The sequence below is a fragment of the Sessilibacter corallicola genome, from assembly GCF_021290925.1.
Lineage (GTDB): Bacteria > Pseudomonadota > Gammaproteobacteria > Pseudomonadales > Cellvibrionaceae > Sessilibacter > Sessilibacter corallicola.
In genome coordinates, this window is the sequence record NZ_JAJSLX010000001.1 from 1,211,104 (window position 1) to 1,268,774 (window position 57,671).

Below are 57,671 nucleotides of genomic sequence, written 5' to 3' on the forward strand. Positions count from 1 at the left end.
GTACTGAATTGGCATTCTCACCGATGGTTTTGAAATTATCTGCGCTATTGGAAATCATTTCGTTGGCTTGCGCTAAAATTGGTGCGTACTTGTCTACTTCACCAGTGGCCAACATTTGTGAAATTGCCACACCCATTGCAACCGCTCCCATATTGCTGATATTTCGTAAATTATCAGCAGCGTCTTGTACGGCTATTGCAGTGGATTGCGATACTGATTGATACGCTTTTCCCGCTCCGCTTTGCTTGATCACAGACGAGGTCATGGTGGATTGCTGCATAGCTTCGACAGAATTCAGTATCTGCGGGTTTACGTTACCCATTAGTCACTCCGTTTTTAGCAGTTAGACGTTATTTAGGATTAAAAAAATCTTGCAACAAGCGGGTTAAGACTTTTTTGAGTCAGTGCCACTCGCCTCAGTTTTACTGTCCGCCGATGTAGATTTTGCTGCATCGGGCGTGGTTGATGAGGTTGTGTTCGATGACGTGCTATCCGATGAATGCTTCTGAGCCAACACAGATTGCAAATCAGAAATAACGGAACTTAATTTATCCAACTCTTTCGGGTCCATATTTTCGGCATTTTTCACCAATGCTTGTGCTTGAGAAATTAATGCACTGGTATCGTCAGCACTATTACCCGACAAAGGCAAAAAAGGGGGAATATCTTTTTTCTTATCGCTATCTGGTTCTTCAGCATTCACGGCCATTGGAACTTGCAATATTTTTGCACACACAGAGGTGATAGCAGCGCCTGCCGATATCTGTGCATTGTGCTGGGATGAAACAGCATTGTGTAATGCCATGCCCATGCTTTCAGCGCCAGTGACATCCAGTAATGCCAAAGATTGTGGCGCCGATGCCGAAAGTAATAAGGTATTTAATTGGCTGATTGAATCCGTCACCTGATCATTCGTTGTGCCGTCATTTTCCATGATTATTAACCTTTGCATTAATAATAAAATCTCTGCTAAGCGCGAGAAGCAGCCTGTTGAAAACAGCGAGTGGCTCGGCTCACACAGCACCTGCAAGACTTAAAAACGTCGAATAAACACGCTTGATGAGAGATTATTCTTGAATTACTTCGCCGCTCCAGCTGCACCAACCGAAATCATAAGAGCACAACATTGTGCAACTGCTGCGGTCTGAACAATTTGAGCATTCTTTTCTGCATTAACCGCATTTTCCAGCATGATGCTAATAGACTCAGCCATGGACATACTGACAAAAGCCATTGATTCTGGCGGCGCGGCCGCAATCGAAATTAAATTAGAATCGTTCATAGTGTTGTTTCAGGGCTTAGTGGTTTTTTAAAATCACTAAGCCCAAAAAGGTGTCGAAATAAACTTAAGAACCCAAGATCGCGGCAGTAGCTTTACCCGTGGTTGCTGTATCAATGGAATACAACGTTGCAACACCCATGGTAGTCGCCGCCTGTGCGGTAATATTAGTTTGTTGCTGAGCAATGGTTGCGTTATGTGCTGCATTACCCAACGCTTGCGCAGTAGCTTGAAATAAATTACCCATTGCAACGGCAGGCGCATCGCCCAATACCTCCACGTTGGCTTGAGTGACCGAATCGGTGATTTGACTGTTTACAGAAGTTGGAAAGGCCATAAGAATTTACTCGAATTTATTGGATTACCATTGCCAATGATTTATTGGAAAATTTCTTTTGTCGCGATACCGGTAGAGCTGATATCCAAGGAATACAACGTTGAAATTCCCTGCGTCATCGCAGCCTGCGCGGTAACAACAGCCTGTTGTTGTCCGCTCGTTGCGTTGTGAGCTGCGTTCGACAAGGCTTGACTGGTGGCAATCATTAAATTACCCGAAGAAATCGCAGGCGCATCACCAAGTACCTTGGTATTTACCTGAGAAACAGAATCGGTTATCTGGCTATTTACAGAAGTGGGATAAGCCATTATTAAATACTCCAAATATAGATGGTTAAGGTGAACTAAACTCAGAATTACTTGCTGTAATAATTCGTTAGAAATTACAGCACGTTACAATATTCAATTAACCCAAGCCTTTAACTTTCGACGACAAAATGGCTTGAGTTGCCTTGCCGGTTGACGCCGTATCCAATGAATACAAGGTCGCAACACCCATTGTTGTCGCCGCTTGTGCGGTTACAGAAGTTTGCTGCTGAGCCGTAGTTGCATTGTGCGCGGCATTACCTAACGCTTGAGAAGTTGCTTGAAATAAATTACCCATGGAAAGCGCTGGTGCATCACCAAGAACTTTAACATTGGCCTGAGTCACCGAATCGGTGATTTGATCATTTACTGAGGTTGGAAAAGCCATAGTATCTCCTAATTTTTCCTTACACTGTTTTTAAACTTAGAAGTGCCTTACGTGTAAAAACTATAACTCGGTAAACAACAACGTGAGTGGTTTAATGTACGGTCTATAAGGTTTATTCTATGAACTAAACATCAAAATATTTTTTGTCTTTATTGATTGGTCGACAGTGCCATTCTGAATTTATTGCGGTACGTACCCGGACTCACACCCACGTTTTTCTTAAATGTCTTCTCAAAATGACTAAAATCACTAAAGCCCACGTCTTGAGCAATAACAGTGATTTGTTTTGATAAGGATTCAGAAATAAAGCTCTTTGCCAAATGCACTCTGTATTCATTCAACACTTGCTTAAAGGGTTGCGACAGTTCTTTTTTAAATAAACTGGATAAATGAGACGAGCTGATATAACTGTGCTGAGCCAATTCACTCATAGTAATCGATTGTTGGAAATTCTTATGGATGTATTCGCAAGCACGCTGTAACGCTGGATGACAAACCACTTCACCAGCCATTACAGCTTCTATTGTGGTTTTTTTATTATTGCTCGATTCAACATTGGTGTTATTTTTTATTACCGCCTCAATGTTAGGAAAGTATTTTCGAAGGGTATTAACATTAACCAGGTGATCAACCGCCAGCAAATCTGCCTTTTTTAAAAACGCCTCAAACTGACCAAAACCACCCGGCCAGGAATAATCCGATATAACCGACCAAGCATCATCAGTGAGCTCAAACTTTTGATGAATGACACCCAATTGCTTAAACGCTTCTATCGTAAACGATACGTCCGGCCAACGTTCTTGCAGACACGGCATTTTTAAGCGAAGGCAATAAAACTCAATTTCTTCCAGTTGCGTTAAATTATCGTATTCATTATTGCTGTCTGTAATTCCCAAAAAGATTCGCACATGAAACGGGGCATCCATATTATTGCGGTTTGTGGTTCGGATAATATCCAACAAATAAATCAAGTCGGCTGAAGTCAGCTTTTCAACTCCCCGGATGTAAAGAGAACCATGATTTGCATCGGATAATTTATGAGATAAAAGTGCCGAAAAGTCTTGTTCTCTTGCCACCGCGCAATCTATCGTGATAAAAGGTGAATCCGGTGGATTAGAATGACAATGCACACTGTACGCGGCTATTAATTTACCACTGCCAGGAGCACCAGAAATAAACACTGGCATGGGTAACTTGGAAAATAAACGGCAGTTTTGTCGGGTTTCCAGCAGTGCTAAGCTAGTTCCATACCAATAGGCGTTAAATTGTTTTTCTACACGGGCACGTACACTTTGGCACTCTATGGAAGACTCAATTTCTTTAATAGCAGTAGTGACAGCACTGTCTAAATTTGTATCCGCATAAAAATCAAATTCGTTGACGACTAAACTGCCCACAACCTGACCATAAATGCGTAAAGGAAATGTTTTTTTCGCCTTTAAAGCGTTGTTGATATGCGCCTGTTCGATATAATGAGTAAAAATTAATTTGTCGCTTTTTTCACACACAGTGATTTCATTTTTTTGACTTATGGGTGTTATTGGCGAACAGCTATCAGTTTTATTCAGTAGACAATACTCTTTTGATATTCCAAGCTCATCAAGAGACGCTTTGGATATTTCTAACCGATATGAAACACTGGATGCATGTTCTGCTAATTTTTCAAGGGCATGAGCAAAAAGGTTATCTACCCCTTTCATCATTCCCACTGGTGCGTTAAAAACTAATACCGATGAATTCTTTTCAATAAATGATTCCATAAAAACATATACCCTTTTTTATAAGAATTGACGGGAGAAGTAAGCTACATAATTTAAAAGAACAAAAAAATTACACGTTATTTCATCTTATTAGAACGATTCAACTTCGTTTACAGCCACATTCAAATAACTAATATGAAAGAAATTAAATCCACCTTTAATTGAATAACAATGACTTCAAAAGACATAAAAAATAGGATAAAAACTCGAGACTTAACACTGTTAGTTATATTTTTGGCATTGGTAGCGTGGACAAGACCCACCTTTCACCAATCCTATGGCTCTGATCAATCCATCAATCAAACGTCGCTTGATAAAACTCAAAGTACAGCAACAATTACGGGGTTGGATGCATCGCATTTTCAAGGCGACATCGACTGGAATACGGTAAATCACGACGGATTTAAATTTGCGTTCGTCAAAGCAACACAGGGTACAGACTTTACCGATCCCCGCTACCAAGAAAATATTGACGCTCTAAAAACCACCAAACTTCTATTCGGCAGTTATCACTTCTTTGATCCGTCACAAGATGCCTTACAACAAGCGAAATTTTTCTTACAAGTTACCGGTAAAAAACATAATTTGCCGCCAGTGCTTGATGTTGAAATAACGGCAGGCGTTGACAAAGCAACCATTCAGCAAAATGTATTGCAATGGCTAACATTTGTTGAAAAAGAAATATCGTGCACCCCCATCATTTATACCAGTACCGATTATTGGAATCAGAATCTAGGCGATAAATTTAATAGATTTCCCTTGTGGATCGCCGATTACACCACGTCATTACAACGCCCGAGCGGAGTCGATCAATGGCTTTTCTGGCAAAATACCAATCAGGCAAAAATAGATGGGGTAACAACATTAGTCGATCACGACATATTTAACGGCAACGCCGAAAAATTAGCTTCGGCCACGTGTGGTTTAAACCCATGATTGAAAAAACATTGAACAACCGCGCAGTAACATTTATCTCAAATACGTTTTCTGTTACTCAATCGTATTGGATTGCGGGTTTGAGCTTATTATTGTTGATGTCACTGACAGAAACGCCAGCATTTTTATTCAAAGACTTGAACAACGACGCCTTGTTTCAAGAAAATCGGCTTTATTTAGAAAAAACCGAAGAACGATTGCTGATTAATTTGTCGGAACTGTCCGTCGCAAAAGGCACGCTAGACGCAATCACCTCAACCGATTTTGGGTTCGAGTTTATCGTGAATGTGAAGGTTCAAGTTGGCAGCGAAATAAACGCGCTAAAAGAAGTGATTACCGATGCAACCTCCGGCACTGAATATCTGATGCTTGCAATTGCGACTGTTGGTTTGGTGCATATTATGACGCACTCGGCGTCACTGGTTTTTTTAAACGCTTTATTGATCATTGGCATTATTCATAATTTATTGCTACTCACTGCTGTTGAACGATTAAAAACACTGTCTAAAACCAGTTTAAAAATTGTTTTCTTTTTATTTGTTTCCACTCAAATCGTAATCCCTTATTCACTGCACCTTTCATCGTACTGCTCTTATCAGCTGTATACTCATCACTCCAAAGAACAATGGACTAATCTGCGTTATTTACATTCCGAAATTACGCCCGACTCCACCGCAAAAACCTCAGAAGAACACGCCAAATCTTTATTGAAAAAATTTGAGTTGTTGTCGGTGCAGAGAGAAAAATTGGTGTCTAGCTTTCACAGCAACTGGTACAAATATTTCGTTGCCGAGCTGTTTATTGTCCTAATCATGCCCATCCTGTTTTTAATCATCAGCTTATGGATTCATTTGTCATTCATCCGCCTGTTCGCATAATCGCCATCGACGCAGCCCGGTAGTCACTTCTCAATTTCCATGCGTTATCTGCTGAATTAAAAAACGGCCAAAGTTGTTCAATATTATTCTCAGGTTGTTTGGATGGGAGCTTTATTACACACTGCGCACTCTATGGGTGGATGAGGGTATTGCTGACATTCTGGCCTGGGTAAAAACACATCGAAAAAACAGGTAAAACAAACGCAGCGGCCCCTACTCATACGATTAAAGCAATACATCTATTTCACAATACTTACACGGCGTTCGTGTTTATAATTCTCAGATTAAGCCAGACTTCGATATCGGTCGATAACCCAACGTTAGATTTCATATGACTCGCGATTTCGCAAAAAAATCAAAACCCTCCCCTAAGCGTAAAAACAACAACCGTCGTGCGCCGTCTAAACCTGAGCGCAAATTGTCGGGTTGGGTGTGGCTATTATCCGGCGCAGTTATTGGCGCCTTTGCGATGTTCTTGGTTTATTTAAGTGGTCTAGCGCCAACCCCGAGCCAATCGCCAAACCCACCGGCTAAAACCGTCGAACGTTCAAACAACAACGGCCAACAGAATAAACCGGAAGAGGTTGCTGTTCCCAAACCTCGGTTAGAGTTTTATCAGCTATTAAAAGAAAGTGAGGTTGAAGTTCCGGAACCCACTGCCACCGAGAACCAAAATTCAGGGTCACTGGCGAACAATCAGCAGTACATGCTGCAAGCCGGTTCGTTTCAGAAATTGTCGGATGCCGATCGTATGCGTGCGCAATTAATTTTGATGAACCTCGACGCCGCCATCGAAGACGTCACCTTAGATAACAAACAAGTGTGGCATCGCGTTGTGGTAGGACCGTTCGACAATCGATCTCAGATGTCAGCGGCGCGAGCAACCTTAGTATCCAACGATATCAGCCCATTGGTGCTAAAAAGACCACGCCCATAATTGTGTCACATTGACTTGAAATTCCTGATCAGAATCCCCAAATTGCACGGTATTCTCTCACAAATATCACTAAGGATTCTTTGTGGATCAATATCGTGGAACAACTATATTGTCTGTACGCCGTGGTAACACAGTCGTTATAGGTGGCGACGGACAAGTATCTTTGGGTAACACCATAATGAAGGGCAACGCGCGCAAAGTTCGCCGTTTGTACAATGATAAGGTTTTAGCAGGATTTGCTGGCGGCACTGCCGACGCGTTCACTTTGTTTGAACGCTTTGAAGCAAAATTAGAATCCTACAACGGTCAGCTCGTTCGCGCGGCCGTTGAGTTAGCCAAAGACTGGCGTACCGATCGCGCATTGCGTCGCCTCGAAGCATTATTAGCCGTGGCTGATAAAGACGCCTCCTTAGTCATCACCGGTAACGGCGATGTCATTCAGCCTGAAAACGATTTAATTGCGATTGGCTCCGGCGGCCCATTTGCACAATCGGCAGCGCGTGCCTTACTCGATAATACCGACATGGCAGCGATTGATATCGTCAAGCAAGGCTTGACCATTGCCGGAGACGTTTGCGTCTACACCAATCACAACCACACCATTGAAACGCTGGAATTTTAATTCAGCAAGATCTGTTGCGAAGAGATTCTCTATGTCGAACATGACACCCAGTGAAATTGTTCACGAATTAGATAAACACATTATTGGCCAACACAATGCAAAACGCGCAGTGGCGATTGCACTGAGAAACCGTTGGCGACGTATGCAACTCAACGAAGAGTTGCGCAACGAAATTACCCCCAAAAATATTTTGATGATTGGGCCAACCGGTGTCGGTAAAACCGAAATTGCCCGTCGCTTGGCAAAGCTTGCCAACGCCCCGTTCATTAAAGTTGAAGCGACCAAATTTACCGAAGTTGGTTACGTAGGCCGCGACGTAGATTCAATCATTCGCGACTTGGTCGATATGTCGATCAAAATGCACCGCGAACAAGAAAAAGAAAAAGTGAAGCACCGCGCCCAAGACGCGGCCGAAGATCGCATTCTCGACGCCTTATTGCCACAAGCGCGCGGCAATGAAGGCGAAGAGAGCAAAACCGAATCGTCCACACGTCAGATCTTCCGCAAAAAACTGCGTGAAGGCGAGCTGGATGACAAAGAAATCGAAATCGATGTTGCCGCCACCAAAGTGGGCGTAGAAATCATGGCGCCTCCTGGCATGGAAGAAATGACCAGCCAGTTGCAAAACATGTTTTCCAACATCGGCCAGAACAAAACCAAAAAATCCAAGTTGACCATCAAGCAAGCCATGAAGCTTCTCTCCGATGAAGAAGCCAGCAAAATGATCAACGAAGAAGAAACCAAAGCCAAAGCGATTGAAGCCGCCGAACAAAACGGCATCGTCTTTATCGACGAGATCGACAAAGTGGCCAAACGCGAAGGCAACAGCGGTGCCGACGTCTCACGCGAAGGTGTGCAACGCGATCTGTTGCCATTGATCGAAGGCTCCACCATCAGCACCAAACATGGAATGATCAAAACCGATCACATCTTGTTCATTGCCTCTGGTGCGTTCCATCTTTCTAAGCCGTCTGATTTGATCCCAGAATTGCAGGGCCGCTTGCCGATTCGAGTCGAACTCAACGCACTGACGCCAAACGATTTCGAGCGCATCCTAACGGAACCAAGCGCCTCGCTCACGGCTCAGCAGATTGCCCTGCTCGATACCGAAGGTGTCAGCCTAAGCTTTACCGAAGACGGTATTCGCAGAATTGCAGAGACCGCCTGCCAGGTAAACGAAACCACCGAAAACATCGGCGCGCGCCGTTTGCATACCGTCATGGAACGCTTGGTTGAAGAAATTTCGTTTAATTCCGGGCAGAGCCAAAAAGAAGTGGTTATAGACGCCGCTTTTGTTGACTCTCAGCTGGGCGAATTGTCGCATGATGAGGATTTAAGCCGCTTCATTCTGTAAACTTAACCTAATTCGGTTAAAGTTAATTTACCCCGCAATTTGGTATTTGGGTGAAGAGAGTATGAACGCACCACAGAAGATTAAGTTACATCGAGAGTCCCAACAATTGGAACTCGCTTTTGACGGTGTTTCGTACCGTTTGCCCTCAGAGTTTCTACGTGTTTATTCACCGTCGGCCGAAGTTCGCGGCCACGGTGAAGGCCAAGAAGTGTTGCAACACGGCAAAGTGAACGTTGCCATCACCCATATCGAAGCCTGCGGTAATTACGCCATTCGCATTATCTTCAATGACAGCCACGATTCTGGCCTCTATTCTTGGAACTATTTAAAAGAACTGTGTCAGAATCAATATCGCCTTTGGCGAGAATATCTCGATAAGCTCGATCAAGCCGGTTTATCTCGTGATCCCAATACACAAACCGTGAAGTTTGTTTAACTCTTGTTTGTTTAACCTTTGTTTCTGAGTTTGAAAAAATGACCCGCCCCGATATCGATACTGCGACAACAAATTCAGAATCCAGCAACTCTGCATCCAACAACAATGAAGACAAAGTTTACGGCCTTAAGCGCCCGTCTCCACCGTTAAAGCGTTTAACCAAAGCCGCCTATTACTCCATCAAAGGCATTCGCACTACCTTCCGTTATGAGCAAGCGTTTCGCTTTGAAGTCTACGCCCTGCTTGTGGCCATTCCCTTATCCATGTTGATCGCCAAAACGCCGTTTGAATACTTACTCTTAATCGGTAGTGTTATTGCGGTAATGATTGTTGAGCTGCTGAACACCGGTATTGAAATGATTGTTGATCGTGTGGGTGTGGAACACCACGAACTGTCAGGCCGTGCAAAAGACGCAGGCTCTGCGGCGGTATTTATGACCATGATTTTAGCCGCCGCGTGCTGGATACTAACGGCCATTTATTGACGGCCTTACGCTCGTTAATAAACCTGTCATAAACAAAAACCTGTGTTGGCTATCCAGCCGTGACCTTGTCAAAACTGTGTAAATCGATGCAGTGCCCTCTTGTCGATTCACCCCAAACACACAACCATTCAAGACTCAGAATTCAATTTATCTGGCGCGCTTTTTAACATCAGCGGTATCTGATAAATTTTTACCTCTGTTCGCCTAAACATTCAAAGAAGCTCATCTGAGCCTTTCAAACCGCTTCGAGATCAACATGCAAGATTCGCGTTACGACACCGATGACTACATCTATGGAGTTAAACCCAACGACTTCTTAGTAGAAAACCTGCACCACATTCCCAAAGGCCACGTACTTTGCTTAGCCGATGGCGAAGGCAGAAACTCGGTGTACCTCGCCCAGCAAGGCTATCAAGTCACCGCCGTTGATTACTCCAGCCACGCAATAGAAAAAGCAAAGAAATTAGCGGCAAAAGCTGACGTATTCGTCAACTATGTATGTGCCGATCTCAACGACTACACCATGACCCAGCAAGAAGTGGCCAGGGAAGCAATGAACAACCAAGAATTTTCAGCCGTCGTTTCAATTTTTGCCCACTTTCCGCCAACGCTGCGCAATCGCGTCCATGAAGTGATACCAACATTACTGAAAAGCCAAGGGGTTTATCTTGTTGAGTCTTACACACCCAAACAGCTCGATTACAACACCGGTGGCCCGAAACGTGCGGAGTTAATGCTGTCGGAATCGATCTTACGTGCAGAATTACCGTCGTTAGAATTCGTTCAATTACATGAAATTGAACGAGACGTGATCGAAGGCTCTCGCCACACAGGCTTGAGTGCGGTTGTGCAAGCCATTGCCAAAAAGCATTAATCATCAATTTCTGTATTCACAATTAATAAAACTCAAAGGAAGACAAAGGAAAAATATGCCTGCTAATAAAACGCTGCCTGTCCTGTGGTTACTTAGTGTACTGAGCGCCCTACTGGTTTCCCCCAGCTTATTTGCTGATAAAAATAGCGCCGAAATCAGTGCCAAAACAAAAGTTATTTTCGATACCGACATGGCGATCGACGATTGGTCCGCTTTATTACTGTTGGCCAAAAGCCCGAACATCGAGCTGCTTTCAGTAGTTGCTAATGGCGCCGGAGAAACCCGCTGTGAACCCGCCATGCGCAACATTCCAGCCCTGCTCGATCTCACTCAAGAAGGCCACGTAGAAGTTGCCTGTGGTGACGATTACCCGCTCGACGGTTACTTTGCCTTCCCAGAACCTTGGCGAGTGCAGGCAGATACCCTCTCAGGCGTAAAAATCCCCGACAGCGATCGTCCCGTCTCGAAAGACCACGCCGTAGAAGTTATCCACAAGGTGCTCAACAACGAGACCGACAAAGTCACACTACTGGCCACAGGCAGCCTGACCAACATCGCACAATGGCTAACAAAATATCCACAAGATAAAAACAAGATCGACAAGCTCGTGATTATGGGCGGCGCATTCGACGCACCGGGCAATATTATTGTTCCAGGCTTTACCGACGAACACCCAAATACAAAAGCCGAGTGGAACATTTACGTAGACGCCCTCGCAGCAGACATCGTCTTTAAATCTGGCTTAAGCATTGAAGTAGTCGGACTGGACGTAACCAACGAAGTCAAAGTGACCCGTGAGTTCGCACAAAACTTTAAAAAACACGTGCAAACCCCCGCCGCCGATTTTTGGGATAAAGTGCTAGATGACAACGACTGGTTTATCGACTCCGGCGAATACTATTTTTGGGACGTGCTAGCGGCTTTAGTCGTCATTGACCCACAGTACTGCCAAGGCGAACTTGCACCAGTTAACGTGCAATTTGACCTCACCCAAAAAGCCACCGATTGGACCCTTCCATTTCCGACCACCACCAGCGATGGCAAAACACGACAACATTACGACCCAAAAACCTTTGGTGTATTAAGTATTGGTGGCGATAACCCACCGGCAAAAATCTGTCGTAAAACCAACGCAACAAAAGCTTTTGAGCTGTTCACCACAACAATGAACAACGCCCTGTAGTACAGTAATGCCAAGGCTCTTTCATCAACCCGAGCCTTGGCATTCAAGTCACTGTTAAGCAAAACCCTCAACATGACTTAACGCGCTTGAATGTGTCCAAATAGCATTAATCAGAAATATTGGGACAAGCAATGAAAAAGTCACTCCTACGCCTTCTTGCCTTCACCACCACACTGTTCTTATTCAGTACCGCACACGCTGGCGAAGCCAAAGTTATTGATGTCAAAATCAAACATCGCGGTTCCAACGTTTATGATTTTCGCGTCACCGTAGAACACGCAGACGCCGGTTGGAAACACTACGCCAATCGCTGGGAAATTCTCGACGAAAACGGCGAAATTATCGCGACACGTGTATTGCACCACCCACACGATAACGAGCAACCCTTCACAAGAGGTTTACGTAACGTCGCCATTCCTGCCGAAGTTAACATCGTTGAAATCAGAGCCCACGATTCAAGACACGGTTACGGCTCTGTTACTAAAAAAATTGAAATTCCACGTTAAATAACACTCACCCCAAATAATTAACGCCTTTTAAGTTCCGCGCGGGTTGTATTTTCAATGCAACCCCAATTTAAAAACACTTCCATAAAAAACAATTCGCAAGAAAAACCTTCTCTTGAAAAAAATTTCAATTAATTGGAAGTGAATTCAGAAAAATTATTCCTACGCCATTAAAAAAAATAATGTGTAATTTTATTGTTTAAAAAGAAAAACAATGGGTTGATTTGCGCAATTTTTTAGTGCGTAATAAGCGCTTGTTTTTCAGGCAGGCAAGGCAGTTTTTATTGTAATAACTTAGTATTAAAAGTCTTTGTATTTAAGAGTCGCTACTCCTAGGTGCTACCAACACCCAGAAGCAGCTAACCACAACTGATATAGTGAGTATCAATCATGGCTAAACGTAATGGTACGCCAGAGCATCGCTCGGCCCAAGGAAAATCTTCCAAAATCCGCAAACTCAAGGTTCGAAAGAGCTATTACCCCTACATACCCGGTGATCCCTACGTCAATCGGTACAAACGCTTCCCAACCGTTCCCTTAATACAGCTCAAAGGCTACTGGCTCAACAAAGCTGGTTTCACCATAGATACCGAACTTTCTGTTCACGTAAAAGACGGCTGCATTACCATTAAAGTCAAAAAATCCGACGAATAATGCTTGGTAGTGATTTTAAATACCAACTCTTAATTGAGTTGGTATTTATGGATAGGTAAAACTTAAAAGTTAACGGTTAATTTATACGAAATGATTTTTCCATATAGTCGTAAAGAGTTCGAAAACAAAAATTAAAGCCGAGCTTTTGGGGAGTAGTGGTCATAAGACGACATGAAAAACAATTTACGCGCCACATTATTTGAAGAGTTGACGTAGGATGCCTTTCAGGATAGCGTTGAGGAAAATTTAACCGGACAGCAAATTCTGCGAAGTATTTATTGCTAGTTATTTAAACGTCATGTAAGGAAGTAGTATGGGTTTTTTATCGTTCGCAAATTATCAAAATATATTAGATAAGTGTAACTATGAATTACAAAGGCTTGATACATGTTCTAAACATCCTGAATACGATTATCTAATTTTTAATATCGTATTCGGGTTAAATCCTTTGTATGAATGGGCAATAAAAGATCCAGAAATATCTACTAATCTTAAGGCTAGAATCATAAAGGAATTTAATCCCTACAGATGCTATAAGCGTGTCGCCGATGGTCTAAAAAAATACTACAACGAAGAATGCTTTCCACAAACTAATGAATACCAAGAAGTAATTAGAGAGCTATGTAATAAAGCAAAGCACTTTAGTAAGAAAGCTATAGAGCAACAGCAAAAAAATTATACCTGTGGTGCTGGTGAGGTAGGAATGCAAGCTGGGGAACCAGAAGCCGTAGCTGGAACTTTTAATCATTATAAATATTATGTAGATATATCGGGAGTTGAAGTTGAGTTAACAACCGTATTAGCTTCTCTTGTTGAGTGTTGGAAAACTACAATTGAGGAGCACAGATAGATGGTGAAGTTTTTCTGCAACCTTATTAGGCTCTCATACAAAAACTACGGAGGGATATATAAGAAGAATAGAGCTGGATAGCCTTTCCAAGAGAACTTTAAAGACAGCGTTTAGAAAATTTAACCGAGAGATCTATCTCGACGTCTGCATATTTGTAAAAACCTTATTAGAAAACATATTACATTGCTTGCATATAAACACAAATTAAGGAGCAATTATGGAGTTTGAATGGGATGAAAATAAACGATTAAAAACTCTCGAACAGAGAGGAATCGATTTCTGGGATGCAGTATTAATCTGGGATGATCCATTAAGGCAAGAACGCCTTGATACTCGAAACGACTACAGAGAAAAACGTTATCAAACCATTGGAAAAGGACCTGTTGGCATATTATTTGTTGCATACACTATTCGTGAATATGAAAATGGGCATTTCGTAAATAGAATTATTTCTGTCCGTCCGGCAAAGAAGAAAGAGATTGAAATGTACAAAAATAGAACATTTCCACAAGGGTTAGTTGTATGAGTGAAAAAATAACACGTATAACACTTGCGCAAGCTAGAAAGTTAAGGGGGCTATCTGATGCCCGTCGAATACAAGAGATGACCGATGAGGAGATAGAAAAAATTATAGAATCAGACCCAGATTTATATCATTTAACCGATGAAGAACTATCGCAATTCAACTTGGCTAGGAATGTGAAAAATGGAAAGTAAAGGTAAAATTATAAGAGTCACCCTAGAAGAAGCTAAGAAGAAAAAAGGTAAAAGTAACATTGGCAAACTTCTTTCTGAACAGGAAAAAGAAAAGAAAAAAAGGCTCTAAAAATTGCTTTTCTTGGCACAGAACGCCCATTCATTTCTATATGTATGGACAGGATACACAAGCAGACTAAATTTTTTTGTAAGGAAGTGGCTCGTATGAAAAATGTAATAGAACATTTATGTACGCATGGTGCAACCGAGTACACTGAAAGAAAAATTAGTGCTTTTATGAAAATGAAAGAAGAATGAGGGTTACCCCCACCTTTCAAGAAATACCTTGGTATCCTTGAAGAGTTCGGCCTTGATAAATCTAAATGTGTGAAACTACTCTCACCGGACATAGCTAATGCCTAACGCAACTAATTTTAAAGCTCTAGCATCGGAATGGAAATTAGTCCTTCAAGCTTTAGATGCCTTTAAAGCTGATCTGGATGCTAAAGTGGACTCTATCGATGATGAAGATAAGCAAAATGAAATGTATGACGATTTGGAGAGATTGGAAAGACTTATTCCAGATTTTCAAGCGCAATTTGATGCTAATTTCAAATAAATTAAATTGAGCTTTAATAGGTTTGTCTATTTAATATTTTAGTGTCTTGTAGTGCTATTCCATTTAGAAAATCACCAAAACCAAAATATAACTAACAATGGTATTTTATCGAAACTGAAAACATTGGCACAAAATTAAAAAACATATCACGAAAACAAGTGATGAGAGCTTTTCATAAGTATCTCCACTGTAGTTACAGACGACAGTATGTTTTTATCAGAAAAGTAAGCCATGTTATTTGACGAAGCCATAAAACCCATCAGTAAACATTCAAAGCGCATACTTATTTCCATACTATCAATTGTGATTACTGCATTAGTGTTACTTGCGTTCATGTACGGCGGCACTTATACCGTTTTCGTTTGGGTCGCTGGTTTTCCGCTAACACTCGTTTTGCTGTCACTTACTTTTGGTAAGGCGTCCAAAGATAAAGGCATAATGTCATCATTCACTTTATTTAGCGTTGGAGGCTTAATCGGTATAAGCTCTATTGTCGCAATCTTCTACGGCAATTTTACGGCCAGTATTGGTTTAACGCTTTCAATATTAATATTGCATTTAGGATGGCAACGCAGGAAGTAAACCTTAACATCAGTAAACTAAAGTATTAGTTTAAGCAACCTGTAACAATTCAAGCCCTTCGAGATAACAGTGTAGATAATTTTATTTTTACATCTACTGTGAGAATAACTACTACTCAACCAACCTATCTACCCGCCCCCTTTTCACACGTGCCAATAAATTGATTTTTAATGACGAAATAGAAAGTCAAATGAGTACTGTTTAGCCACAAATATAATCGACAAAACAAATACGTCTGTGATTATAATTAGGACAAGATAACCTTAATTCAAAAATAAACTAAAGTATTAACTCGCAGTTTCAAGTAATAACTGCATACGAAGGAATCGTTTTAATGAGTGAATCCAATAACCGAACTCAGGCTCGTACTTTTCATGAAAACGGTCAGACTCTGGTGACTATTAAAACCCTGCTCGCATTCCTTCTTTTCGTTGTCATCAGTAGTGAAGTCATTGCAGCATCAATAGAGGACTACGGGAATTTACCTACCAATCGATCGCTGGAAATTTCTCCCAATGGAGAAGCAATCACCTGGATTCAAGAACTCGACGAAAAGGTAACTTTGTACGTTGCCAATTCCGACGACTTAAAAGTTATTAAAGCGTTGGAATTGGGTGACGCACTCATTCGTAAGGTCTATTTTGCCACGAATACACACATTATTATCGAGATATCAAAAGCCAGAAAGCTCACCTATGTCGGCCAAAAATACGAAGACTCAGCAGCATTTTCTTTCAACGTTAAGACAGGGAAGACGTCTATTCTTCTCAGAGAAAACCGGGATATCTATTTTGCTCAAACAGGTTTGGCTGAGATTGTCGGTTTTAACAAAGAAAAAGAAACCGCGCTCATGCCAGCTATTGATAACTCATCAAAGTTTAACTTGTATTCTGTTGATCTAAACACAGGTAAGGCAAAGCGATTTAAACCGGGTAAACAAGAAACAATCAATTGGCACACAAACTCTGCAGGCGAGGTAATAGCAAGAGAAGACTTTGACGGTAAGAAAGATCGTTATCGCGTCTATTCTTATACTCAAGGTAAAAAACCGGTTCTTGTTTACGAAAATGAGACATCGTTACCGAACCTGGACATCGTCGGAATCAATGAAGAAAAAAATACATTAATTGTCTACAACCGAAGTAGCACTCATGAATACCTTACTGATTTATCATTAGATACCGGGGAACTCGAAAACAATCTATTCTCAATACAAGATGCCAATATCAAGAATTATATAAAAAGTAATAACGATGAATTGTTGGGATTAAGTATTTCTGGTTTAACACCTGATTACGTTTTCTTTGATGAAAAAATCGACCACTCTTTTGAACGATTGCTGAGCACGTTTAAAGATAAATCCGTTAATTTATTGTCTTACAGTGACGATTTCAAAAAGATTGTTGTGATAGTGTCCGGCTCACAATCACCAGAGAAGGTCTACCTGTTCGATACAGAAAACGTAAGACTAAACAGCATCGGTCGGCAGTTCAGCAGCATTGCTGAATCCGATGTCGCAGACGTTTCGTCCTTTACCTATCAAAGCCGAGACGGCTTAGCACTCAATGCTGTGATTACTTGGCCACTGCAAAAAACAGACTCCGATCAAAAAAATCTTCCTACGTTAATATTTCCACATGGTGGTCCAGCTGCGTACGATTCCATTCAATTCGATTGGTGGGCACAGTACTTCGCAAGCCAAGGTTACCTTATTATTCAACCCAATTTTCGGGGTTCGACTGGTTTTGGCGTAGAACTTACTCAAGCAGGGAACGGTAAATGGGGTAAAGAAATGCAGAACGACGTTACCGATGCTCTCAATCATGCCATTGAATTAGGCATCACCGACCCTGATCGTGTCTGCATTATGGGGGCTTCCTACGGCGGGTATTCGGCGTTAGCAGGAGGTGCGTTTACACCGGAGAAATTCCGCTGTGTGATTTCAGTCAATGGCGTTTCTGACATTCCTAAAATGCTTTCCTACGACAAAGATGTTTACGGAAGAAACAGTTGGGTGGTTAATTACTGGGATAAAGTTATCGCCAACGGAACACTCAAGAAAAACGATCTAAAAGACATCTCACCAATTCATCATGTCGACAAATTCGTATCGCCAACCCTGTTGATTGTGAGCAAAAACGACACTGTGGTTTCACCGAAACAATCCAAAGCTATAGCAAAGAAACTCAAACGTGCAAAAAAATCCGTTCGAATAGTCACACTAAAAGGCGAAGATCACTGGTTATCAAAAAGCGAAACCCGACTTTCTATGCTAAAAGCCATTGATGAGTTTTTAAAAGAGCACAATCCTATATAATTAGTTTATTTATCCAAACTTTTAAACTCATACTTAAAGCTTCTAAGTTAATCTGAATGACAGAAATCGTAATTAAAGAGTTAATTAGTCCGGCGAGCGATGTTTCGTTTTTAAACGACATCGTTGCTCTGCATGAAAAATCGCAGCAAGAAAATTCGACTCCGTATTTGTATTCTCAAGATGTATCTTTTTTTGAGAGAAATCTAACCGGAGAATGCTTAAACAGCATTGCTCTGGTTGATAATACGGTTATTGGCTATGCTGCGCTCAGAAGAATGGACCCTTGGCCAAGTTATTTGACGCCAGTTAATCTTCCAATCAATAAATGCGGTTTAATGTTAATTAATTTGGTGGATCCTAAATGGCGTGGCAAGGGTGTGGGGCGCAAACTTTGTGAAAGTCGACTTTCTATTGCTGAGCAACACGGTATAAACCATTTGTTCTCGACAGTTCACCCAGAAAACACGGCAAGCATGCAATCGCTCATAAAATTAGGATTTACAGTGTTGGAAGAACGGGAAATGTTTGAGCAGAAATTACGTCGTTGTGTGTTGTATTTGGATTTAACGTCTGAGAACAAACTGGTGTAGATATGCGCCCTATTTTAGGGCGCTAACACTTTAGCTTTTAAGCAAATCAATACAAGATTCGGCAAGCTCTGTAATTTTAGTAGGCGGACTGATTTTATTTCGATGACAAGCACAATAAACCACTAACGCAACCAAAGAATCAAAAGCGTGCTGTTCTGGGTAGTCTTTCATCCGTACAATCATTTGCCATACAGTGGTGCTGAAAGGCATTTCCAGTCCCGGAAGACCGTTAACGTCGAATGCTTTTACTTCGCCGTTACTGTCTAACCGGCAATCGATTCGGGTGTAGTCGTTGATGTTTAAGGCTTTACAGATAGGAATGAGCGCTTGTTTTATTTTCTCAAGTAATTCTGCCTCGGTAACCACAGTTAACCATTTACCGTCACCCCAATCACGCATGCGTACGTCGTAATCTAATACTGCATTGGGGTTATCGTAGAGATTAATATCGTAGTATGTCGGTAAAATTACCGGCTCTTCTGGTGTCATAAACACGGCAACAGTGATGTCTCTCCCCGGTAAAAACTCTTCAACCAAAACGGGATAACCATATTGCTCACCAATCGATGTCAGTTGCTTAGATAAACTGTGTAAGTCATGCGTAATGCAGTCTTGGGTGATACCTTTGCTGGTCGAAAGATTATTGGGTTTTACAAACAGAGGAAATAACAAGTTTTTGTGAGACAAAATTGTTTCTAAATCATTGATGTCGTTCTTCTCAAACGCATTAAATCTAGGTACGTTCAATTGATTATCGATCAGAATTTTTTGGCAATCTTGCTTATTATAAACACTCTTTAATGTTGTCGAGCCGCTGCCAATAAAAGCAAATCCAGCAGCTTCTATTACCTCTCCCATCCAGACGAGTTCACGTTGTTTTTCATCGCGATAAACATCGTAAGCATTCGGCCATAACAGCACTTCTTCTGGATTTAATTCGGCTAAAAAAGCATTCAGTTCACTGAGGCTTTTAACCTCAGTAATTTGTACTTCAATATCCGCTTGTTCTAGCGATTGAATAACCGAGCGTTGGCTTTCGGCATCCGTTGCCCAGCCCATAGACCAGCGGTCTAGGCTGTTTATAATAATTATTTTCATAGTAAATCACGCAAAAAATGGGGTTCTAGATACCTCACCCATGTACGGCAGGCAGAAATAATTGTATTTGGGTCTGTCTAACAGTTCACGAATTAAACATGAAAACACGCAGCCAGACTATACTGATATATTTTACAGGAGTTGTGCTAAAAGCAATGATGAGATTGTAAAAGCTTTGTCATTAATAACAATAGCCAACCTTTAACAGGATACTTTTTATTTTACGGATGTATTTTCTCTCACAAATAAACACCCTTACATACAATTCAACAACTGTTAAATTTTTGCGTTTATTAATTTCAAATAAGGTTAAATAAGACAACTTCGCAATAGCTTACGCGATCACCTAAACCTATCACCTCAAAAAAATAAAAATAATTTTTCTTTTTTATAGTTAATAAATTAATGGCTTTTCACCGAGTAGAAAAAAGAAAGATTGAGAACGAATTTATGACAAGAAGAAAATCTTGGAGGGAATCTAAGCAGTGAAAAGTCTGCACTTCTCACTGCTTATTTTTAGAAAAGTAAATTAAGGGCAATTACCTAATTCATAAAAATTAGGCGTAGTTTCTGATAATACAATGTTGGTCGGGAATGCCACGGCGAAACCTAAAACATCCTCAGAACCTACAGCACACGCAAAGGCTCCTCCCGAACAATAAAATGCTCTGCCAGCAAAGATATGACCAAAGTTACTGCTAACATGCTCTACACAGTCGAAACTCGGCTCTGCACTGACTTCTACAGCACGTTGCGCGGACTGCTGAGATCCGTCCGAAAAATCCACTGAATAATTAACGGTGTAGCTTCCGGCAGTACAGGTATCAAAGTTATTGCCACTCACCACAACTTGATTGGTGATATCTCCCAGGGTTGCGTCTACCGCAGAAAACCCCGGCTCACTGTAAACATCGCATTCATTGAGATTAACGGTCAAGGGAGCATTTAACGTTAGATTATTTTGACCAACGGGAGGCTCACCATCCACTCGGCGATTATTGGCAAAAAGAAATGCGGTTAACACTGCTGGGTAATTTATCGAAGTATTATCAATGAAAGCACTTAAACCAGAACCGCCACCGGCAGGCCATGCGTGACCAAGACCATTGATGGTGATGTTTTGCACGCGCGTACCTACGCTATCGCTGTAGGTTTCTTCAACGCCGTCCAAAGATACTCCAGAAATAACGTTACTGCCGCTGTCTTTGCTCGCACCATAAATCGCCGCAAAAGATTCAGCATTGATATCGGCGTAGCCTTGAGCTGCAATAAAATCGCTCGTACCCCAAACGATCGACATAATTTGAGTGTCCAGGAATGAGCTGTTTGATCCGGCTAACGACAAGCAGTCGTTTCTGGCTTGGGTTGCGGTTGTTCCGACAAAACTGGCTTCGGTGTCTGCAGTACCAATGGTTGGACCAGCAGAGTTACCGAAACCTGCAAAAACATCCGGTGCTAAACAAGCCATAACGTTAACCATCCCACCACCTGAAGACAGGCCCGACATATACACCTGATCGGCGTCGATGTTCAGCGTTGCGCGGGCCTTTAAGGTAGAAACTAACGATAAAATATTATCGTTGTGTCGGTTATTGCGCGTATGGTTGGTGTTGTAATAATCCCAACAACCAAAGATGCCAACGCCTCCGTTCGGGGCATTCGGAACCGCAACGACCATGCCGTATTGCTCAGCCGTGGCTTCCCAGTTGCTTTGGTCTCTAAAATCGGTATTCGTTGCCGCTTGTTGAGAACAACCGCCGGTAGTGATCATTAATGCTCGCTGGCCGTTTAAGGCAGGCGCACTGGATGGTGTGTAGATGTGCACAGGCATACTGGCGATGGTTTCAGTAGACCAACTACCACTGTGACTAATAAGCGGGGTGGAGACGAGCGCAAGCCCTAAGGCCAGCTTAGTAATCGAAGATTTCATAATTTCTCTCGCGAATGTATTGGATTTTCCGCAGTTGCTTCGAACGAATATATCGACTTCTTCTTTTGCGCTGAAACTGCGACTCCATTACATCAGCGAAAGCACCGCGGGTGGATTGCTTCCTAACTAAAATTTCGTAGAGCGAAGAGTGAACCCCTTAATGAATATCACTCTACGAAAATACTGCTTGTTATTAGAGGGTTAATTAGCACTTTTAATGGCGTTTATTTTTTGATGGCTCGAAAAAAAACTCTGTAATGCCGTAACGCATTGCGGCTCATTCAAAAGCGGCGCGTGGCCCCTATTGGTAATTTCACAATACGTTAATTGAGCGTTAACACTTTTCATTCGTTCGACACACTCTACATCGAGAATGTCGGAAAACTCTCCGCGAATCACTAAGATCGGTTTATCATTAATAACATCGAATTGTGGCCACAGATGAATCAAAGGTGTGTTTTCGTCTTTTACTTTAATGCTTTCTGAAATTTCTGGATCGTAAGCAAGCTCTATTTTGCCGTTAGTCGATACGCGATATAAGCCACGCGTAAACGTAAGCCATTCTTGCTCACTCAAATCCGGTAATTCGAGTTCATTGATCAGTTTGTTTTGTCTGACCGCTTCTTCCCAACTGTCAACAATGGTTGATTTTCCAACGTAATTTCTAATTCGCTCCAAACCAACTGGGTTTATTTCTGGGCCAACGTCGTTTAGAACAATAGACTCGATTAAATCGGGAATGATATTTGACACCAAAATCGAAACAATTCCCCCCAGAGAAGTCCCAACCAAGGTAACGTCACTTAAATTTAAGTGATCAATCAGCTCAACGATATCGCGTGCGTAAATTACGGGTTGATAATTTACTTTATTGGAGTCGTATTCAGAATTGCCCCGCCCTCTTAGGTCTACGGCAATGACTCGGTACTCATCCCTGAATGGTTCACTAAAACTTTGGTAATCCAATGAATTACGCGTTAATCCTGGAATACAAAGCAGTACTTTTTTATTTGGATTGTTCGCCGTTTTATTGGATGTGTATTCACGTGCATATAAATTAAGGCCATCGGAACTCACGTAGTTGATCGCCATTGTATTTTCCATGTGTATCCGCCCTTACAAATTTTTAGAACTCGTATTGCTTGACTTCACCACTGGCTGATGAGATGTCGAAAAAAGGGGATATAAATCCCCCAAAGGACACCTCACCAAAAACCACCGATTATTAATTACAATCGGTAGTTCACATTCAACGATACGGTGCGTGGGTTTCCGTAATAACCAATAATTGAATCTTCTAAACCGAGACCAATAAAGTTATAACCGCCTACTCGATATTCTTCGTCGGTAAGGTTTTTACCGTGTAAACCCACTGACCAATGATCGTCAACACTGTTCCAAACAATGCTGGCATCCCAAAGGCTGTAACCTTTTTGATCCACTAACGATTCTACCTGCGGGAAAATACGGGTAGAGCTTCGGTACGCGCTGGAGACATTAACGTTGAGTGTTCCCAACTGATCAAGGTCAGTGAAATAATTAACCGCTAGATGTGTGGTCCAATCCGGCGTAAACGCAAAACCCCAAAAATCAGAAACATCCACTGGACCGTCTGGGCCATCGGTAATAACTTCGGTAAATTCGGCGTTGGTGTAGCCGGCCGACGCAATTAAGCTAAATGAATTGGAAAGCTGCGCGGTGACTTCTAATTCTGCACCTTCAACAAAGGCTTTACCGGCGTTGACCACTTCACTCACAAACGTTGTACCATTTGATGCTGCGGTTTGTACGGTAACTTGCAGATCATCGTAATCGGTGTAGTAAGCCGCAGCGTTCACACGTAAACGATTATTAAACCATTCCGATTTCAAACCGATTTCATAGGTATCTACAATTTCTGGATCGTAGCCGTTAACGGTATCAGGATTTAAGCGTGCGTTACCGCGCATATCAAAGCCGCCACTTTTAAATCCGTGACTGTAAGAAACGTAACCTAAAACGGCATCTGTGAATCGATAATCCACACTTAAACGAGGAGAAAATTCGTTCCAGGTATCGTCGTTGGTGTAGTCGGTGTTAACCCCTAAAATTAATAAATCTTCGCCACCAAGCTCGCTGGAGCGACCATCAGCAAATAAGGTTGCGTTAAATACATCCGCTTCTTTTTCATCGCGGGTATAACGAGCACCGGCGGTAACCGATAAGCGGTAATTAATATCGAACGTTGCATGAGCGTAAAGCGCGTAACTTTCGGTATCTACTGATCCTGCGGTTACCGCGTCAAAGTTTGCCGCAACGTTGCTGCCATCACCGAATAAATCGGGAGTATCGAATGCGCCGAGCAATACATCAAACGCACCCGATGCTGTGCCTTCGTAGTAATACAAACCACTGACTAAATGGAAATTATCCGAGGTGTAATTAAACTGGAATTCTTGCGTGAATTGATCATCGTCGTATTCAGCGGGAACGTGCAATGAAGCAAATGAGGTGTTATCGAAATCAATGTTGGTTTGGGTTTCACCTTCGCGATAACCGGTAATGGATTTTAAGGTAACGCTATCGTTAACGTCCCACTGCACCGTTACCGAGGCACCGGAGCTTTCCACGTTGTTGTCGGTATCTAAATCGGCGAAGCTATCAAAGACGCTGCCAGGAATTGGCTCATCAGGAACAAGCAAACTTTGTGTTAGACGAGAACCGCCTTTTGCGTTGGAATCGTCGTCAGTGAAATCTGCAGCAAAGCGAATTAACAAAGATTCGCTCGGTGTTACCTCAACGGAAACTCGACCGGCGAGAATATCTTTGTTGTAGTTTTCATCGCCATTTAATAAGAACTCACCAAAACCGTCGCGATTTAAGCTGGCGATACTTCCGCCGACGGTTACTAAATCTTCAACTAATGGCAACTGACCGGCAATCGTAATATCGCGCTGATTGTAGCTACCGATGGTGCTGCTCACGGTTAATTCTGGCTCACCGGTTAAACGTTTGGTGACGTATTTAACCGCGCCGCCAATGGTATTTTTACCGTACAGTGTTCCTTGTGGACCACGCAATACTTCGATGCGCTCAACATCGTACACATCCAACACACCCGCTTGTGGACGAGCAAAATAAATATCATCTACGTATAAACCAACGCCTGGCTCAAATCCCCACAACGGATCTTCTTGACCAACGCCGCGAATAAACGCAGTCAACGTTGAGTTGGTTCCGCGACTGGTTTGCAACGTCGTATTCGGGGAAACTTTTTGTAGCTCGGTAATATCCAAGACACCGGTTTTTTCCAGGGTATTAGAATCAAATGCGGTCACCGCAACGGGAACATCCTGAACCGACTCTTGTCGCTTCTGCGCGGTAACGACGACTTCTTCTAAGAAACCTTCTGAAAAAGCGACATTTGAGAATACGCAGGCTTGCGCTGCAATAACCGAAGCAATCACCTGTGAAAGTGTTTTATGTGAGGTATTAAGTTTCATAGCTGAACCTTTGTATTTATTATGAGTATTGCGGGTAAAGCCAATAAAGAATTTGTACAGCGTATTGCAAGAGACATCCGTTGCCTAGATTTGATACTCTCCAACCAACTCTACCTGACGACCACCACAATGGCAGAGACTACGCCCAATGAGCTGTTCAATTCCTTCTGGCACACAAGCCATGCCGGCCTATTCTTCGCTGAAATAAACAACAGCGGTTAATGAGTTTTATCAAAAAGAGAATGCTAAGTTCTTATTGTTATGATTTTTTGCTAAACGAAATACTGATGAATCGGGAAACTACTTATTAAGTAAGTAAAACAGAGCGAACGCTGTATTTAAAAATCACATTAGATTTAATAAAAACTAAATCATAATGTTCCGCTGATTTTTAATTTTTATTACCCAATACAGTTTATTTTACGTTATTTATAGTGGGCAAATATTAAAACGAAATACCGAGAAAATCGTTTTATTTATTATTGGTAGTTATTGTGTTGCGATTGTTCTGGATAACCGTATTCTGAATAATCACTTTCAATAATGTTCTTCAACAACGTTTTTAACATCATCGTCACTAACGTCTTCCAATAATTTTCAACAGCTCTTCAACACCTGTTGAACCTCTGATTTAAGAGTATTCAACAGGTGTTGAACTGTCAAGCATCACTCACTATATTTTTTTCAAGTTTTGTTTTGTCTGATTTATAGCGAATCCATATTAACGCCGCACTAGAAAAGACAAAGGCAACGAGAATAGCGATGGTCGCTGATACTGCGGGATTGGCAACACCAAAGAACAAATTAAGCGATAGGTGAATAATCAGCGCGCCCACAGCCGGAATTGCCACAACCCATACCGGAAACTTATCTTTAATGAGTACACCGAACAGAATAGGCACCATAGACGCCGCCGCAAGCCCGTAAACCCCTTTTTGGGCAAACAAACCGATAAGCTGAGGGGGATTCCATGCCAACGCACCGGCAACAACACCCACGCCAATTAACACCCAGCGCGACATTTTTAACGCCTGATTGTGATTGCCAGTAATGGGCATAACAATGTCTTTGACCACCATCGCCGACAGCGACACCAAAATACCATCAAGTGTGCTCATACCGGCTGCAAGCAGTGTGATGAATATGAAAGTCAGCGCGTATTGACCCAACTGAGAATCACTGAATTCAAACAATAAATACTCTCTAACCACCAAATCTTGAGAGCTAATATCTAAGCCTGCAAGTTTTGCGTAGAAGCCAATGGCCAGCATTAAAGAGAAACAAAAGCCAACGACAAATGTGGTTGCAATGAATTTTTTAATGTCTTTTTCTTTCTTCAGATACAGCACTTTCGTGAGAATATGAGGCTGTAACATCAGAGCAAATGTGACAACAAAACCACTGACAAAGACCGAGAAAAAGCTGAAATAGAGTTCGCTGTCTGGATTAAAGACGGACGCGTAATTCTTACCAATTGCAGAAATTGACTCGATCACACCGGGTTCAAAGTGATGAAACCCTTCGATAAACAAGAACAACGCAATTAACAGCATCATTACGCCTTGCAACGTATTGGTGTAAGCGTGGGCGTAGGTTCCACCCATTAATACGTAGGAAAAGACAAACAATAAAATAATAACAAGCGATGTTTTTTGATCGATTGGAAATAACCCAGTCATCAAATAACTACAGCCGACCAAAATCAACACCACAAAGGTGAGCGAAAGCAAGTTAATAAAAGCGAAAAATAGGCTTAGCTTTCTATTTTGGTAACGGTGATAAATCCAATCGGGAATTGTCAGCGCTTGGTTTTTATTGCCCAACTTCAAAAATCCATGACTTAAAATACAAAAAGCCGCTAGAATTCCAAGGGAGGCTGCAACACCAAAATGCAAAAACGCAGAGACACCGTGGACGTAGATAAATCCAGGGTTAATGACGAAGGTTGCGGTTGAGGCGACCGAAGCCGCAAGAGTGACTCCAATAAGATATGGACTCATATCTTTATTGCCAATGGAGAACCCTTTTATGTCTTTGGTTCGGCGCATGCCAATCCAAGACAGCCAATAGATTACAACGATATAAAAGCCACACAAAAGATACTTAAAAATCTCAGGAGTCATTATTATTATCACCTTGCTGATTCTGTCAAACCACTATATTCAACAAGTGTTGAATTTGCAAGGATGGACGACTAGATTTTATAGTATGCGAACGTACAAAATAGGGATACTAGAATGACCAAAACCGCCGCATCCGAAAATAATCTTAAAGAAATCAATAAGAAAGATCGTATTTTAGATGCAGCAGAAGAGCTTTTCGCGCAACACGGATACGACGGCGTCACCATCCGGCAAATTGCAAAAGCTGCAGAAGTCGACGTTGCCTTGGCAAATTATCACTTTGGTAAGAAGCTGGATTTGTTTCACGCCGTGTTTGACCGTCGCGCTCAACTTTTAAGCGATACCCGCCGCCAATTGTTACTCAGCGAACAAGATGCCCCTCAGACTCTTGAGCAAATCATCGAAGCTTTTTTGCTCCCATTGAAAATGGCCCAACAAACCGGCGATGCCGGATGGCGAAATTATCTAGCCCTTCTCGCGTATGTCATGACGTCTCCTGTGTGGAATAAAATCATGATGGATAAGGTGTTTGATAAACGCGTGCATGAATTCATTGAGGCACTGAAAAATGTATTGCCCAATGCCAACGAAGAAAAGCTCCACTGGTGTTATCACTACATGTCAGGAGCACTTGCCCTAACACTCGCGCAAACGGGCCGAATTGATCGTCTTTCAATGGGTAAATGTGAATCGACTGATTTTGATACGGCTTATAAATTGATGGTGCCGTTTTTAGCCGAGGGCTTTAGAAAGGTATGCGGTTAACTCTACGATTAAACGAATCAACATTGAGGAGCCGAGGGGAATAATCCCCTCGCTCAACGTCAATCTGTTAACCCTTAAAAAGAGAAGGAAACCCCAACGTAGGCAGAGCGACCTTCACCCGGGGTGAAAACTCGCTGATTTCCCTCTGTGGATAAATTGGCAACGGTAGATACATTCGAAATAAATTCTTCGTCGGCAATGTTTTCAATAGAACCAAACACTTTTGTCGATGAATTAATATTCCAACCGGCGGTTAATCCCCAAAGTTGATAACCCGGCGCTTGAAAAGTGTTGGCGTAATCAACGTAAGCACCGTTGGCAACATGACGCATATTTAATCCGGCGTACCAGGTTTCACCATGGTCGTAACGCAATTCTGCAACGTAGACAACCTCAGGAACACCCGCTAGTGTGTTATTACCGTTAACGGGATCGTCATCGAATTTAAAGTCGTTATAAGTCAGAATATTGCGCAGCCGTAAGTTGCCAGCATTGCCAACCAACCCACTGAGTAAATCAACGTCAATACCGATTTCTAAACCTTGGTGAATGGTGTCGCCCTGAGCGTTTTCGGTATTGGTAACGGTTGTACCGCCGAAGAAACCGGGTGCAGCAACATCAATAAATTCGTTTTCCACTTCACTTCGGTAAGCGGCAATATCCCACGCAATGGCTTTATAGAAACCGCGCGAACCAATTTCATAGGTTATCGATTCTTGGGCAAGCAGCTCGGTGAAAGGCAACGCACCGCCGGAGGTTAAATCGGTAATTCCCGGCGGCTCATAACCTTCACTGACATTGACGAAATACTGAATATTGTCTGATGGCGAATACAGCAAACCAATTCGAGTACTGAATTCGTCGTAACTGATTGAACCACTGTCATCTTCCACCGGTCCACCAGGGAAAGCAGGTTCAGCAAAAACATTTCGATTGGTGCGCTCACTGTCGACGTAATTAAAGCCCAGCACCAAATTCCAATGCTGGCTCAGCTTGGAATCCAATTGCGCATAAATAACGGTGTTTTCAGCGTCTTGATCATCATCGCTCGACAACGCACCTTTTTCGCCGAGAATATTTTCATACACCTCTGCGTCGTTTTCACTCTGCGCGTGATTAATCCCAACGATCCATTGTTCGTCGAAACCGGCTAATGAAAATTCGCCGGAAACCTGCGTTGAAATTCCCCACTCCTCTTCCTCTTGATCAATGATACCAACGAAAGGCGTTAAGGCATGGTCTAAGGTTCTTTTGGTAAACCAAGCCGCTGCTTCGATATCAACCTGACTCAGTGAAATAACGGTTCTGTTCGAGAGGCGGTAAACGTCTAAATTACGATCCTGATCATCGACAATATTGGTTTCGCGGGTTTGTTTCGGATTAGCCAAGGCATCTTCAAACGACAAACTGCCAGCGAGCTCAAAGTCGTCTTGCAGTGCGGTCACGAAAAAGCGCGTTTCAATATTATCGGCCAGAGAAAATCCGACGTTACCAAAGCTGTAAACACTGTCGACTTCAGCGTGACCTCGGAATCCGTCACTGTCTAATCTGGTGACCGCGCCATAGTAATCCACCTTACCGGTATCGCCCGAGGTACTGATGCTGCTTCTGGCGGTTTCAAACGAACCGGCTTCAACACGAACGGTGGTTCCGGCTTTACGGGTTTTTCCAGTTGGGGTGACAATATTGATGGCACCGCCCAAAGACGAGGAGCCGTAACGAAGGCCATTTGCGCCTTTGAACACCTCAATGTGTTGAATCGACAACGGATCGATTTCTTGGAATTCGGTAATGCCACTGGCACGAGAAATCGGCACACCGTCGCGCAACACGGTTAAACCGCGACGCTCAAACGTAGCGTTCAAACCGGAGCCACGAATGGAAATTCTATTTTCACGCTGGGCGGAAGTATCGGCAAAAACACCAGGGGTAAAAACCAAGGTATCGCCGATACTTTGGGTGAAATTATCTAAGAAGTCATCGGCAGCAACAAAACCAACACCCCCAGGAATTTTTTTCAAATTCTCGATAGAAGCCTGCTCACTCACGGCGGTCAAACTGCCTTTTTGTTCAGCAGTGACAACGACTTCTTCTAATACCTGGCTGTGTTGGCCAAGACCTGCGGCTAATACCACACTGGATTGCGCCCCTAATGCCATTGCAATTAACGCAGCTGTCGTTCGATTTTTCACAAAACCACCCTTAAACTCTGATTTAAAAATGCCAGTGATTTTAGGGTTTTACGCGGTATTTAAAATGTGACCAAATGTCGCATGCACGGACGTCTCCGTTGCTGGAAAAAACATTAAACAGGTGTTTTATTTCAAAAACACTAAATTACTTTGAGCAATAGGTTAAGGAGCCGCCAATTAATAGTTATTAATCCATTCAGCCTAATAATGGTTTTAGGTACTGATAGTTACTTGTCCCTCTATTTTTTCGATTCTATTTACCCATTTATTCGCATTTTATTTTCTTATCGACTCTTTATAATTCTTATTAACCTTCTTATTTATTCTTTCGGTGATCAATATGCGAAAAAAATTTCTGTTTTTGTCGGGTTCGACAAGAAAAGATTCGTTCAATACAACCTTGGCGCGCTATTGTGCTGAAGTAGCCAAAACACATGACGTTGACGTCGAATTTGTCGATCTTGCAGATTATCCAATGCCTATTTTTAATCAGGATCTTGAATCTGAAAGCGGCGCTCCAGAAACAGCAAAAGCACTGAAAGAAAAATTCGTTTCAGCAAATGGATTTTTAATTGCTTCTCCAGAATACAATTCAACCATCACTCCGGTTTTAAAAAATACCATTGATTGGCTATCGCGAAAATACGACGATTCAGAACCAAGGCTGGTGTGTTTTTCAGATAAAGCCGCAGCTATCGTTTCAACAGCATCTGGTGTTTTGGGCGGCCTGCGCGGATTAAACCCTCTGCGACTGTTGTTATCGCACATCGGCGTGAATGTTGTGGGAAAACAATTAGCGGTTGGTTTTGCTCAAGAAGCTTTTGATGATAAAGGCAAGCTGGTTTCGCAAGATCAGGCAGAAGCAATTAATACGATTATTAAAACATTAATTCGCATAGGTTAATGGTATTAACAACAGGCATAAAAAAACCGCTTTAAACAGCGGTTTTTTTATTTTTACGATTCGATCAATCCATCTATGCGGTTTGTTCCAGCATCTTTTCCGACGCCTGATTTACGCACACCAAAATCGCATTTAAATTTGCGCTTATGGTATCTTGGTTTCGGTTAATACCACTGTAACGTTCGCCATTAATTTTTGCTTGCACGTAAGCAACAGCAGAGGCATCGGTTCCAGAACCGACAGCGTGTTGGTCGTAATGAACGATTTCAATTTCGATATTCAGATATTGTTGCAACGCATGGCAAAACGCTGACAACGCACCGTCGCCTTGACCTTTAATGGTTTCAACAACACCTTCGCGGTTTTGTACGGTGGCACTTACCATTTCGTTTTCGTTGGTTCGATCAAGAGAATAACCCTGCAAGGCTAAATTCTCAGGCGCTTTCATAAACGCTTTTTCAACCACGCTCCAAATTTCATTGGGCGATACTTCTTTGGCTGATTCTTCCGCGTGAGCTTGAACCGCACGGCTGGCTTCGATCTGCATCCAGCGCGGCATTTCAAGACCGTAGTCTTGCTCCAATACGTAGGCGACGCCGCCTTTACCAGACTGGCTGTTCACACGAATAACAGATTGATAATCACGACCGATATCGCGAGGATCAATTGGCAGATAAGCAACGTCCCAAGGTTCGGAGGGGTCTTGTTGCGCTAAACATTTGCGAATCGCATCTTGGTGACTGCCGGAAAATGCGGTGTAAACCAAATCACCGACCCACGGATGGCGTGGGTGAACTTCAATTTGCGTACATTCTGCAACCACACGCACGATTTCGTCGGCATTGGAAATATCCAATTTAGGATCAATACCTTGGCTGTACAGATTCATCGCCATAGTGACGATGTCCATGTTACCGGTACGCTCACCGTTGCCCATTAAGGTGCCTTCAACACGATCTGCACCGGCAAGCATGGCCAATTCACCGGCGGCAACACCGCAGCCGCGGTCGTTGTGGGTGTGCACGCTGACAATAATCGAATCGCGTTTATTGATGCCATCGCAGAAGGTTTCAATTTGATCGGCAAAGACATTAGGCGTTGCGCACTCAACAGTGGCAGGCAAGTTGAAAATAACTTTGTGTTCCGGCGTTGGCTGCCAGACATCGATAACGGCGTTACAGATATCGATGGAAAAATCGATCTCTGTGCTGGAGAAACTCTCGGGCGAGTATTCAAACATCCACTCACAACCTGGGTGACGCTCGGCGTGCTCTTTCACCATGCGGGCACCGTTTTGAGCGATTTCGATGATGCCTTCTCGGCTCATGGAAAATACTTTTTCACGCTGCACAGGCGAGGTGGAGTTGTAGACGTGCACGACCGCGCGCTTAGCACCTTCCAGCGCTTGGAAAGTACGCTCGATTAATGCCTCGCGCGCCTGTACCAATACTTGAATGGTAACGTCGTCGGGAATTTGGTTTTCTTCGATCAACCAACGGCAAAAATCGTAGTCGTGCTGTGACGCCGACGGAAAGCCAATCTCAATTTCTTTGAAGCCTACTTTTACCAGCAATTTCCACAGACGCTGCTTTTGACTCACGGTCATAGGCTCGATAAGCGCCTGGTTGCCATCGCGCAGATCAACCGCACACCAGATTGGCGCGGATTCAATTTGCTTGGCGGGCCAGCGGCGATCAGCTTTTGGCAGAACCGGTGTGCGACGATACTTTCGATGATCAAAAGTATTAAAACTAGCACCGGTTTGGTCTGTGGAACTCATGGGGAAAACCTCGATTAGGGTTATTGGCTCTGATTCAAGTGATTCAGTAGTGAGTAATTTATGATTATGACAGCAGATGTTACCAACAGTCATTGCGCGATCTTTGTCGTTATGGAGTTGATCGGGCACGCCGTTACTCACGGCAAATTAGGGCGCACTCCCCTTTACCGATGAGCACGTTGGTATCTGCTTTCGGTTATTGTAAGTGAAGTTGTCGCCCTAACGAATCAAAATTGTGTATCGATGACTTTGTGAGTCGTTGATGTAAGCCTTGTGAGCTTGTTTAAGACTGCTTCTTGTGGAATCAGTCTCTGTTTTGACCATATGAGTATTCTAGTCAAAACCCTGGGCAATGACTTACCAAATTTAGCGTTAAAACGGTAATACCCAGCAATCATTCACCCAAATAAGCTATAATCAAGGCACAACTCACCTCAGAAGTGACAATAGCCGATGATTAACCTTGATCGCACCGATAAACGAATACTCAATCACCTACAAAAAGACGGCTCGCTCAGCAATTTGGAGCTGGCTGAAAAAGTCGGGCTGTCCGCCTCACCCTGTTCCCGACGGGTTAAAGCACTGCGAGAAGCAGGCATTATTGGCAAGACCGTTACGGTCTTAGAACCCAGACCTCTGGGGCTAAACCTAACGGCGCTGATTCATATCAGTATGGACCGGCACACACCCGATCGCTTCGAGTTGTTTGAAGCCGAGATTGAATCTTACCCCGAAGTGCAGGAATGCTATTTGATCACGGGGCAATCGTCGGATTACGTATTGAAGGTGGTCGTAAAAGATATGGAAGCTTACCAACAATTTTTGTTGGGTCGGCTCACGCGCATTCCGGGCGTATCTGGGGTTCAATCGAGCTTCGTGATGAAACGGGCAAAAGACACCACTGAAATCCCCATTGAGTAAATGAACTCCAAGATTACTTGTCAGAACGGGTTTTGTTTTTCTTTGGAGGAAGCTGATCGTATCGCGGCAACGAATCTGGCTCTATGTACCAATCCGGTTCGGAGTCACAAAAAACATTTTGCTGCGGTCGAATGCCTGGATCGCTATCGAGGGTTCCGGCGGGAATAATCACGGTCTTTTCGGATTTAGCCAACCAAGGTAAAGCGCTGCCACATTGCGTGCAAAAAGCCGTGGCGAAATGCTTGGTATCTTCGGGCACAAAGCGTTTTACAAGGTTTTCGCCACTCAACCAACGAAAGTGCTCGCGGGCGACAATGATGTTGGAAGCAAACGCGCTTCCGGTAAATTTTCGACAGCGAGAGCAATGGCAATACTGAAAAATACCGAGATTTCCAGTGATTTCAAACGTCACGCCATTGCACAAGCAACTGCCATTCGCTGTCGAAGTCATAGTCGAACACTACTCTTTAACAAGGAAGCTTTCGGGCTTCATGTAAGTGAGTGACATGTTGATTTCACCCGGCGTTGCCAATTCCATAAACATCATCATAACGTTGAGCTGGCCTTTAACGCGAATACCGGCGGGGATATCGAATAAAATCGTCCCTTCTTGGTTAGAGCGGATGTTTAAATCCTGTTTGGCTCTCAAACGCGGGGCAATTTTCTTCAGCAACTGATCAACCGATGCTTTAAAGACATCGTTATTGAAACCAGGGCCGACGAAATCTTTGGAATTGAGCGATAAATTTAATTTAATTTTCAGCTGACCACCGACGGTGATTTCACCCAAAAATACTTTTTCGCCCGATTTAAGTCGTTTAAACAACTCTTTGGAACGCTGCTTTTCGGCCTTCAATACGATTCGTAAAAGGATGCCACACCCTAAATCCAACACTTTTGGCAATTCAACTTTCAGTTGTTGGTTGTCAGGATTAACGTCCATTTTATGGCTAATTCCAATATCAGTTGGGTCCATCTCTGATATGGAATTGGCTGGCGCTAGATTCTCTTGCGGCTCACTGGTCTTTTCAGCTTCGCCGCTGTCATCTAACTCAGCGTTATTTTTTAATTCCGAGTCACTCATTAATAATTACTTCTTCAACGTACTTGTTAATTTGAACGGCAATGGCGAGTGCAGTTCCCCTAAACTCGCCAAAGACCAAACAAGGTAATTACGGTTTTTCGGTCACCAATAATTTACTTGGCGCGCTCTTCCAAAACGGCTACCGCAGGTAATACCTTACCTTCAACATATTCAAGGAATGCACCACCGCCGGTAGAAATGTAGGAAACCTTCTCGGCGATGTCGTATTTATCAACTGCTGCAAGCGTATCACCACCGCCGGCAATGGAGAATCCTTCACTTTGAGCAATCGCCAGCGACAACGCTTTGGTACCTTCACCAAATTGGTCGAACTCAAATACACCGACAGGGCCATTCCAGATAATGGTTTTCGCATCTTTTAGCATGTTTGCTAAAGTCTCGGCGGTTTGTGGACCGATATCGAAAATCATATCGTCGTCAGACACGTCACCGGCAGCTTTCAAAACGGCTTCTGCAGATTCGGAGAATTCTTTACCCACAACAACATCGGTTGGCACAGGAATGTCGCATTTTTCCATCAACGCTTTTGCTTTTGGAATCAAATCTTCTTCGTATAACGACTTGCCCACCGGCTTACCGCTGGCCGCCAAGAACGTATTGGCGATACCGCCGCCAACAATCAGTTGATCGACTTTGTCAGACAGGGTTTCAAGTACTTCTAACTTGGTTGACACTTTTGAGCCACCAACGATTGCAACCATAGGGCGAGCTGGATTTGCCAAGGCTTGTTCTAGAGCACTTAATTCAGCGGCCAACAATGGTCCTGCACAAGCGACCGGCGCAAATTTAGCAACACCGTGAGTCGATGCTTGCGCGCGGTGAGCGGTTCCAAATGCATCCATGACAAAAATGTCACACAGGCTTGCGTATTCTTTAGCAAGCTCTTCGTTGTCTTTCTTTTCACCTGGATTAAAGCGCACGTTTTCTAAAAGAGCAACGCTGCCTTCGGCAACGTCTACGCCTGCGCGGAAATCCTTAACCACGGGAACATCGCAACCTAACAATTCGGCGATGTATTTCGCCACAGGGGCCATTGAAAATTCTTCGGCGTACTCGCCTTCGGTTGGGCGACCAAGGTGAGACATCACGATAACTTTTGCGCCTGCTTTCATCGCGTGTTCGATGGTTGGTAAAGACGCGCGAATTCTGGCATCGGAAGTAACTACACCGTCTTTGACTGGTACGTTTAAGTCTTCGCGAATAAGTACACGCTTTCCTTTTAAATCTAAATCCGTCATGGATAGAACAGTCATGATAGTTACTCCGAAATTAAGTTGAGACTGATACTGATGTCGCCGTTAATAATGGCAACATTATTTGGATTATTTATTAAAAAAGAGTTTCACTTAAGAACCCTTAACCACCATGGTTCCAGCAGCAGCAATCATTGCAGTTGCAGCACCTCGATGTAAATACTTTTGCGCTTTAGCACTGGCTAAGAATTTTCTAATAATAAGTGCACCAAAAATGAATGCACCGCCAATAACCAATAAAATACCCACAGTTGCCGGAACTAAGGCGGTTGCCCAATTCAGAACCGTAACATCTTGAAGGTTAATGACCACTGGTAACAGCGCCAAATAAAATGCGATTGTTTTTGGGTTGCTCAGTGTAATAGTAAGACCAGATATGAACGTTCCTACCAATTCTTTTTTACTGATGTTGGCATTCGCGTTAATGCTTTGGTGTTCGGCAACCCAAAATCGCCACGCCAAATAAACCAAATAAGCGGCAGCTAATAATTTAACAACTATAAAAAATTCACTGAAAGTCTTAGCCACCACCGCAAGGCCAAATACCGCCAATGATAAATAGGTGAGATCACCTAAAATAAGTCCGGCCAACATAACGAAACCTGCTGTTGCACCAGAAGCGGCACTGCGTGCTACTAAAGCGGTCATTCCAGGTCCAGGGATCGCCGCCGCAATACCGAGCGCGACAACGTAAGCTAATAACTGCGATACCTCTATCATCTTTAATTTCCCTTATTTAACACCGACTTGAGCGAGCGCTCATTCTTTCTCACCTCATTTGGCAACGAGGCTTTGCGTGTAAATTCCGAGCGTTTATTTAACGCGGCTCAAAAACGTGAGTCTAACGCAGATTTATTAATGCCACTTTGATGCCCAGTATTGGGCAACATCAATCATTCGGTTGGCATAACCCCATTCGTTGTCGAACCAGGTGTGCAAAGCAACTAGGTTCGAACCTGATACCCGAGTTTGGCTGCCATCGACAATCGCAGAACGCGAGTCGTGATTAAAATCGCAAGAGGCGACCGGCTCTTGCGTATATCCGAGGACTTCCGAAAAGCCATTGCTGGATGCATTGCGAAGAATGCTGTTAACCGTGTCGACGTCGGTATTTTTTTCGACAACTACAGCAAAATCAATGGCCGAAACGTTAACCGTGGGCACCCGCATAGCAAGGCTTTGAAATCGGCCTTTTAATTCTGGAATTAAACGATCAATGCCCTTATCGAGGCCGGTGTCTACAGGAATAATAGAATTAAACGCCGAGCGCGTTTTGCGTAGATCGGTATTGTGGTAAGCATCAATGACGGGTTGATCGTGCATCGCCGAATGCACAGTCCAGGTGGTTCCCGATTGAATTCCAAGGGCTTTGTGTAAGGTATCAATGACGGGAATAACACAATTGGTCGAACAAGACGCGCTAGAGATGATGGTCTCGCGGCCGTGTAGCTGATGATGGTTGTATCCGTAGACAATCGTCGCGTCTATTTCGGCCGTTGCCGGGTGAGAAAACAGAACCCGCTTTGCGCCTTGATCAATATGCCGTTGCGCCGTCGCCCGATCGGAATAGCTGCCGGTACACTCAATGAGAACATCAATGTCGTAATCACCCCAGTTGAGATCTTCAGGGTTCTGGCTTCGCAGCAAAGCTATTTTATGGCTGCCGACGTGGAGCGTGTCTCCATCATGACTTACAGATTCTGGAAACAAACCGTGGGTTGAGTCGAATTTGGTGAGGTGGGCAATGGTTTTTGCATCGGCCAATTCGTTGATGGCCACAACTTGGAAATCCAAGTCTAATCGCCGCTCGAACAGAGCGCGCAAAACGCAGCGCCCTATTCGACCAAATCCATTTATGGCGATTCGATAAGACAAATTAACCTGCCAATACGTCTTTCACCGTGGAGACAACATTGTCAACCGTGAAGCCAAAGTGTTCCATAAGCGCACCGCCAGGAGCAGATTCACCAAAGGATTCCATACCAACAATTCGACCATCAAGGCCAACGTATTTGTACCAGAAATCTTTATGCAGAGCTTCAACCGCAACGCGCGCAAGCAGTGCAGCTGGTAATACCGACTCTTTATAAGCGGCGTCTTGTTTTTCGAAAACTTCAGGACAAGGCATAGAAACAACGCGAACAGCAACGCCTTCTTCGGCCAATTGCTTCGCCGATTCAATGACTAGGCCAACCTCGGAACCGGTTGCGATCAAAACCGCTTGCGGATTTTCAACATCAACCAATACGTAACCACCGCGCTCAACGGCCGCTAATTGCTCATCGCTGCGAGGTTGAGGCTCTAGACCTTGACGAGAAAAGACCAACGCACTCGGACCATCGCGACGCTCTACCGCAGATTTCCAAGCCACCGCTGATTCCACTTCGTCACATGGACGCCAAGTGTTTAGGTTAGGGGTAGAACGCAGGGAAGAAAGCTGCTCTACCGGCTGGTGAGTTGGGCCGTCTTCACCCAAACCGATGGAATCGTGGGTGTAAACGAAAATACTTTGTTGCTTCATTAATGCTGCCATACGAACCGCGTTACGAGCGTATTCCATGAACATTAAGAAGGTTGCACCGTAGTTGACGAAACCACCGTGCAATGCAATACCGTTCATCATAGCGCTCATGCCAAATTCACGAACGCCGTAGAAAATGTAGTTACCGGATGCGTCTTTGGCGTCAACTCCTTTAGAGCCTGACCATTTTGTTAAGTTGGATCCAGCCAAATCCGCAGAACCGCCGATCAATTCTGGCAACAACTCGCCGTAGGCATTGATCGCATTCTGAGACGCTTTACGAGACGCGATTTTTTGCGGATTTTCTTGGCACTGCTTAATGTAAGCCGTTGCTTTCTCAGAGAAATCAGCAGGAAGGTCGCCCTTAACCACACGGCGTTCGAATTCTGCTGCAAGTTCTGGGTAAGCAGCTTTATAAGCATCAAACTTTTCTTGCCATTGAGATTGCGCTTTGGCACCGGACTTCTTCGCACACCAACGATCGTAAACGTCTTGAGGAATCTCAAATGGTGCGTGCTCCCAATTTAGGGTTTTACGCACTAGCGCGATTTCTTCATCACCTAGTGGTGCACCGTGACAATCTTCTTTACCTTGCTTGTTTGGCGAACCAAAACCAATCACTGTCTTACAACAAATCAAGGTTGGCTTTTCGGATTCTGCACGAGCGTCTTCGATTGCGGCTTTAATAGCGTTAGCGTCGTGACCATCAACTCCTGGAACCACGTGCCAACCGTAGGATTCGAAACGCTTAGGCGTGTCGTCGGTAAACCAGCCTTCAACTTCACCGTCGATGGAAATACCGTTGTCGTCATAGAAAACGACCAATTTGCCCAAACCGAGGGTACCGGCCAATGAACACGCTTCGTGAGAGATGCCTTCCATCAAACAACCATCACCCAAGAATACATAGGTGTTGTGGTCAACGATCTCGTGACCTTCGCGGTTAAACTGAGCCGCCAATACTTTTTCGGCCAACGCCATACCAACAGCGTTAGCAATACCTTGGCCTAGTGGACCAGTGGTGGTTTCAACGCCAGGAGCATAACCGTATTCAGGGTGACCTGGGGTTTTAGAGTGCAACTGACGGAAGTTTTTCAATTCTTCGATTGGAAGATCATAACCGGTCAAATGCAACAAGGAATAAATCAACATAGAGCCGTGGCCGTTAGACAACACAAAACGGTCTCGATCAGCCCAAGCTGGATCTGTTGGGTTGTGCACCATATAGTCATTCCAGAGCACTTCCGCGATGTCAGCCATGCCCATTGGGGCACCTGGGTGACCAGATTTAGCTTTTTGTACTGCATCCATACTTAAAGCGCGGATTGCATTAGCGAGTTCAGTGCGGGAAGACATGGGCTACGAGCTCCTGTTGAGTAACTGTTGGTCAAAAATACCGCCGACCGGTTTTTAGGCGGCGCCATTTTCTCCTAGCTCGGCTTTGAGGTAAACCGCAAATTAAGAAAAGTGCACCATTTGTGCTAGAAAACCCAAATTAAATGCCTGTATAGAATCAATTAAGAGCCATTCTTAGATTTGCGACTGCAGTCCTTTATATGGAACCATCGTTATTGAGAAAACTGCGACGTTTTTACCATCCTGCATCCTGCGTAATCTCATTAGCATTCGTTAAAGAATAAAGGCAGTGTACAAAAATAAAACAACACCAACACAATGTAACTTCGAACTCAATAATAGTAGAAAGAATAGAAACAAGAGAAAGAGCTGTTAACGGCTAAACTTGCCGACACCAATAAGTGTTACAAATCACCAAGACATTAAAATGTCCTGAATAAGACAACGAAAACCAAATTCAAACCTTTGGATTTTCGTTGCCGTTATAATGCAAAAATTATTGAGCAATACTGAATCGAATTCGCTCTACAATGGGCCCGTAAGATTCGGCACCCACTTTTTCTCTCGGTTGAAATTTCCAACGTTCAACCGCCTGCAACGCAGATTTTTCAAAGTATCCATTGGGCTGCGAATAAACAATCGATGCCGATTCGGTAAATCCTGCGGGAGAAACAAAATAGCGAACATCCACATACCCTTCCACACCTCGACTCAACGCCCGACGAGGGTAAATCGGTGAGGCAGAGACACGCTTTACTGGCGCGCCGCTGTCAAAATCGATTGTTGGATCATCGTCACTTTTAACCGTTGCAATAAAATCTGGGATAACGATTAAATCAGTTCGGCCTGAGTCTGTTGTGGGGACAACATGAGACGGACCTACCGGTGGCGGAACGACCTCTGTGGGCGGTTCTGGTTTAGTAATTTGTTCTTGCACTTGCGGCGGCGCGTCGAATATCGACACCGGAACAATTCTACCAGGATCTTCAATAGGAGGTTCACCGTTAAATTCCACCAACTTTGCCATCAACATCAGCAGCACAAAGGTTAAAACGATGCCAGCCAATAAAAATAAAGCCCACTTTAAAATTCGATCAAGTACAACTGGAAATACAGCAATTGCATTCATAACACGTCCTCACGGATTCATTAGGTTAATCACTTTAGTAACGTTATTTTTGTGTGCCGAAGAAAAAGCGATACATCCCTGTATCGTCAGAAGAAAATAGCCAAACGCCCCAGTATTTTTTTGGGGCGAAAAGCACCCTTCCAGAAAACCTGAAAAATTAATAATCAATAAAATAGCGAGATTAGACTGCTAAAATATAGGAGCCTCTTAGATTCGAAAATAAAAAATCAACGAGTGTATTTCATTCGTAGGTCTATCAAACCAATACTGATTTAACGCCGATAAAACCGAACTCTCAAACACCCCCATAGGAGCTGCGCTAATAAACTGGATATTGTCAGCGTAACCGTTGTGGTCAACAGAAAAATTAACCCTGACTTCGCCAGAAATACGTTCGTACCGCGCCGATTGAGGAAACTCTGGCAACACTAACCGATTGGGTAAAAACCCCACCACTTGAATATTTCCGGCGGGTAAAAATAAATCGTTATTAAATGCAGCAGGTTCAAATTCGGCAATGGTTAGCAACTCTTCAATTTCAACATTAACTCCATCACTAATACCAAACGTATCAGTCACCTTCAAAGGGTTCGGCACCGTGGCGTAAAGCAATTCACTCTTATCAAACCAATCTTTTTTGCTTTTTATTGAATCGATTGAATGAATCTCGATTAAATGTTCATGAAAAATCTGCTTAGCAGACGTTTTTACAGACACGGTAAAATTAATCAAAAAAACCGGTGAAAGCATCAACAAAATAACCAACGTAATAATGGCTGTGGATGTACGTGATACCGGGTCACGATCCACGTAACGCTCTAACACTCGAAGTATGCGGTGAAAGAAATCAGAGTCAGACTTTGAATTAATGACGTGCTTGGTAACCGTTGTTAAATTTTCTGGTCTTTTACTGTCGCCAACTTGAGATTCGCCTGCACGTAACGATAACAGTAATTTCGAATAAATCTTTTTTGAAGACTGGCCGCTGGATACTTGGCCATCTACAAACCAGTCATCACACGCTTGTTCAGCCAGTTGGTCAGATCGTTTTTTTAACGCCCAAACCAACGGCAACCACCACAAAACAGCGCAAATCACATACACACATTCCGACTTAAGCCAATCATTGCGTTTGATGTGAGCGCATTCGTGGCGTAACACACATTCTTGCTGATACTGAGTGAGCGCAAAAAACTGATCACCCAAAACCAATCGATGCTTTCCCCATAAAGGTATTCGCCAAACATACGCGATGTGATTTCCGTGCGATTTTAACAACGTCACTTGCTGCAACTGGTATTCGTTGAGGATGTGCTCAACATTGAGTTTCTGCGCGTTTGCATCCAACACCGATTCTTGTGCACGTAAAGCAAACAAACCCAGCCAACGATAACTCAGCAAAAAGCTTGAAACCAAACAAAGAGCGGAACAAAAATAGACAAAATCATTTGCCGAGACGGCGTAATTGCTCCAATTCACAATGCTTGAATAAGGCAGCTCAAACTCTACAACCCAGACATTCACAAGACTGAACAACAAGGTTATCGGAATAAATAAAAACGCAATCCAAATAACATTAAATTGAAAATCTGCCGACTCTTTTTTAAAACCCGCCAACAACAGTGAGGTTATTGCACAGATTAGCAATGGCTTGAGAGCTAATATAATCAGCAATTGACCTAACATAATTCAGCCTATTCTAAGATACGCGCAACGGTGTATAGGAATCTCTGTTAAACCCCTAAAATTATTCTTTCAATTTATCGATTTCTTTTTCTAGCGTTTTTAATTCTTCATTCGTTAATTTGTTTTTATCGTTGCCTAATAAGGCTTTGACCGCATCGGTAGTGGAGCCTGCAAAAAACGTTTCCACCAAACGTTTCATTGCTGACAAGCCTGCGGCTTTTTTATTGTTGAGTGGGAAATACAGGTATCGATTGCCATCGCGCCTGGATTTAATCTGATTTTTTTCAACCATTCGATTCAATAACGCTCTAACAGAAGAGTAGCTGGGCGGGTTATCAATCGCATCCAACACCTGCTGAACGGAGCCACCGTCGAGCTGATACAGCGCATCGAGTATTTGGCGTTCACGTTTGGTTAAATGTGTTTCAACATCCTTTGAATTAATGTCGTTGGAATTCTCTTCGCTCACATTGCACCTGTTTAATCTCGGTTCTTTAATCTCAGCTCTTTAATCTCAGTTCTGTTTCATGTTGCCCTAAGGTAATTTAGCTTGAGCGACAAAACTAATCAGTGCTTAACTGCTAATTTTTTAGCATGTGCTAAAAAATTAGCACAACGAGCATTCTAATACAAGCAAATTGAGTAATTGCCAAACAATCTTAAGCGCTTCGCATCTATATCAAATTATTTTGATATAGATTTCTGGCGGTGCTACACTTCCTGCTATGACTGCCACAGAGACAAACAATCAAGCCCTTAACGACTTATCGGCTCTGCTTAAAGCAGCGTCCGATCCGTTGCGCTTGCAGGTTTTACGTCTTCTCGCCCAAGACTCTTATGGCGTTTCTGAGTTATGTCGGATTTTTTCAGTGCGGCAATCAGGAATGAGTCATCATTTAAAAATATTGTCACAAGCGGGACTGGTAACCACACGCCGAGAAGGTAATTCGATTTTTTATCGGCGTACGTTACCCAATGCGTTTACGCATGAAAGTTTGAGAAATGAAATTTACACCCAGGTCGATCAACTGGAAATTTCTCAATCGGTTGTTGAACAATTGGAAGTGATTCGCAATGAACGCGTTAGCAGTTCGCAGGAATTTTTCAGTCTCAATAATGAAAAGTTTCGTTCACAACAAGATCTGATCGCAAGCTTCCCGGTGTATAAAGAACAAATTTCTGAGCTGATGAAAACAGCGGATCTGCCAAGTGCCGATATCGCTGTGGAAATTGGTCCCGGCGAAGGTGAATTTCTTCCTGTACTTGCAGATGCGTTTTCGCAAGTGTACGCAATCGACAATAACAACAATATGTTGGAAAGCGCGAGAGTGTTTGCCGACAACAGCAAGGCCCGAAATATCGAATTTATTTTGGATGATGCAAGTAGCAATGAGTTAGCACTCGGCGAAAATTTAGCGGATTTAATTGTCGCGAATATGGTGTGTCACCATGTTCCGTCACCTGCCAATCTTTTTGCTGTGTTGGCGAAAACATTAAAAAACCGTGGTTCGTTAATCATTACCGATTTGTGTTTGCATAATCAAAATTGGACACGCGAAGCTTGCGGTGACCTTTGGCTTGGTTTTGATCCCAATGATTTATCTCAGTGGGCACAAAACGCAGGACTCAGCGACGGACAAAGTATTTATTTCGCGTTAAGAAATGGATTCCAAATTCAAATACGACAGTTTATTAAAAATAACGCCATTTAATGTACGGCTTATTTGAGGAATTAATCAATGTCTGAATATTCAGTATTTACGTCTGAAAGTGTATCTGAAGGCCACCCAGATAAAATGGCTGACCAAATTTCCGATGCGGTTTTGGATGCAATTTTAAAAGATGATCCACACGCCCGTGTTGCGGTAGAAACATTAGTTAAAACCGGAATGGCAGTTGTTGCCGGTGAAGTTCGCACCGACACTTACGTCGATTTGGAAGATCTTATTCGAGAAGTCATCCTAAGCATTGGTTACGATTCCAGTGATGTTGGTTTTGACGGTGCAAGCTGTGCGGTATTAAACGCAATCGGTAAACAATCTGCCGATATTGCGATGGGTGTTGATGAAGCCGAAAATAAAGATTTGGGCGCAGGTGACCAAGGACTTATGTTTGGTTTTGCCACCAACGAAACCGACGTGTTAATGCCAGCACCTATTTATTACAGTCATCGATTGGTAGAACGCCAAGCGCACCTTCGCAAAGACAATGTATTGCCGTGGTTGCGCCCAGACGCAAAAAGCCAGGTAACACTGCGCTATCAAGACGGCAAACCCGTTGCCGTTGATGCCGTAGTTTTATCGACTCAGCACGATCCAGATATTTCGTTGGACAATCTGCGTGAAGCCGTAATGGAAGAAATTATTAAACCGGTTTTACCGGCTGACTGGTTGCACGCAGACACTCTATATCACATCAACCCAACCGGTAATTTTGTTATCGGTGGCCCCGTTGGCGATTGTGGCTTAACCGGCCGTAAAATCATCGTTGATACCTACGGTGGTATGGCTCGTCACGGCGGCGGTGCATTCTCTGGTAAAGATCCATCAAAAGTAGACCGCTCAGCTGCTTACGCCGGTCGTTATGTGGCAAAAAATATTGTCGCAGCAGGCCTTGCCGATAAATGTGAGATTCAAGTGTCTTACGCGATTGGTGTTGCCGAGCCAACTTCAATTTCCATTAATACTTTTGGCACTGGCAAAGTCAGTGACGAACAAATTGTTCAAGCGGTTCGTGAATACTTCGATCTACGACCACAAGGCTTGATTGAAATGCTTGATCTCAAGCGACCTATTTATCGCGCGACCTCTGCTTACGGACACTTCGGTCGTGAATTGCCTGAGTTTACTTGGGAAAAGACCGATAAAGCCGAAGCACTTAAAAACGCACTGTAATCAGATTTTTGGAGCAAGCAAAAATGAATGCGATTCAAGATTTTACCGACTATAAAGTTGCCGATATTCAACTGGCCGAGTGGGGCCGTAAAGAAATCGACATCGCCGAAGGCGAAATGCCAGCATTGATGGCTTTACGCGCAAAATACCGTGAACAACAACCGCTTGCCGGTGCAAAAATCATGGGTTGTATTCACATGACAATCCAAACAGCGGTGTTGATTGAAACGTTGATTGATCTCGGTGCGGAAGTTCGCTGGTCATCTTGTAATATTTTCTCAACCCAAGACCACGCAGCCGCAGCCATTGCCGCCGCCGGTATTCCAGTGTTTGCCTGGAAAGGTGAAACCGAAGAAGAGTTCGACTGGTGTATTGAGCAAACCATTTTAAAAACCACAGGCTCAGCTGAGACTTGGGACGCCAACATTATTTTGGATGACGGCGGTGATTTAACCGCAATGGTTCACGAAAAATACCCTGAAATGCTAAACAGCATTAACGGTATTTCCGAAGAGACCACCACAGGTGTTCACCGTTTGTTAGAAATGATGGAAAAAGGCGAGTTAAAAGTACCTGCCATCAACGTTAACGACTCGGTTACTAAATCGAAAAACGATAACAAATACGGCTGTCGTCACTCGTTGAACGATGCCATCAAGCGCGGTACCGACCACTTGTTGTCCGGTAAAAAAGCCTTGGTTATCGGATACGGTGACGTGGGTAAAGGTTCTGCGGCATCACTTCGCCAAGAAGGCATGATTGTTCGTGTTACCGAAGTTGACCCAATCTGTGCAATGCAAGCGTGCATGGACGGCTTCGAAGTAGTTTCTCCGTACATCAACGGTGTCAACACCGGTGAGCTAGACGGCATTAACACAGCGCTTCTTGAAAATACCGACCTTGTGGTTACCACAACCGGTAACGTCAATGTCTGTGACAAAAACATGCTGCAAGCACTGAAAAACGGCGCCGTCGTTTGTAACATCGGTCACTTCGACAACGAGATCGATACCGCTTACATGCGCGACAACTGGCAGTGGGAAGAAATTAAACCGCAAGTGCATAAGATCGTTCGCAACATCGAAACTAATGATCACTTAATTTTGCTTTCCGAAGGTCGTCTAGTGAACCTAGGTAATGCAACCGGTCACCCATCACGTATTATGGACGGTTCTTTTGCTAACCAAGTACTTGCACAAATTTACTTGTACGAAGCAAAATTCGCTGATCTTCCAGCGGATCAAAAAGCTGAAAATATCTACGTGAAAGTTCTGCCGAAGAAACTCGACGAAGAAGTTGCTGCGGATATGGTGAAAGGTTTTGGCGGTGTTATTACGCAAATGACCAAGACCCAAGCCGATTACATCAACGTACCGGTTGATGGACCATTTAAGCCAGAGTCTTACAAATATTAATCATTGAGCGGCACCTTTTTAGGTGCCGCTTCAGCAGCAAGCAGTTAAATTAGCATATGGACAAGAATCTACGGTTAAGCTTTGAGTTTTTCCCACCAAAATCTGACAATGGTCGTGAAAAACTGATCGAAGTCCGCAATCAATTATCGTTGTATAAACCAGAATTTTTCTCAGTCACTTACGGTGCTGGCGGCTCAACCCGAGACAATACTAAAGGTATTGTGAAGGAATTTAATGAGTCTGGATTCTCTACCGCGCCTCATCTGTCTTTCGGTGGCGATACTGAAGAAGATGTCGCGGCGTTAATTGAAGAATACAAAAATGCCGGAGTGAATCGCATCGTTGCTCTGCGTGGTGACATGCCATCGGGCATGGGTGGCGCTCATCAAATGGTGTACGCCAACGAACTAGTTGCCTTTATTCGCGAACGGTTTGGCGATCACTTTCAGCTAGAAGTTGCTGCTTACCCAGAAGTACACCCTGAAGCAGAAAGCTACGATGCCGACATTAAATATTTAAAACAAAAATTAGATGCAGGCGCAAACAGCGCTATTACGCAGTACTTTTTCAATCCAGATGCGTATTTCTATTTTGTTGATCAGTGCCAGGCGGCAGGAATTACTCAGCCCATTTACCCAGGCATTATGCCGGTAACAAATTACACCAAACTTGCGCGCTTCAGCGACAGTTGTGGTGCTGAAATTCCTCGTTGGATTCGCAAAAAATTACAGTCGTACGGTGACGATGTATTTTCAATTAAATCTTTCGGCATTGATCTTATTACTGATCTTTGCGAAATGTTAATTGATAACGGCGCACCAGGTTTGCATTTTTACACCATGAATCAAATCGAACCAACCGCGACTATCTTATCCAACTTAGGCGTTAAACCCGAATAATAGCTACACTCCGACATGCGTATTCCTAGAGTATTCCACCCCCAACCGTGTTCGGTTGGAATGAACGTCACCCTCGACGGTCAATCGGCTCATTATCTGATTAAAGTTTTACGCATGTCGGCGGGCCGCGAATTAATTTTATTTGATGGCAACGGCGCCGAATACGAAGCCATTATCGATTCCACAACAAAATCGACCGCCGTACTCAATATTACTTCTGAAAAAACGATCACCCGTCAATCGCCATTGCATGTTCATTTAGGCATTGGAATTTCTCGCGGTGAACGGTTTGATTGGGTTTTGCAAAAATCCACAGAATTGGGCGTACACGCAATTACGCCACTGCTCACCGAAAGGGTCGAAGTTAAGTTAAAGCCCGACAGAATTGAAAAGAAAATGCAGCATTGGCAGCAAATTGTTGTAAGCGCCTGTGAACAATGCCAACTCAATATCTTACCGGCTTTGCACACTCCCATAAAAATATCCCAGTGGCTGGCGCAAACACAGTGCGAAAAAAAATTCGTCTTGGATCATCGCGGGGAAAAATCAACACTGGAAGGAAACGCTCCTAGCTCGGCAGCACTACTAGTTGGGCCAGAAGGTGGGTTGACCGAGAGTGAGATTATTGAAGCAAGGAATTCGGGTTTTAATTCTCTGCAACTCGGACCAAGAGTACTAAGAACAGAAACCGCACCAATCAGTGCGTTGAGTATTTTGCAGTTTCAGTGGGGAGATTTCCGCTAACGTCGGAAACCAAAAATAGAATGTTTAACGGTTCGCTGATTGTAGCTTTTAAAAACTCTGTTCCTTTTATTCTGGAAAACCGTCAAACGTTTTTGCGCCTCGGGATTCCTCTAACCACGACATTCTCTCGTGCCAGAAAATATTGTCGTCTGGTTTTTTGGACGGCTGCTCATCTAAGCTTCCAGCCGGAACAATAAGCGCTTTGCCACTTTGACTGACAAATGGCAAACCACTGCCGCATTGGCTGCAAAACACGGATGTGAATTGTTTGGTCGGGTGGTCATAACGTTTCAGATAGTCTTCACCACTTAACCAAGTAATATTATCAATACTTGTGAATAAGTTAGCGACATTCGACGAACCACTGATTTTTTGGCACTGCTTACAATGACACAAATGAAACGCCGTGAAATCGTCGTTTGCTTCGAAGGTAACGGCACCGCATAAGCAGCCACCTTTAATTCGTCGAGTTTTTGTTACGTTTTCCATACCTGTTCCAAACCCCTCTGGTCACAATGTATCCAGTTGAATCTTTTAAAGGTCGAGTTCTAAATACGCTCGTTCGATTCCTGGAATATCCGGAATGATGGCTTCTTCAGCAGCGATCTGAACTTTCATTAAATCGTATTTGTGCGCGGCTTCTTTTGAAGTCTCAATGATATGATCATTTTCAACTTGAGCTAGCCTCGGAATACCCTGGGTTACAATTCCCAAAAACGGCAAATGTTCGCTTTGACCGGTACAGTTTAATATCGCCACTCGAGCCCGAGTCGATACGCCAGGATTTTGGTCCCCGTTAATGGACTCATAAGAAACCAAAGGAATCGCGATGTTACGCCAGTAAAACTCACCGAGATACCATTGCGGACCTTTATCACCACGGAACGGCATCTCGTAGGGAACCATTTCTGCCACAGAGACTGTCGGTAATAAAAGGTTAAAGCCGTCTAGCGGCAAAAGCAGGCACGCTAAAATATCCAACTTTTCATAGTCGAGAAGTTTTGGTTCTTCGGTCATGAATTTTCCTGATTCTTATCTTTTGAATCGAGACGGTAGTTCTACGATTCAATCATGTGTTCATCAATGATGCTTGGCGATACAGCAGTCAATAAGCGAGTGAAGCAACTCCACAAAACGAGAAAACCGTTAGGTGCTCGCGTTTATGTTGGGCTTTTGTCAGTACTACGAATCAACTGTTCTGCCATTTCTTTCGGTGACGCAGAGTATTCAACCACACCGCATTTCATCACGCTCTCGGGCATGGAATTAACCACACAGGTGTCTGGCGCTTGTGCCCAAACTCTACCACCTTTGCTGGCATAAATCTTTGCACCGCTGGTACCGTCACAATCCATGCCTGAAAAAATAATGATTCCACCGTCGTAACCGCAGCCATTGGCAAAAGACACCGCGGTGGCGTCAATGGATGGCTGGAACCGGCCCTGCCAAGGCGCATCCTCAATAATGGCAATGCCGCCGGTCAGAACTCGTAACTGGCGATTTGCGGGCACCACCAAAATCGATTTTGGTGTTAGTACATCACCGCTTCTGGCCACCTGAGCTTGATAACCGTTGCGCTTACTGAACATGGCAATGAGGTTTTTTTCAAAGCCCGGCTCTATGTGCTGAACGTATAAAAACGAGTAATCGCTGTCGGCGGGAAGGTTCTCAATAAATTCTTTTACCGCCTCGGGGCCTCCGGTAGAGCCCGCCAATAGCCATGTTTTTTGCGGTACGTGTAGGTAATCTTGCTGATGAGCGTAGAGGCTAAGAAGCTTTTCCGTTAAACGCTGTTCGATGTCCGCCATCACACTCGGCGTATTAACGGGAAGGTAATCGTCTAAATAAAGGGCAGGTTTGTTAACTTCCACGGTTTTTGCAATCACTTGCTCCAAACCGTTATCGATGCCGGAAGAAATATCGACGATAACAACATCGGCCGCAGCCAGTGCTTCTTCGATATCGACGACGAGAAAATAAGAAATAACCGCCGCACGATTTTCATCTAAAAATTGCGCGGCGCCATCGTGCTGTGGGATAGGAGTCAGTTGTTCATTGGCGGAATCCTTCTCCGCCAAACTTTCAACGACAACGGTTTCGAAGCCTCGCTTGTGAAGCATTTCAACAAGCAAACCTCGATGTGTCTTTTCCGCACTAACAACAGCAACGCTTACCTGCGAGTGATTCAATGGTCTAAACCTGAATTTCTGTTTGCCCAATCAGTGCTTTGATGTGCTGCAGTAGATCGTCTTCCTGATAAGGCTTTCCAAGATAATTGTTAACGCCCAACTCTAATGCCCGCTCTCTGTGTTTGGAACCAGTTCGCGACGTAATCATGATGATGGGCAAATCTTTTAGATGCGTGGATGAGCGAATATTTTTCGCCACCTCAAAACCATCCATACGCGGCATTTCAATATCCAGCAGCATTACATCTGGCACTTTGTCCTGAAGCTGACGCAGTGCATCGACACCGTCTTTCGCTGTCATGACATTAAAGCCTTCACGTTCCAAAAAGCGGCTGGTCACTTTACGCACGGTTACCGAGTCATCGACAATAATAACGGTTGGTACGACGTCTTCTTTTTCCTCAACCGGTGGCAACGCGTTTTCACGCATTTCTTCAAGAGCATTGGTTTGCGCAATCATACGACGGATTAAAGCGAGTAAGTCGAGAATCACGACCACGGAACCATCACCCATCACGGTAGCGCCGGACAAGCCATCCACACCACTAAACTGAGCACCCAAACTCTTCACCACGATCTCGCGGCTGCCCAACAGGTTATCTACCTGCAATGCAACTGAGTATTCTTGCGAGCGTACTAACAATACCGGCAAAGGAAGTGCGCGACCTTCAACTTGATAGCGATGATTTTCATCCAACAAACCGCCGAGATGTTTCACTTGGTATTGCTGACCGGCGTATTCAAAACGCGCATCTGGGGTTGAGTAATAATGCTCTAACTCATACGGGCTGACTCGCACAATACCTTCAATGGTGTTGAGCGGTACGGCGAATAAATCATCGCCAATGGCTACCATCAATGCGCGGTTTACCGACAGGGTAAACGGTAAACGCATGGTGAATTCACTGCCTAAACCTTCTTGAGAGGCAATGCTCACCGAACCACCGAGTTGTTTAATCTCGGAGTTCACCACGTCCATACCCACACCGCGACCCGAAATTTGGGTAACGTGCTCTGCGGTAGAGAATCCCGCAGCAAGAATAAACTGAATGATGTCTTTGTCGCTCAACTGAGCATCTTCGGACATCAAACCACGTTCGATCGCCTTCTGGCGCACACGTGCGATGTTTACTCCGCAACCGTCATCGCTCAGGCGCAAAATAACGTCGCCGCCTTCACGGCCAAGGCTCAAACGTACGGTGCCAATTTCTTGTTTACCAGAGGCAACTCGCACATCCGGCATTTCGATACCATGGTCAACGGCGTTACGCAGCATGTGCTCCAATGGCGCAACCATGCGTTCGAGCATTGTACGATCCAGTTCACCTTCAACGTTGTCGAGTTCGAAATTAACTCGCTTGCCAAGCTCAGATGAAATTTGGCGAATGATGCGGCGCAATCTCGGTACCAAACGCGAGAACGGTACCATTCGAGACCGCATTAAGCCTTCTTGCAGTTCGGTATTAATGCGCGATTGTTGCAGCAATAAAGTTTCTGTGTCGCGTGTTTTTTCCGACAGGGTGGCTTTCAAATCCAACAAGTCAGAAGCCGATTCAACCAGCGAGCGAGAGAGCTGCTGTAATTGTGAGTAACGGTCCATCTCAAGTGGATCGAAATCTTCCAACGCTTCCATTTGTTCCTGGCGGAAGAGAATCTGTGCTTCGGTCTCAATATCTAGGCGACGTAACTGTTCTTGCAAACGCTCAATGGTGAATTCCATTTCGTCGATGGTGAAGCCAATTTCACTGACTTGCTCTTCCATTCGAGCACGGGAGATGGATGTCTCACCAGCGAGGTTTACCAGTTCTTCCAATAGTTCGGCTGAAACTTTCACCGACTCTTGCGCTGCACCACCACGTTGGGCAATTTGAGCCCCCATCATGGTTTGTACAGGTGGCGCAGTTAATTTGTCAGACCGCAGTGGTTTGAGCGGCGTGATTGGAGTTTCTTCAAGCGTTTTGCGCGGCGCAAATGGAACTACATTCGAAGGACCGTCACTGCTGTGGGTAATTTCTTGAGCAGACAGGTATTCACCCGACGTAGGCGTTTCGCTGATGTTTTCTTCGGTGTCAGTGACTTCTTCGCTCTCAACGGCGTTATCGTTACTGATTGGCGCGACAGGTGTCTCGGCAACATCAAGAGTTTGCGACTGACCTTCAACCAACGGCAACTCACCTGCAATAAAGAGTTTGCGCATGCCACTGGTGGAACCGTCCTGAATGTAGGTTTGTACTTGATCAGAACTTACGTGCAAAAGCTCGTAATAGGCATTTACTTTGTTGAAGAAGGTGTCATCCAGCTCACCACGATCGTGCTTAATTAAATACGATTCGAATTCATGCGCCGCTTCACCCAGCCCCATCAATCCAGCCAGACGCGCACTTCCTTTAAAGGTGTGAAGCAAACGCTTGAGCTTTTCTGAGCAATCATCACGCTCCCAATCTTCCATCCAATCGTGTACAGAAGCATCGATTTCTTCGAGCAGCTCAAAAGACTCTTCACTGAAAATTTCGATGATGTCGGGATCAATATCGAGGTCATCAAGAGAATCGTTTTCTTCCGCCACTGGCTCAGAAGCCGTGGGCGGCTCAGTAACAACCGGGGACTCTGCAACAGGCTGCTCAAGTACCGGTGTTTCACTGACCTTGGTCGGCTCATCAAACGTAGGTGTTGTTACTTCAGAAGGTTGAACAAATTCTGTGTCGCTTCTCTGATCGAGAGAGGACGATCGGTGAATTTCGGCGATGACATCGTTTAAATCACTTGTCTGTGGCTCAAAACTAGCTGCAACGTCATCGGAAACCGAAGGTTCTTCAACAGCCAAATGATCGTCGCTGTCGAGAGGCTCTTCGTTTTCAAACTCAATTTCAACAGAATCCTGATCATCTGATGAGCTTGGCGTTAGAGACGCAACGTTATCGAACTCAAAGTCGCCGAGATCGGTGTGATTAAGGTCTGATTTATTAAGATCAGAATTGTTGAGATCAGAACCGTCGGAATCTATGCTCGCAAGATCAGATTCAGCCAAGTTCGACGACAGCAATTCGTCTTCGTCGATCAACTCTTCCCCAAGCTGGTATTCCGAGGTTTCAGAAGGTTCTTCTTCGTTTAAATCAACTTCGATATCAAGCAGGGGTAAATCTTCATCTTCGTCATGAATTGAATCCAACAATTCAGGAACAAGATTTCCGGCTTCGACCTCGACATCTGTCTCTGATGATTCTGAGTCACTGAGCAGAGGAACACTGTCTTCAATGACAAGATCTGGAACTTCGGTACTGGCGAGTAAATCTTCTGAGGATAACGATTGTGAATCAAGCAACGCTTGATCTTCAGACTCGGTTTCAGATTCATCCAGAATGACAACAAAATCATCGCCATCAACCGTTTCGGTTAAATCTGGAATGACCGCCTCGTGATTGTCCTCTGAAGCAATGTACAGATGATCGTCCGATTCAATGCCAGTTTCTTCTGCTGGCTGTTCACTCACTGAGTCTTCGTTAGAGGCACTAACTACTTCGCTAACCGAAGATTCATCAAAACCTACAGTAAACCAGCTGTCATCCTGAGCATCCGCAGGTTGAATTTCAGTCTCTGCTGTTTCGATTATTGCTTCGTCGCTGGATTCCTCTAACTCTGGATTTAACCCTGGATTTAACTCTGGAATGCCCTGCTCTGAAATATTCTGTTCGTGAATGTCATCAGATGGCTCAATAAATTCAGACGATAATTCGGGCTCATCAACGTCATCAAAGCTTGCGAAGCTTTCTTCACGATTAACCAATGGTGCTGGAGCATTGTCGTTACATTCATCGAGCAATAATTCGATATCTGCGCGAAGCTGAATCGATACTGGCGGCAGATTTTGCCCGGCAGCCACCGAATCGATCATATCCAGTAAGAATTCGTGTCCTCGGCCGAGTACATCAAAGAATCGATCGTTTAATACCAACTTCTGATCGAGCGCAGCCTGATAAAGTTTTTCTAGCAGCTCAGACAGCAATGCCATTTCGCTGTAATTGGCGCGCGACGCACCGCGATACAGTAGATGTAACTCTTGGAAAATAGCTTCCAACTCGCTGTCAGAAAGGTTGTTTTCACGCCATTTCGCCAAATAAATCTCTGCATCGAGCAAGAGATTCATTTCTTCGGCCATGAAAATCGACAGCAATTCGGGGTCGACGGGTTTGGACTGAGCAGAACCATCTTGTTGACGCAAGATCGGTCCAATAAATTTTTCTCTCAGTTCAGTAACTCTTGCGAGGAATTGGTCCAATCTTGGGATAACCAGAGCTTCATTGGTAGCAATTTGATCGAGAACGATCTCAATGTACTCAACACCATCTTTGATTAAGAAGAGAATGTCTTCATCGATTGATAGGTAGTAACTGCGCAGCTCTTTAACAAAGTTTTCTAACGGAGTTGCCAATTGCGCAATTGGCGTAACTTCCGCCATATGAGCGCTACCTTTTAAGGTGTGAAGCGCTCTCTGCATTGGATCACTGGGAGTATCGAAGATAGGTGCGGATGCATCCATCTCATCGATGTAATCCTTAATTGTCTCTAGATGACCTCGCGCTTCTGCACTGAAGATTTCCCACAGTACCGCTTGGCTATCGTCGTCATATTCATCTTCGATTGCATCGACAAAATTTTGATTCTCTTCGGGCACAAGAGTATCAATTTGAGTAGCAGCTTCGAATCCAGAACTGACACCAAAAGAATCAGTCTCGCCTTGAGATGAATGATCTAGCGCCAAATCCGATGTAACGGTTTTTTTTTGTGCTATGTCATTTTCGGAATCTAGCAAACCTTCAGGATCAACACCGGACGCAATCTCATCCGCCCACGACATATACTGACGGCACAGTTCAGGCTTAGGATTCGGCTTGTTAAGCTTAAAGCTCTCAATAAGATCCGGCAGAAGCTTTAAGACACGATTGATTAACTCAACCTGTATTGGATCAGCAGAGATGGTTTTGTCGATGATACGGTTGAGCATATTCTCAATTGCCCAAGCCAGCTCACCAATGTCGCTGGCACCAACCATGCGACCGCTGCCCTTAAGCGTATGAAAACCTCTGCGGAATTCGGTAAGTGCTTCCTGATCGGACTGATCTTCAGCCCAACGCGGATAGTAGGCATCGATAGTTGCAGAAACTTCTTCCGCCTCTTCGATAAAGATTTCGATAATCTCATCATCAATAAGATCATCGCTTGGCGCAGACTCTTGTTCTACCGCTTCAATGACTGGATCAATAGATTCATTACTTTCGGCAATTTCATCAGAAATTTCTTCAACACTTTCTAAACTGGTATCTGCACTTTCAGATACAGCTTCTGCGCTCTGATTGTCATTCACCTCAACCAAGGCAGACGTTTCCGGCGCTTCGCCAGCCAGCATTTTTCGCCAAGGATCATCAACCTGGAATTCTTGGCGTGATTGATCATCAGAAATTGGTGTTTGCGAAGGAGCGATTGTCTCGGAATGTAGATTGGATTCTTGAACATCGCTTACTGGCGAGTCAAAAGATTCGAACTCGGTTTCAACAATTGGCGGCTCAATTGAAGATTCAACGTCAGGCTCCGATTCCTCTTGTTGGGTTTGCTCTGGAACATCCAAGCCCAGATTTCTGACGCTGTCTTCGGCCACTGCCAACAGCATTTCGTCGTCATCCTGGCCTTCATTACTGCCAAGATGCTCTAGGTAATATTCAATACTCGCAATAGCATCAGCCAAAGTGTCTAAGCTGCGCCACTCAGGAACGTGGTTTTCAGTTAATAGCTTTGTCTCAATATACTCTGCGCAAGCACCCAATACCGACGCCGCTCGGGGAATCGGTACCATGTCCAATCCACCGCGAATTTCCCGCAGAAGCTTAGGAACATTATCGAGATGTTTTTTGTCCCACTGGCTGGCAATGTATTCAATGATGCAATCTTTGGTTTGCTCAAGACCATTGCGTGATTCAGACAGAACCACCTCTTGAGCCATATTCAAATGTTGGGCTTTTTGCTGCTCGATATCATTACGAGCCAGGCTAACACCACGAGTCAACGCATCCAAACGCCCTTCAATGTCAATCATTTCAGCCGCTAGGTCGTACAGCTGCTGCTCGTGATAGTTTTCAGACTGGATAATATTGTCGATGGCGGTAACCTGCGCCAACATCTGTTTGCGGATATCGCCGACCCCTAAAATGGCCAGAGTATCAGCAACGCGTTGGGCGACAGGGTATGATTCTTTTAAAACTTCGATAACAGAATCCGACGCAAGGCAATCGTCGAGATTAATTTTTATGGTTCGAAGCTCTTCTTTTAAAGCGACAACAACCGAGCGAATGGCTGCTGGATCTGGTGCTGCCGAAATTTGACCACCACCAGTAGAGGTTTGAAGCTCACTGGTTAAACTGTACTTTTCTCGAATTCGATCAGTAAAGCGACCGCTTTTTTTCGAAGTACCAACATAGAACAACAGGTTTTTGAGTAGCTCTTCGTCGACCTTCTTGTCCAGGCCCTGAACACCACTGCGCAATAACAGTTTTAGCTCTCGGTTCAATTGGCGCAACAACAATTTAACGGAAGCCGTCAGCTCAACTCCGTCTAAAGACAGTGCTTCAACCAGCGCTAAACTGATTTCCCACAACGGTTGGTTCAATGTACCCGAGGTCAGTTTGTACTGTCGGGCGAGAACCTT

Annotated in this window: 54 protein-coding genes (2 of these 54 only partly in view); 27 read left to right on the forward strand and 27 right to left on the reverse strand. The window is 43.9% G+C overall.

The genetic code is table 11. The annotated features are described in order from the left end of the window. The 7 genes from LU361_RS05040 to LU361_RS05070 form a co-directional block, all read right to left on the reverse strand. On the reverse strand, positions 1-322 hold the 5' portion of the coding sequence (locus LU361_RS05040; protein WP_233087614.1) for a hypothetical protein. It extends 26 nt beyond the left edge of the window; 322 of the gene's 348 nt are visible here — the first part of the coding sequence; its start codon is at positions 320-322; its stop codon lies beyond the left edge, outside the window. A 63-nt stretch (positions 323-385) separates the two neighbouring features. Further along, positions 386-934, reverse strand: coding sequence for a RebB family R body protein (locus LU361_RS05045; RefSeq protein WP_233087616.1), 549 nt, complete (start codon positions 932-934; stop codon positions 386-388). 144 nt (positions 935-1,078) lie between these two features. Continuing rightward, positions 1,079-1,282 (reverse strand): RebB family R body protein, encoded by a 204-nt coding sequence (locus LU361_RS05050; protein ID WP_233087618.1) that lies wholly within the window; start codon positions 1,280-1,282, stop codon positions 1,079-1,081. A 64-nt stretch (positions 1,283-1,346) separates the two neighbouring features. Further along, positions 1,347-1,616 carry a RebB family R body protein gene (locus tag LU361_RS05055; RefSeq protein WP_233087620.1) on the reverse strand — a complete coding sequence of 90 codons (270 nt, stop codon included), beginning with the start codon at positions 1,614-1,616 and terminating at the stop codon, positions 1,347-1,349. A gap of 41 nt (positions 1,617-1,657) precedes the next feature. Further along, positions 1,658-1,924 (reverse strand): RebB family R body protein, encoded by a 267-nt coding sequence (locus LU361_RS05060; protein ID WP_233087622.1) that lies wholly within the window; start codon positions 1,922-1,924, stop codon positions 1,658-1,660. A 97-nt stretch (positions 1,925-2,021) separates the two neighbouring features. Then, the gene (locus LU361_RS05065) at positions 2,022-2,309 is read right to left on the reverse strand and encodes a RebB family R body protein (protein WP_233087624.1); all 288 of its coding nucleotides are present in this window, start codon (positions 2,307-2,309) and stop codon (positions 2,022-2,024) included. 149 nt (positions 2,310-2,458) lie between these two features. Further along, the gene (locus tag LU361_RS05070) at positions 2,459-4,069 is read right to left on the reverse strand and encodes a helix-turn-helix domain-containing protein (protein ID WP_233087628.1); all 1,611 of its coding nucleotides are present in this window, start codon (positions 4,067-4,069) and stop codon (positions 2,459-2,461) included. Between the two features lie 234 nt (positions 4,070-4,303). Between LU361_RS05070 and LU361_RS05075 the strand changes: the two genes are divergently transcribed. The 18 genes from LU361_RS05075 to LU361_RS05160 all read left to right on the forward strand — a co-directional run bounded on the left by LU361_RS05075 (position 4,304) and on the right by LU361_RS05160 (position 18,588). After that, positions 4,304-5,005 carry a glycoside hydrolase family 25 protein gene (locus LU361_RS05075; RefSeq protein WP_233087639.1) on the forward strand — a complete coding sequence of 234 codons (702 nt, stop codon included), beginning with the start codon at positions 4,304-4,306 and terminating at the stop codon, positions 5,003-5,005. Then, positions 5,002-5,883 (forward strand): hypothetical protein, encoded by an 882-nt coding sequence (locus tag LU361_RS05080; protein ID WP_233087647.1) that lies wholly within the window; start codon positions 5,002-5,004, stop codon positions 5,881-5,883. The genes LU361_RS05075 and LU361_RS05080 overlap by 4 nt, the downstream gene beginning before the upstream one ends. 331 nt (positions 5,884-6,214) lie before the next feature. Further along, positions 6,215-6,820 carry an SPOR domain-containing protein gene (locus LU361_RS05085; protein WP_233087665.1) on the forward strand — a complete coding sequence of 202 codons (606 nt, stop codon included), beginning with the start codon at positions 6,215-6,217 and terminating at the stop codon, positions 6,818-6,820. 82 nt (positions 6,821-6,902) lie between these two features. After that, complete coding sequence (gene hslV / locus LU361_RS05090) at positions 6,903-7,442, forward strand: ATP-dependent protease subunit HslV (protein ID WP_233087667.1); 540 nt, start codon at positions 6,903-6,905, stop codon at positions 7,440-7,442. A gap of 31 nt (positions 7,443-7,473) precedes the next feature. Further along, entirely contained in the window at positions 7,474-8,796 is a 1,323-nt protein-coding gene (gene hslU / locus LU361_RS05095) for an ATP-dependent protease ATPase subunit HslU (protein WP_233087669.1), read from the forward strand. Between the two features lie 61 nt (positions 8,797-8,857). Further along, the gene (locus LU361_RS05100; RefSeq protein ID WP_233087671.1) at positions 8,858-9,232 is read left to right on the forward strand and encodes a gamma-butyrobetaine hydroxylase family protein; all 375 of its coding nucleotides are present in this window, start codon (positions 8,858-8,860) and stop codon (positions 9,230-9,232) included. 38 nt (positions 9,233-9,270) lie between these two features. Next, complete coding sequence (locus LU361_RS05105) at positions 9,271-9,717, forward strand: diacylglycerol kinase (RefSeq protein ID WP_233087673.1); 447 nt, start codon at positions 9,271-9,273, stop codon at positions 9,715-9,717. 256 nt (positions 9,718-9,973) lie between these two features. Then, a complete protein-coding gene (locus tag LU361_RS05110; protein ID WP_233087675.1) occupies positions 9,974-10,591 on the forward strand; it encodes a class I SAM-dependent methyltransferase in 618 nt (205 codons plus the stop codon). A gap of 55 nt (positions 10,592-10,646) precedes the next feature. Next, the gene (locus tag LU361_RS05115) at positions 10,647-11,774 is read left to right on the forward strand and encodes a nucleoside hydrolase (protein WP_233087676.1); all 1,128 of its coding nucleotides are present in this window, start codon (positions 10,647-10,649) and stop codon (positions 11,772-11,774) included. Positions 11,775-11,905: 131 nt separating this feature from the next. After that, on the forward strand, positions 11,906-12,280 hold the full coding sequence (locus LU361_RS05120; RefSeq protein WP_233087678.1) for a hypothetical protein: 375 nt from the start codon (positions 11,906-11,908) through the stop codon (positions 12,278-12,280). A 390-nt stretch (positions 12,281-12,670) separates the two neighbouring features. Further along, on the forward strand, positions 12,671-12,934 hold the full coding sequence (locus LU361_RS05125) for a SymE family type I addiction module toxin (protein ID WP_233087680.1): 264 nt from the start codon (positions 12,671-12,673) through the stop codon (positions 12,932-12,934). A gap of 313 nt (positions 12,935-13,247) precedes the next feature. Continuing rightward, the gene (locus LU361_RS05130) at positions 13,248-13,784 is read left to right on the forward strand and encodes a hypothetical protein (protein WP_233087682.1); all 537 of its coding nucleotides are present in this window, start codon (positions 13,248-13,250) and stop codon (positions 13,782-13,784) included. Between the two features lie 217 nt (positions 13,785-14,001). Beyond that, a complete protein-coding gene (locus LU361_RS05135; RefSeq protein WP_233087684.1) occupies positions 14,002-14,310 on the forward strand; it encodes a BrnT family toxin in 309 nt (102 codons plus the stop codon). After that, the gene (locus tag LU361_RS05140; protein ID WP_233087693.1) at positions 14,307-14,501 is read left to right on the forward strand and encodes a hypothetical protein; all 195 of its coding nucleotides are present in this window, start codon (positions 14,307-14,309) and stop codon (positions 14,499-14,501) included. Before LU361_RS05135 ends, LU361_RS05140 begins: the two co-directional genes overlap by 4 nt. A 394-nt stretch (positions 14,502-14,895) precedes the next feature. Next, on the forward strand, positions 14,896-15,099 hold the full coding sequence (locus LU361_RS05145) for a hypothetical protein (RefSeq protein WP_233087695.1): 204 nt from the start codon (positions 14,896-14,898) through the stop codon (positions 15,097-15,099). Between the two features lie 231 nt (positions 15,100-15,330). Beyond that, the gene (locus LU361_RS05150) at positions 15,331-15,681 is read left to right on the forward strand and encodes a hypothetical protein (protein ID WP_233087697.1); all 351 of its coding nucleotides are present in this window, start codon (positions 15,331-15,333) and stop codon (positions 15,679-15,681) included. 334 nt (positions 15,682-16,015) lie between these two features. Further along, positions 16,016-17,998: an alpha/beta hydrolase family protein gene (locus LU361_RS05155; RefSeq protein WP_233087700.1), complete on the forward strand. Its 1,983-nt coding sequence runs from the start codon at positions 16,016-16,018 to the stop codon at positions 17,996-17,998. A gap of 56 nt (positions 17,999-18,054) precedes the next feature. Beyond that, entirely contained in the window at positions 18,055-18,588 is a 534-nt protein-coding gene (locus LU361_RS05160) for a GNAT family N-acetyltransferase (protein WP_233087702.1), read from the forward strand. Between the two features lie 30 nt (positions 18,589-18,618). Here the strand turns inward: LU361_RS05160 and LU361_RS05165 are convergent, their stop codons facing one another. The 4 genes from LU361_RS05165 to LU361_RS05180 form a co-directional block, all read right to left on the reverse strand. Beyond that, a complete protein-coding gene (locus LU361_RS05165; protein WP_233087704.1) occupies positions 18,619-19,686 on the reverse strand; it encodes a D-alanine--D-alanine ligase family protein in 1,068 nt (355 codons plus the stop codon). A gap of 529 nt (positions 19,687-20,215) precedes the next feature. Beyond that, positions 20,216-21,616 carry an extracellular catalytic domain type 1 short-chain-length polyhydroxyalkanoate depolymerase gene (locus tag LU361_RS05170; RefSeq protein ID WP_233087713.1) on the reverse strand — a complete coding sequence of 467 codons (1,401 nt, stop codon included), beginning with the start codon at positions 21,614-21,616 and terminating at the stop codon, positions 20,216-20,218. Positions 21,617-21,817: 201 nt separating this feature from the next. Then, positions 21,818-22,720 carry an alpha/beta fold hydrolase gene (locus LU361_RS05175; protein ID WP_233087715.1) on the reverse strand — a complete coding sequence of 301 codons (903 nt, stop codon included), beginning with the start codon at positions 22,718-22,720 and terminating at the stop codon, positions 21,818-21,820. 125 nt (positions 22,721-22,845) lie between these two features. Next, positions 22,846-25,098 carry a TonB-dependent receptor gene (locus LU361_RS05180; RefSeq protein WP_233087718.1) on the reverse strand — a complete coding sequence of 751 codons (2,253 nt, stop codon included), beginning with the start codon at positions 25,096-25,098 and terminating at the stop codon, positions 22,846-22,848. Between the two features lie 21 nt (positions 25,099-25,119). Between LU361_RS05180 and LU361_RS05185 the strand changes: the two genes are divergently transcribed. Continuing rightward, on the forward strand, positions 25,120-25,320 hold the full coding sequence (locus LU361_RS05185) for a hypothetical protein (protein WP_233087727.1): 201 nt from the start codon (positions 25,120-25,122) through the stop codon (positions 25,318-25,320). 437 nt (positions 25,321-25,757) lie between these two features. Here LU361_RS05185 and LU361_RS05190 read toward each other — a convergent pair whose 3' ends face one another. Beyond that, the gene (locus tag LU361_RS05190) at positions 25,758-27,221 is read right to left on the reverse strand and encodes a sodium:solute symporter family protein (protein WP_233087729.1); all 1,464 of its coding nucleotides are present in this window, start codon (positions 27,219-27,221) and stop codon (positions 25,758-25,760) included. Between the two features lie 114 nt (positions 27,222-27,335). Between LU361_RS05190 and LU361_RS05195 the strand changes: the two genes are divergently transcribed. After that, positions 27,336-27,986 carry a TetR/AcrR family transcriptional regulator gene (locus LU361_RS05195; protein WP_233087731.1) on the forward strand — a complete coding sequence of 217 codons (651 nt, stop codon included), beginning with the start codon at positions 27,336-27,338 and terminating at the stop codon, positions 27,984-27,986. Positions 27,987-28,060: 74 nt separating this feature from the next. Here LU361_RS05195 and LU361_RS05200 read toward each other — a convergent pair whose 3' ends face one another. Continuing rightward, entirely contained in the window at positions 28,061-30,178 is a 2,118-nt protein-coding gene (locus tag LU361_RS05200; protein ID WP_233087733.1) for a TonB-dependent receptor family protein, read from the reverse strand. Positions 30,179-30,518: 340 nt separating this feature from the next. Here LU361_RS05200 and LU361_RS05205 point away from each other — a divergent pair, with 340 nt between their 5' ends. Beyond that, the gene (locus LU361_RS05205) at positions 30,519-31,082 is read left to right on the forward strand and encodes an NADPH-dependent FMN reductase (RefSeq protein WP_233087735.1); all 564 of its coding nucleotides are present in this window, start codon (positions 30,519-30,521) and stop codon (positions 31,080-31,082) included. Positions 31,083-31,155: 73 nt separating this feature from the next. Here the strand turns inward: LU361_RS05205 and leuA are convergent, their stop codons facing one another. After that, positions 31,156-32,862: a 2-isopropylmalate synthase gene (leuA, locus tag LU361_RS05210; protein WP_233087737.1), complete on the reverse strand. Its 1,707-nt coding sequence runs from the start codon at positions 32,860-32,862 to the stop codon at positions 31,156-31,158. Between the two features lie 453 nt (positions 32,863-33,315). On the opposite strand from leuA, the gene LU361_RS05215 reads away from it, so the two are divergent. Further along, entirely contained in the window at positions 33,316-33,783 is a 468-nt protein-coding gene (locus tag LU361_RS05215; RefSeq protein WP_233087739.1) for an Lrp/AsnC family transcriptional regulator, read from the forward strand. Between the two features lie 13 nt (positions 33,784-33,796). On the opposite strand, the gene LU361_RS05220 is transcribed toward LU361_RS05215, so the two are convergent. The 9 genes from LU361_RS05220 to LU361_RS05260 form a co-directional block, all read right to left on the reverse strand. Then, on the reverse strand, positions 33,797-34,234 hold the full coding sequence (locus LU361_RS05220) for a GFA family protein (RefSeq protein ID WP_233087741.1): 438 nt from the start codon (positions 34,232-34,234) through the stop codon (positions 33,797-33,799). A gap of 9 nt (positions 34,235-34,243) precedes the next feature. Further along, positions 34,244-34,867 carry a hypothetical protein gene (locus LU361_RS05225; RefSeq protein WP_233087743.1) on the reverse strand — a complete coding sequence of 208 codons (624 nt, stop codon included), beginning with the start codon at positions 34,865-34,867 and terminating at the stop codon, positions 34,244-34,246. A 113-nt stretch (positions 34,868-34,980) separates the two neighbouring features. Then, the gene (locus LU361_RS05230; RefSeq protein ID WP_233087745.1) at positions 34,981-36,141 is read right to left on the reverse strand and encodes a phosphoglycerate kinase; all 1,161 of its coding nucleotides are present in this window, start codon (positions 36,139-36,141) and stop codon (positions 34,981-34,983) included. 93 nt (positions 36,142-36,234) lie between these two features. After that, entirely contained in the window at positions 36,235-36,861 is a 627-nt protein-coding gene (locus tag LU361_RS05235) for a LysE family translocator (RefSeq protein ID WP_233087747.1), read from the reverse strand. A 135-nt stretch (positions 36,862-36,996) separates the two neighbouring features. Further along, positions 36,997-38,016 (reverse strand): type I glyceraldehyde-3-phosphate dehydrogenase, encoded by a 1,020-nt coding sequence (locus LU361_RS05240; protein WP_233087749.1) that lies wholly within the window; start codon positions 38,014-38,016, stop codon positions 36,997-36,999. Between the two features lies 1 nt (position 38,017). Next, positions 38,018-40,018 carry a transketolase gene (gene tkt / locus LU361_RS05245; RefSeq protein WP_233087751.1) on the reverse strand — a complete coding sequence of 667 codons (2,001 nt, stop codon included), beginning with the start codon at positions 40,016-40,018 and terminating at the stop codon, positions 38,018-38,020. 496 nt (positions 40,019-40,514) lie between these two features. Beyond that, a complete protein-coding gene (locus tag LU361_RS05250) occupies positions 40,515-41,147 on the reverse strand; it encodes an energy transducer TonB (RefSeq protein WP_233087753.1) in 633 nt (210 codons plus the stop codon). Between the two features lie 207 nt (positions 41,148-41,354). Then, positions 41,355-42,833 carry a M56 family metallopeptidase gene (locus LU361_RS05255; protein ID WP_233087755.1) on the reverse strand — a complete coding sequence of 493 codons (1,479 nt, stop codon included), beginning with the start codon at positions 42,831-42,833 and terminating at the stop codon, positions 41,355-41,357. A gap of 61 nt (positions 42,834-42,894) precedes the next feature. Beyond that, positions 42,895-43,302, reverse strand: coding sequence for a BlaI/MecI/CopY family transcriptional regulator (locus tag LU361_RS05260; protein WP_233087757.1), 408 nt, complete (start codon positions 43,300-43,302; stop codon positions 42,895-42,897). A 256-nt stretch (positions 43,303-43,558) separates the two neighbouring features. Here LU361_RS05260 and LU361_RS05265 point away from each other — a divergent pair, with 256 nt between their 5' ends. Genes LU361_RS05265 through LU361_RS05285 form a run of 5 tightly spaced genes read left to right on the forward strand, consistent with a single transcriptional unit; the run spans position 43,559 to position 48,785 of the window. Then, the gene (locus LU361_RS05265) at positions 43,559-44,545 is read left to right on the forward strand and encodes a metalloregulator ArsR/SmtB family transcription factor (RefSeq protein ID WP_233087759.1); all 987 of its coding nucleotides are present in this window, start codon (positions 43,559-43,561) and stop codon (positions 44,543-44,545) included. 27 nt (positions 44,546-44,572) lie between these two features. Beyond that, positions 44,573-45,727, forward strand: coding sequence for a methionine adenosyltransferase (gene metK, locus LU361_RS05270; RefSeq protein WP_233087761.1), 1,155 nt, complete (start codon positions 44,573-44,575; stop codon positions 45,725-45,727). Between the two features lie 23 nt (positions 45,728-45,750). Then, the gene (gene ahcY, locus LU361_RS05275; protein ID WP_233087763.1) at positions 45,751-47,142 is read left to right on the forward strand and encodes an adenosylhomocysteinase; all 1,392 of its coding nucleotides are present in this window, start codon (positions 45,751-45,753) and stop codon (positions 47,140-47,142) included. Positions 47,143-47,198: 56 nt separating this feature from the next. After that, entirely contained in the window at positions 47,199-48,041 is an 843-nt protein-coding gene (metF, locus tag LU361_RS05280) for a methylenetetrahydrofolate reductase [NAD(P)H] (protein WP_233087765.1), read from the forward strand. A gap of 15 nt (positions 48,042-48,056) precedes the next feature. Continuing rightward, the gene (locus LU361_RS05285) at positions 48,057-48,785 is read left to right on the forward strand and encodes a 16S rRNA (uracil(1498)-N(3))-methyltransferase (RefSeq protein ID WP_233087767.1); all 729 of its coding nucleotides are present in this window, start codon (positions 48,057-48,059) and stop codon (positions 48,783-48,785) included. Positions 48,786-48,851: 66 nt separating this feature from the next. Here LU361_RS05285 and LU361_RS05290 read toward each other — a convergent pair whose 3' ends face one another. From LU361_RS05290 to LU361_RS05305, 4 genes are all read right to left on the reverse strand, one after another. Further along, positions 48,852-49,274, reverse strand: a complete 423-nt coding sequence (locus tag LU361_RS05290; RefSeq protein WP_233087769.1) for a GFA family protein — start codon at positions 49,272-49,274, stop codon at positions 48,852-48,854. A gap of 45 nt (positions 49,275-49,319) precedes the next feature. Further along, on the reverse strand, positions 49,320-49,802 hold the full coding sequence (locus tag LU361_RS05295; protein WP_233087770.1) for a chemotaxis protein CheW: 483 nt from the start codon (positions 49,800-49,802) through the stop codon (positions 49,320-49,322). 143 nt (positions 49,803-49,945) lie between these two features. After that, positions 49,946-50,974 (reverse strand): chemotaxis protein CheB, encoded by a 1,029-nt coding sequence (locus tag LU361_RS05300; protein ID WP_233087771.1) that lies wholly within the window; start codon positions 50,972-50,974, stop codon positions 49,946-49,948. A 4-nt stretch (positions 50,975-50,978) separates the two neighbouring features. After that, positions 50,979-57,671, reverse strand: partial view of a hybrid sensor histidine kinase/response regulator gene (locus LU361_RS05305; protein ID WP_233087772.1) — the 3' portion only. Its footprint extends 585 nt past the window's final position; only the last 6,693 of its 7,278 coding nucleotides appear in the window; the start codon falls outside the window, past its right edge; it ends in the stop codon at positions 50,979-50,981.

What these genes read in the sequence shown, in the direction of transcription:
- LU361_RS05045 (WP_233087616.1), bottom strand. Translation starts at nt 934, where the DNA reads ATGGAAAATGACGGCACAACGAATGATCAGGTGACGGATTCAATCAGC.
- LU361_RS05080 (WP_233087647.1), top strand. Translation starts at nt 5,002, where the DNA reads ATGATTGAAAAAACATTGAACAACCGCGCAGTAACATTTATCTCAAAT.
- LU361_RS05175 (WP_233087715.1), bottom strand. Translation starts at nt 22,720, where the DNA reads ATGGAAAATACAATGGCGATCAACTACGTGAGTTCCGATGGCCTTAAT.
- LU361_RS05205 (WP_233087735.1), top strand. Translation starts at nt 30,519, where the DNA reads ATGCGAAAAAAATTTCTGTTTTTGTCGGGTTCGACAAGAAAAGATTCG.
- LU361_RS05165 (WP_233087704.1), bottom strand. Translation starts at nt 19,686, where the DNA reads ATGAAAATAATTATTATAAACAGCCTAGACCGCTGGTCTATGGGCTGG.
- tkt (WP_233087751.1), bottom strand. Translation starts at nt 40,018, where the DNA reads ATGTCTTCCCGCACTGAACTCGCTAATGCAATCCGCGCTTTAAGTATG.
- LU361_RS05145 (WP_233087695.1), top strand. Translation starts at nt 14,896, where the DNA reads ATGCCTAACGCAACTAATTTTAAAGCTCTAGCATCGGAATGGAAATTA.
- LU361_RS05100 (WP_233087671.1), top strand. Translation starts at nt 8,858, where the DNA reads ATGAACGCACCACAGAAGATTAAGTTACATCGAGAGTCCCAACAATTG.
- LU361_RS05195 (WP_233087731.1), top strand. Translation starts at nt 27,336, where the DNA reads ATGACCAAAACCGCCGCATCCGAAAATAATCTTAAAGAAATCAATAAG.
- metF (WP_233087765.1), top strand. Translation starts at nt 47,199, where the DNA reads ATGGACAAGAATCTACGGTTAAGCTTTGAGTTTTTCCCACCAAAATCT.
- LU361_RS05230 (WP_233087745.1), bottom strand. Translation starts at nt 36,141, where the DNA reads ATGACTGTTCTATCCATGACGGATTTAGATTTAAAAGGAAAGCGTGTA.
- LU361_RS05170 (WP_233087713.1), bottom strand. Translation starts at nt 21,616, where the DNA reads ATGAAATCTTCGATTACTAAGCTGGCCTTAGGGCTTGCGCTCGTCTCC.
- LU361_RS05265 (WP_233087759.1), top strand. Translation starts at nt 43,559, where the DNA reads ATGACTGCCACAGAGACAAACAATCAAGCCCTTAACGACTTATCGGCT.
- LU361_RS05180 (WP_233087718.1), bottom strand. Translation starts at nt 25,098, where the DNA reads ATGAAACTTAATACCTCACATAAAACACTTTCACAGGTGATTGCTTCG.
- ahcY (WP_233087763.1), top strand. Translation starts at nt 45,751, where the DNA reads ATGAATGCGATTCAAGATTTTACCGACTATAAAGTTGCCGATATTCAA.
- LU361_RS05160 (WP_233087702.1), top strand. Translation starts at nt 18,055, where the DNA reads ATGACAGAAATCGTAATTAAAGAGTTAATTAGTCCGGCGAGCGATGTT.
- LU361_RS05255 (WP_233087755.1), bottom strand. Translation starts at nt 42,833, where the DNA reads ATGTTAGGTCAATTGCTGATTATATTAGCTCTCAAGCCATTGCTAATC.
- LU361_RS05085 (WP_233087665.1), top strand. Translation starts at nt 6,215, where the DNA reads ATGACTCGCGATTTCGCAAAAAAATCAAAACCCTCCCCTAAGCGTAAA.
- LU361_RS05120 (WP_233087678.1), top strand. Translation starts at nt 11,906, where the DNA reads ATGAAAAAGTCACTCCTACGCCTTCTTGCCTTCACCACCACACTGTTC.
- LU361_RS05135 (WP_233087684.1), top strand. Translation starts at nt 14,002, where the DNA reads ATGGAGTTTGAATGGGATGAAAATAAACGATTAAAAACTCTCGAACAG.
- LU361_RS05050 (WP_233087618.1), bottom strand. Translation starts at nt 1,282, where the DNA reads ATGAACGATTCTAATTTAATTTCGATTGCGGCCGCGCCGCCAGAATCA.
- LU361_RS05215 (WP_233087739.1), top strand. Translation starts at nt 33,316, where the DNA reads ATGATTAACCTTGATCGCACCGATAAACGAATACTCAATCACCTACAA.
- LU361_RS05070 (WP_233087628.1), bottom strand. Translation starts at nt 4,069, where the DNA reads ATGGAATCATTTATTGAAAAGAATTCATCGGTATTAGTTTTTAACGCA.
- LU361_RS05250 (WP_233087753.1), bottom strand. Translation starts at nt 41,147, where the DNA reads ATGAATGCAATTGCTGTATTTCCAGTTGTACTTGATCGAATTTTAAAG.
- LU361_RS05130 (WP_233087682.1), top strand. Translation starts at nt 13,248, where the DNA reads ATGGGTTTTTTATCGTTCGCAAATTATCAAAATATATTAGATAAGTGT.
- LU361_RS05105 (WP_233087673.1), top strand. Translation starts at nt 9,271, where the DNA reads ATGACCCGCCCCGATATCGATACTGCGACAACAAATTCAGAATCCAGC.
- LU361_RS05055 (WP_233087620.1), bottom strand. Translation starts at nt 1,616, where the DNA reads ATGGCCTTTCCAACTTCTGTAAACAGTCAAATCACCGATTCGGTCACT.
- hslU (WP_233087669.1), top strand. Translation starts at nt 7,474, where the DNA reads ATGTCGAACATGACACCCAGTGAAATTGTTCACGAATTAGATAAACAC.
- LU361_RS05225 (WP_233087743.1), bottom strand. Translation starts at nt 34,867, where the DNA reads ATGAGTGACTCGGAATTAAAAAATAACGCTGAGTTAGATGACAGCGGC.
- LU361_RS05065 (WP_233087624.1), bottom strand. Translation starts at nt 2,309, where the DNA reads ATGGCTTTTCCAACCTCAGTAAATGATCAAATCACCGATTCGGTGACT.
- LU361_RS05290 (WP_233087769.1), bottom strand. Translation starts at nt 49,274, where the DNA reads ATGGAAAACGTAACAAAAACTCGACGAATTAAAGGTGGCTGCTTATGC.
- LU361_RS05235 (WP_233087747.1), bottom strand. Translation starts at nt 36,861, where the DNA reads ATGATAGAGGTATCGCAGTTATTAGCTTACGTTGTCGCGCTCGGTATT.
- LU361_RS05140 (WP_233087693.1), top strand. Translation starts at nt 14,307, where the DNA reads ATGAGTGAAAAAATAACACGTATAACACTTGCGCAAGCTAGAAAGTTA.
- LU361_RS05220 (WP_233087741.1), bottom strand. Translation starts at nt 34,234, where the DNA reads ATGACTTCGACAGCGAATGGCAGTTGCTTGTGCAATGGCGTGACGTTT.
- leuA (WP_233087737.1), bottom strand. Translation starts at nt 32,862, where the DNA reads ATGAGTTCCACAGACCAAACCGGTGCTAGTTTTAATACTTTTGATCAT.
- LU361_RS05110 (WP_233087675.1), top strand. Translation starts at nt 9,974, where the DNA reads ATGCAAGATTCGCGTTACGACACCGATGACTACATCTATGGAGTTAAA.
- metK (WP_233087761.1), top strand. Translation starts at nt 44,573, where the DNA reads ATGTCTGAATATTCAGTATTTACGTCTGAAAGTGTATCTGAAGGCCAC.
- LU361_RS05115 (WP_233087676.1), top strand. Translation starts at nt 10,647, where the DNA reads ATGCCTGCTAATAAAACGCTGCCTGTCCTGTGGTTACTTAGTGTACTG.
- LU361_RS05155 (WP_233087700.1), top strand. Translation starts at nt 16,016, where the DNA reads ATGAGTGAATCCAATAACCGAACTCAGGCTCGTACTTTTCATGAAAAC.
- LU361_RS05150 (WP_233087697.1), top strand. Translation starts at nt 15,331, where the DNA reads ATGTTATTTGACGAAGCCATAAAACCCATCAGTAAACATTCAAAGCGC.
- LU361_RS05190 (WP_233087729.1), bottom strand. Translation starts at nt 27,221, where the DNA reads ATGACTCCTGAGATTTTTAAGTATCTTTTGTGTGGCTTTTATATCGTT.
- LU361_RS05295 (WP_233087770.1), bottom strand. Translation starts at nt 49,802, where the DNA reads ATGACCGAAGAACCAAAACTTCTCGACTATGAAAAGTTGGATATTTTA.
- LU361_RS05060 (WP_233087622.1), bottom strand. Translation starts at nt 1,924, where the DNA reads ATGGCTTATCCCACTTCTGTAAATAGCCAGATAACCGATTCTGTTTCT.
- LU361_RS05125 (WP_233087680.1), top strand. Translation starts at nt 12,671, where the DNA reads ATGGCTAAACGTAATGGTACGCCAGAGCATCGCTCGGCCCAAGGAAAA.
- LU361_RS05185 (WP_233087727.1), top strand. Translation starts at nt 25,120, where the DNA reads ATGAGTATTGCGGGTAAAGCCAATAAAGAATTTGTACAGCGTATTGCA.
- LU361_RS05285 (WP_233087767.1), top strand. Translation starts at nt 48,057, where the DNA reads ATGCGTATTCCTAGAGTATTCCACCCCCAACCGTGTTCGGTTGGAATG.